Here is a 57,671-nt window from a genome sequence, read left to right on the forward strand (position 1 = left end):
GTGCTTTTTTTGCAACACGAGGTTTTCCTTCAAAACCTACAATGAGTTGATTATTATCTCCTTGATATTGCTTTTTTTTGAGCTTAATAAAATGTGCATCGCCTTCACTACGGATTTTTAAAGAGATTCCATCTTGAGTAGCTAATGTGATTTCCATAGGAGATTGTAAATCAATCTGTAATTCTTCCATACCTTCTTCAAGAACGGTATAGGTGATGATGTTTGTTCCTAGAATTAATTTTGCATCAGGATCTACATCTACAGATAAATCGTAGTGAGTGAGATCCCACCAAGCACGTTCTGGCGTAATAGCTCCCCTTAAGGTATCTTGTCGAGTATATTTCTGACTAAAGACACTTAAAGAAGTGAATAATAGGATAAACGGAAGGTATTTCATTATATATGGTTCGTTAGTATGTTTTCATCACAAATGTATAAAATACTACATCTATATTTTGAAATTTACTATTTTGAAATTTAAAGAGTTAATTTCTCATAATACTATTAGGAAAGACCACTGGACTTTCATGTCCATCTTTTCCTATAGCAGCAATTCCAAAAAAGAAATTATCAACGACAATTCCTTCTAACACGTGCTCTGTTACATTTCCTACAAATCTTGCATTGTCCCAAGTAGGTGAGGTAGTATCCCTCCAATATATTTTATATCCTACAGCACCTTCTACAGGGCTCCATTTGAACTTTGCATTTGCTTGTACAATTCCTCCAATAGAAACACTTTCTGGTGATGGTGGTGCCCAAGCGATACTAGCGAGTGTAATTGCGTTTACAGCAGTAAGTTTTGCTGCATAATCAAAGTTTACATGCTCAAAGGTATCGCCATAGTTAATTCCGTTTTCAGTACGAATATCTTGATGTTGTTGTGTGTAGTTTTCGTGTGCTTCCATAATACGAATTCCTGCAAATCCAGCATCATTAAATGGACGGTGATGTCCGCCACGACCAAAACGATCTAGACGATAAATCATCATAGGATTCATCTCTGGCATATAGGTTTTTACTGCTTTATGAATATAGCGTGCTAATTGTCGTGAGATGCCATCTACTTCACCACCATAAAAACGACGAGCACGGCGTTGTCGTTCTGTTTCGGTTGGAGGAACTGGTTCAGAAAAGATACGGAAGGTTCTATTATCTATCACACCATCTACTCCTGTGATGTTTCCTATCATATCATTGTTTAATATCCCGATGATGTCCCAATTATTTGCTTTCGCGAAAGCGGCCAATCCTTGACCTCCAAATAATCCTTGTTCTTCTCCAGAAAGTCCGACATATATAATACTGTTTTCAAATTTGTATTTTGAAAGAACACGTGCTGCTTCTATGGTACCAGCCATGCCACTTGCATTATCATTTGCTCCCGGAGAATCTGAGGTGTAATTTGTTGGATCAGATACACGACTGTCTATATCTCCGCTCATAAGAATGTATCGGTTTGGATATTTTGTTCCTCGTTGTATGGCTACAACATTCACAACTTCTACATCTTTTGTGATGCGTCCATTACGTCCTTTTTCTATAAGGTCTTTTTGATAAAAAACCTCTAGACAGCCATTACACGATGATGAGGTTGCATCAAACTGTCTTTTAATCCATCTTCGAGCAGCACCGATACCGCGTGTTTGAGAGACGGTATCACTTAGGGTATGACGTGTCCCAAAATCTGCTAATGTTTTTACATCATTTTTAATACGATCTGAAGAAACAGCATCGATAATATCATAGATTCTGGTATCAGTTTGTGCATATGTTGTAATGGATGCAAAAAGGAAGAATAGAAAAGAACTGTAAAAGATGATTTTTTGTGATCGTACTAGTTTGAGTTGCATGGTGATGAGTTTAAATTATAATACCTCCCTAATGTAAGTTATAAGGAGGTATTTATGAGTTTTGTAACAAAATTTTAAGAATATTCTACCGTTTTTCTATGAGTTGTATAGTTCCAAAAATACCTGCATCTATCCATCCTCTATTTTTGTCTTCTCCTTCTACTGGTACAGAGCCTATAAAGTTTTCGCGTTCTGGACTTGTATCATTGTCACAATAGGCAAGTGCAAAACCTAACTTTTGATTAGGTGCTAGTATTTTGGTTTCATTTGCAGTGTGATCTATATAAGTATCTTCATAAATAAAGATTTCACATTCCCATATAGTCGTAGTGCCATTTGTCTTACGTGAAGAATTGACATGGCTATTATAAAGGGTTGGGATTTCTCCTGGCGCTAGATCGACTACGTTACCATTCATTGCAACATGGTATGCAAAAGCATTATGATTAAATTGGTGTCCTCCGCCTGAGTTATCTGCATCTATAAAGATTTCAAGACAGTCATCATCCCACCATAATGTAAGTGGGTCTTCGTTTTTATCATATAATACGTCGTCTTTTATTTCTGCTATAAGATATAGTGCTTCTGGAGTCCAAGTGAGTTTATAACGACCTGAAAAATCTTCGTTACTATATGAATCTCCCAGCCAGTTCTGATCTAATGGTTGCCAGGTTGCCTTTTCCCATGCTGGATCATCTATATTACCATCTATAGATGGTGTGATGATTGCTTTTGGTACTTGTCGTAATTGATGATCTGTTTTTGGTAGGAAGACTTCAGCGATATCTTCGTTCTTATTAGGCTTACAACTTATAACAACGATGGCTATAAGTAGGGGTAAGAGTATATTTTTCATGTAAGGTGTTATCTTATGAATGTGACTTTAACAATTTTACTATTTTGTATCTGAAACTAAAGCAAGAAGGCTAGAAGTACTATTTGTAGTAATCCTAGTGATGTTAAATATCTTAGAATCTTTAAAAATTGTAAACACACGCCAAGTACTGTCAGTTTTTGGGTTGAATGCATAAATGACATTTCCTTTAGGCATTAAGATGGTACCATTAAGGAGCCAACACATATCTTCGGCCTCAGGAATGGTTTGTATAATAGTTTGTGTAGCGCCTGTCACCGGGTGTATTGATTTTATTTCCCAAATATCCTTTTCTTTACTAATATAACTTAGCAAATCTGAGTTTGGGATTTTATGTAAAGAACGTCCTATCTTCTTTTGTTGTGTATGATTTGTTCCTTTTTTAAGATCGGAAACGACAAGATCAAGTCCTCCATCTGCAAGCACAGAGGAGATAAGAATATCTTTGGTGTACCAAGTGTGATACCCTATTACGAGGTCTTTGATGACTTCCTTAGAAGTTCCAGAGGTATAGTCATAGGCATATAATCGTTGTAAACCCGTAGTGTCTAATCGTATCGCAGAAACTGCTTTCTGATTTGGAATCTTAGTAGGGGAGTACTCACTACCAAAACCAGTATCATTTATCCAAGCAATTTTTCCATCTCTTATATTATAGGAGGCAATATCCGTTTGTCCTTGTCTCGTACTTGCAAAAAGGACTTGATTGTCATTGTAGAAGGAGGGTTGATTATCGTATCCTTTGTTATTGGAGATATTACGTTGATTTGCTAATTCTAGTTTTTCTCCTTTTACGAGCACATCAAAGAGATATACTTCGGTATCAGATTGAGCAATAAGGCTCATAGAAGATAGAATAGCAAAAAACAGTATAAAGCAGAATTTCTGGCGCATCTTTATAATTTTGATCTAAAGATAACGTATCAAACGCTTTCGCGAAAGCAGACTATGAATATTTATACCTTACTACATATTTGTATAAATGTTACTTCACGATAAACTTTTGAGTCTCTAAAACCTGTCCTTGTTGCTGTATTTGATAAAAATAGATCCCATTTGATGGAAAGTCAGAACGGTTTATAACAGTTGTATTACTCGTAAGTTCTTCCTGACTTATAAGTTGCCCGAGAAGATTATAGAAAGCGATGGTTGTATTGTTTTGAGGATTATTGATAGTTACTATAGATTGATCAGTGATGGGGTTTGGAGTTAATGTGGCAGTTGTTTTTTGAATTTCAGAAATACTTAATAATGAGTCACAGTCTTCTTCATTTTCCGCAAAAATAAATAGTTCATTACCATTATTAAAACAATTTAAAAATGAAGGAGTATCACAAAATACTACTATTGGAGAGATCAAATCTCCCGTATCACCTAGTCCTTCTATCCATTGCACATAAGAGTTTGAAAAATTTGTATTATTAAAAACATCAAAGGTTATTACTTTCCTATTTTGTCCTGCTATAAATTGAGTGGAAACATCAATGACATCAGCCATTTGATTGTTATTTTCATCATCAAAACAATCTCCTCCAAAACCTATTTCTATACTATCTCCAACTTCTAAGGTAAAGTTATATAATATCTGTTCTCCTTGTGTCTCTGTATAACTATATACAATACCATTCTCTTCACGTAAAAACAAGTAGGTATTCCAATTTGGATTATTATCGTTGAATGTTGCTTCTAAAACAGCATATGTGATATCATTAATGATAACTTCTCCGTTTATTCTATAACCATTTAGATTTGTCTCAGAACATCCCATTGTGTCAGGATTATCTGGATCACAAAATCCATCATAATACCGAACACCCCACCGATTTCCTTGATCTGTTAAAGAAAAGTCTTGAGCGTAGGATATTGCACATTGTAGTATTAAGAAAATAAGTAGTCCTTTTTTCATAACTGTAGTTTATTATTCTAAAAATACATAAAAAAGAAGAGGATAGTGGTTTTTTAACAAAGTGCTCAACCTTAATTGATTACCATTTCTTAGTATGCTTTCGTGCTTTGGTGTTGCTTTTTTCCTTGAAAGCGTAGGAAGCATATGTATAATATGTGATCAAAATACTTTAATATACGTAGTTCCCTAAATTCTCTAAAATGAGAAAAATCCTGTCTGCCAAATCCTGTTCTTTTAATATTAAACTGTTATTCTGTTGCTGTTTTGTATTGGCATATTTTAAGACGTTTGATGGGTTTATTGTTGTGTGTTTGTATACATCAACACCATAAATCATCTGAAATAGGGTACTGTTTGTTTTTTTAATAAAGTACATACACTACCTTTTTTAAATATTAATCTTAAAACATTTTATATTATGTTAAAAAACATTTCAAATTTAGGCACTACATTAAGTAAAGATGAACAGAAACTTGTTAGTGGAGGGTTTCGTAGAAAAACATGTGGAAATAACACTCACTGTTATAATCAATATTTAGGTCCTGGTGACACATATTGTGGAAGTAATGGATATTGCCAATTCTGGTAGCATTCAATATACTATGTAAATAGAAAAATAGGCGGGTTGTAAAAACCCGCCTGTTTTTTTAACTGTAGCCTACATATCTCTAAATCGTCTTGTAGAGTCATAGGGCTGATCTGTATCTTGATGTTGCGTACGAGTAGTTGTAGGAGTATACGCATATAAACTTATAGCATCCCAATAGGGGACACCTAAGAAATCAGCAATCGTTTTTGCATTTTTCTTAACAGCTTCATAATTACCGTGGTCTATCACATTTTTTCTAGAACCATTTTCTAGAACAAGGTTGATTTCATAGCTTTTATAACTACTATTTTTTGTTTTCACACGCTCTTTTATAATCTGTATTCCTTCTACAGATGATAAAAGTGTCCATCCATGAGAACTTTGAATATCTCTTTTACTAGTTGGGTTTTTATAGCTTTTGTAATGATATCCTAATTTTTTATCAAACTTATGAGGTCTATGTAAAAAATATGTAGTGACTGCACCTCCTATTGTCATTGCTATGGGAACTAGAAGAAAAAGTACTTCAGAATTATTATCATCGTTTTTAAATACAAAATGTCTAATTACCAAAAAGAGAATAGGTCCAACTAAAAACAAGTATGTAAAAACCTTACTTACTGTATTTGGTTTGTACTCTAAGGTATTATTATCAACCTTAATTAAATTCACATTTTTATGACTACTACCGCCATGCTTTAAAGGCTCCCAAGAAGTTTTTTCTGCAAGTGGATGATTAAAAATTGCAGGATTAAGAGGTGGCTCTTCTTTAATTCCAAAAAACTTTTTTATACTTGATAACATAATGGTTACACTTTTTCTTTAAGATATGTCCCTGTAAATGATGTTTTGTTACGAGCTACTTCTTCTGGAGTTCCTTGTACGATGATGTTTCCACCATCTTTACCTCCGGTTAACCCAAGATCTATGACATGATCTGCACACTTAACTAGATCCATATTATGCTCTACAACAATAATACTATGTCCTTTCTGGATAAGTGCTTCAAAAGAAGCAAGTAGTTTCTTTATATCATGAAAATGCAATCCAGTAGTTGGTTCATCAAAAATAAACAATGCCTTGTCTTTGGTATTCCCTTTAACCAAGAAGGAAGCTAGTTTAATACGTTGCGCTTCACCTCCAGATAGGGTAGAGGAGCTCTGTCCTAGCGTAACATATCCTAACCCTACATCTTGTAGGGGTTTTAATTTTCTAGTAATCTTACTTTCATTGTGTTCTTCAAAAAATGCTACAGCATCATCTATGGTCATTGTAAGGATATGATCAATATTTTTGCCATTAAAAGTGACTTCTAGTACTTCTTTCTTAAAACGTTTTCCTTTGCAGTTCTCACATTCTAGATGGACATCTGCCATAAATTGCATTTCGATAGTAACTTCGCCCTCCCCTTTACAGGTCTCACATCTTCCTCCGTCTACATTAAAAGAAAAATGCTTGGTTTTATACCCACGTATTTTACTCAGCTTCTGACTTTCATATAATTTTCGGATATCGTCATATGCTTTTATATAGGTTACTGGATTTGATCTTGATGATCTTCCTATCGGGTTTTGATCTACAAATTCAACTGTTTTTATACTATCAAACTTCCCTTTGATTTCTGTAAACTGCCCCGCTTTTTGTCCATAGCCACCTATTTCTTTTAATAAGGCTGGATATAAGAGTTTGCGTACAAGTGTACTTTTACCACTACCAGAAACGCCTGTAACTGCTGTAAAAACACCTAGCGGAAAACGAGCATCAATGTTTTTTAGGTTATTTTCTCTCGCACCTATGATATCTATATAATAATCTGTCTTTCTACGTGTAGAAGGAAGTGTAATTTCCATACTACCGTTTAAGTATTTTGCAGTAAGGGAGTCACTAGCAAGAATTGCTTCATAATTACCTGTAGCAACTACGTGGCCTCCAAAAGTTCCAGCTTCAGGGCCGATATCTATAATTTCATCGGCAGCCTTCATAATGTCTTCATCATGCTCTACCACAATCACAGTATTTCCTAGATCACGTAATGACTTAAGTACATCAATTAGTTTTTCTGTGTCTTTAGGGTGTAAGCCTATGCTCGGTTCATCAAGAATATACATAGACCCAACAAGACTACTACCTAAAGAAGTTGCAAGATTAATACGTTGTGATTCTCCTCCAGATAAAGTATTTGACTTACGATTAAGGGTTAAGTAGTCGAGCCCTACTTTTGATAAAAACTCAAGCCTACTGCTTATTTCTTTAAGAAGACGCTTTGCGATTTGAGCATCATATTCATTTAATTCTAATTCTTTAAAATAGATAGCGACTTCATCAAGAGGAAGTGATACAAGGTCCAAAATATTTTTATCACCCACATATACATAGGTAGCTTCTGGTCTAAGGCGTTTTCCTTTACAGGTGTTACATTTTGTTTTTCCTCTATAACGAGAAAGCATTACGCGATTCTGAATTTTATAGGCTTTGGATTCTAAAAATTCAAAAAATTGATTAATCCCTTGAAAATGCTCGTTGCCTTCCCATAATATTTGTTTTTGCTCTTCTGTAAGTTCAAAGTACGGTTTGTGTATAGGGAAGTCAAATTTATAAGCGCTATTTACGAGTTGATCTCTATAGTAACTCATACTTTCTCCTCTCCAAGGGAATACACAATTATCATATACAGATAATCCAGTATTAGGGACTACAAGGTCATCATCTATACCTATTACATCTCCATATCCTTCACAAGTAGGGCAAGCTCCATAAGGGTTGTTAAAGCTAAATAAATGAACGTTTGGTTCTAGAAATGAGATGCCATCTAGTTCAAATTTGTTTGAAAACTGTTTAGAGCTTCCATCTTTTATCGCTTCAATAAACAATGTTCCTTTACCTTCAAAAAATGCAGTTTGAACAGCATCTGCAAGACGGTTTTTAAAATCTTCATCTTCAGGATTTGTCACAATCCTATCTACAACAAGAAGAATATCTTTTGCTTTTAGTTTCTTAATTGTATTTCCTAATTCGTCAATACGTTTTATTTCATCTTTTATTTTTACTCTGGCATATCCTTGATGTAAAAGTGCTTTAACTTTGTCTTCTAACTTGCGTCCTTCTTCAAGGTGGATAGGAGCGAGGAGGAGGAGTTTTTCCGCTTTCGCGAAAGCGTTTACATAAGAAACCACATCGGTCACAGTATCTTTCTTTACTTGATGACCAGAAATAGGAGAAATGGTTTTTCCAATACGTGCATATACTAATTTTAGATAGTCATAGATCTCTGTTGAGGTTCCGACGGTTGATCTAGGATTTGTCGAGTTTACCTTTTGTTCTATCGCAATAGCAGGAGCAATCCCTTTTATATAATCTACTTTTGGCTTATCCAGACGTCCTAAAAACTGACGAGCATAAGAAGAAAGACTTTCTACATAACGACGTTGTCCCTCTGCATATAAAGTATCAAAGGCAAGACTTGATTTTCCAGAACCGGAAAGCCCAGTAATAACCACTAGTTTGTTACGCGGGATAATGGCATTTATATTTTTGAGATTATGGAGTTTTGCTCCTTTGATAATGATATTATCTTTGGGGTTTACTAGAGAAATGTCTACAGGCATAGCTATTTTTTGCATCAAAAAAACAAAGATACTACTTCTGTTTCATACCGAAAACACTGATGTTTTGGTATTTTTTTTAAATAAATCGTAATATTTTTTTGCAATTGTTGTCAGAATACCATTATATTTACCATCATTAACACAATAATTTAAATTTCTGCCTATAGCATATTATTACTTTTTTTAACATGATGATTGAAGGAACAGTCCTTCATAGTTAACCTACAAAAGTGTGATATGAAAACAGTGTTAATAGACGATGCTCTACTTGTCAGCAATTATATTAATGGAGACGAAAATGCATTAACAGCCCTAGTTAAAAGGCACAAGCAACGTATTTATAGCTTTATTTATTCTAAAGTATACGATAGAGATGTATCTGAAGATATTTTTCAGGATACTTTTATCAAGGTCATTAATACCCTTAAAAGAGGGCGATATAATGAAGAAGGTAAATTCCTTCCTTGGGTAATGCGTATTGCACATAACTTGGTTATTGATCATTTTAGACGTAATAATCGGATGCCTAAATTTGATAATGACGGTGAATTCAGCATATTTTCTGTGTTGAGTGATAATTGTCTTAATGCTGAAAAACAATTAATAAAAGATCAAGTAGAATGTGATGTACGTCGCTTGATTCAAGAACTTCCAGATGATCAAAAGGAAGTACTATATATGAGAGTATATCAAGAAATGAGTTTTAAAGATATCTCAGAGAAAACAGGAGTTAGTATCAATACTGCTTTGGGTAGAATGAGATATGCGCTTATTAATTTGCGTAAGGTTATAGAGAAACATAACATTATTTTAACAAACTAATATAATAAGCTTGACAATTTTGCGTTATTGAGATAATTACTAACTCAAACAAACGCTAAATGGCAAAAATTTACTCAGAACCATCGCCGGGTAAACAGGCGGAAAATATGGAACCAAAGTCGGAAACGATTGCGTTCTTACTTAATTATTCTAAGGCTTTAAGTGTTATACATTATAAATCGATGAGGTTTGAAGCACTCATCAACTAAACTTTGTGAAAAGCCCGATTTTTAGCAATCGGGCTTTTTTTTTATTTCTTTTTTGCTCGATTTGCCATCATTTTTTCATAATCGGCGATCACCGTTTTTCTTCCTATTGTTTTGGTAATGATATCTTTTTCTAAATCCCATCCACGTGCAGGAGAAAATTGACGTCCATACCATATAATTTGTAAATGCAAATCATTCCATACGTGTTCTGGAAATAATCGCTTTGCATCTTTTTCTGTTTGCACAACATTTTTTCCATTAGTAAATCCCCAACGATACATCAATCTATGTATATGAGTATCTACAGGAAATGCAGGAGTGCCAAATGCTTGAGAGACAACAACACTTGCTGTTTTATGTCCTACCGCAGGAAACTCTTCTAACAATGCAATATCATTAGGAACTTTGCCATTATACTTATCTATAATCATATGCGAGAGTCCATGGATTCCTTTGGCCTTCATAGGAGAGAGACCCACTGGTTTTATTATTTCTCGTATTTCTTCTACCGTAAGTTTTATCATATCATACGGATTATCAGCTACTTCAAAGAGTAAAGGTGTAATCATATTTACACGTACGTCTGTACTTTGAGCACTCATTAATACAGCAATAAGTAAAGTGTATGGATCTTTATGATCTAATGGAATAGGGATTTGAGGATATAATTTTTTTAATGTATCTATAACGAAATCAACTTTTTCTTGCTTAGTCATTTTGTATATTTAGCAGGATTATTATGAAATAAAACACTTTATGTATTTTTTATGATGATGCCTTTAATACTTCTCTTTTAAAGAAGTATTTTTAAAAATATAAAAGTTAAAACCATATTTAAAACGAAGATAATGAATACACTTAAAGTAGGCGATAAAGTACCCGATTTTACAACAACAGATCAAGATGGAAATACAGTTGCTCTTTCTGATTTTGTAGGAAGAAAGCTAATTGTTTTCTTTTACCCAAAAGCTTCTACACCAGGTTGCACGGCAGAAGCTTGTAACTTAAGAGATAATTATAAAGCATTGCAAGACCAAGGATATACCTTACTAGGCGTGAGTGCAGATTCTGAAAAGCGTCAGAAAAACTTTGCAACAAAATATGAATTCCCTTTTCAGTTATTAGCAGATGAGGATCATAGTGTGATCAATGCTTTTGGTGTATGGGGATTAAAGAAATTTATGGGGAAAGAATATGATGGGATTCACCGTAAAACCTTTAAGGTAGATGAGCAAGGTGTTGTTGTAGAGGTGATTGATAAGGTAAAGACCAAAGATCATGCTGCACAATTACTGTAATGCAATCTCCTCTTCTTTCGTAAGAAGTGTAGGTGTTATGTGTAACTGATTTTGAAAATAATTAGAAATAAGCTTTATCTCTTTCTCATCAAGTGAAAGATGTATAAGGTTTATTTTTTTTTGCTCTGTTCCAAGAGTGATTGATTCGAGTGATATAGTGACATCTTGAATATCTGTAGTTGAGATTTCATCGTTATGGTCACCATCATCATCATATTCTAGGATGTTATCTTCTTTATCTATAGAAAAACGTGCGCTAGGTATTTTTCCATAAAAACTACTCCAAATACTTATGATTGTATATCCTATTAGATAATAAATCCCATAAGGCCCTAAAAAATCATTATCCATAAATAATAATAAGGCAGAGAGCCCAACATAAAATAGAGAACCTAAGATACTGGGGAGATCATTTAAACGATCATTTGCTGTAGAAAAATAAATGAGATGCGGTCTCGCTCCTTCTACATATTGAATTTTGTTATACGTACTATAAAGTAATCCTATTAAGTATAGTGTAAGTAGTCCTGTAATGTAATATTCATTATCTCCCCAAATCATATGTACTACAAATAGAAGCGCTATAATTAAATAGCCTACATACTTTGAAATATTATTTAGGAAAGGAATTTTCATTTATTCCCCATACACACTTTCATAGCCAAATTGCTCACGAGATTTGATCATTTCGGCAATACCTTCTGGTAGTAAGTCTTCCCAACCTTCTTCACCATCGTGAATCATACGAAGTACTTCTCTTGAGAAAATACCAGAAATGGTAGGATCATAGTTTTCTATATCTACTACTTTGCCATTGTATTTAAAGAACTTGTAGAGTTCTTTCATACGTGGGTGTACTTTGAGATTTTCGCTGGTTGTTAATTGACCCGTTTTTGGATCTTTCATTGGGTATAAGTATACCTTAAGGTCTTTAAAGAAAAGTTTCCCAAAGGCTTCTAGAATACCTCCGCTTAAATGGCGATAGTATCGAGCGTCAAATACATCAATAAGATTATTTACTCCCATCACGAGCCCCATACGTTCTTTTGTATAATTGGAGAAGTAATCTACTACTTTATAGTATTCTTTAAAGTTTGAAATCATTACGGTTTGTCCTAGAGAGCATAACAATCGCGCTCTAGCCATAAAATCTTCTTCATCTATTTCTCCTTCTGCACGCAGATTTGATAATGTGATTTCAAAAATGACTTCTGTTTTCTTCTCATTTACGCGATTTGCGTCTTTAAACATGGCGAGAGATTTCTCGTACATATCCATATTGACCTTTGTTACAGGTCTAAAACTACCACGTATTGCTAGTACATTCTTTTTATAAAGTATCGCAGCAGGTAATATATTATTACCGCTAGGGTCAAACATAACCGCTTCAGTCATGCCATTTCTAACAAGCTGTAAACTCATCAAACGATTATCTACATCTTCAAATTGAGGTCCAGAAAAATTAATAGTATCAATTTCTATTTGATCTTGATCAATATGATCATATAGGTACTTTAATAAATGCTTAGGATTATCATGCTTATAAAAAGCACCATATATAAGGTTAACTCCTAGAGTTCCTAATGTAAGTTGTTGTAGGCGGGCATCGTTTTCGTGAAAACGTACGTGTAATATAATCTCATTAAATTCTCCTTCTGGAGTAATTTGAAATTTAATGCCTACCCAACCGTGTCCTTTAAATTTCTTTGCAAAGTCAATGGTAGCCACTGTATTTGCATATGTAAAGAAAATCTTATTAGGTTCTTTGTAACGAGAAATACGATCTTCAATTAATTGCATTTCGTGCGTAAGCATCTTTTTAAGACGTTTTTCTGTCACATAACGACCATCGTCTTCTATCCCATAAATGGCATCACTAAAATCTTTGTCATAGGCACTCATTGCCTTAGCGATTGTACCACTGGCCCCACCAGCTCTAAAGAAATGGCGTACAGTTTCTTGTCCAGCACCAATTTCTGCAAAGGTGCCATAAATATTTTCATTTAGATTTACTCTGAGAACTTTGTTCTTTATTGAAGGTACTTTTTCAAACTCCTTATCTCCAAGAATTGCAACGGCCATAATTTATTTTTTGCCTTTTAGTAGGTTACTCCAAATATACTAAATAGCTAGAGCAAGCAAAAAAAATAACTGTATTTTTGTATCATAATTTTGTACATAAACTACTTGTATTAATTCAACAATTTGACAATTACATTTTTAGGTACCGGCACATCACAAGGAATTCCAGTAATAGGGAGTGATCATCCAGTATGTTTTAGTGATGATCCTAGGGATACTCGTTTACGAGTGTCTGTTCTTATAACTTGGGAGGAATATCATTATGTGATAGATTGTGGTCCTGATTTTAGGGCACAGATGCTTAGTACGCTTTCGCGAAAGCGTACTCCATCAGGAGATCTCGTACCGCTCAATGGCATTTTATTTACCCATGAACATGCCGATCACGTTGCAGGACTAGATGATATACGTCCTTTTGTCTTTAAACAAGGGGACCTCCCAATATATGCGCATAAACGCGTGTTACAAACACTGGCAGATCGATTTGATTACATTTTTACAACCGAAAATAGATATCCTGGAGCGCCTAGTGTGCATAGTCAAGAAGTTATTAACGGACAATCTATCCGCCTTGGAAACCTAGATGTGATCCCTATAGAAGGGTATCACGGGACCTTACAAGTTTTTGGATATCGATTTGGTACTATTGCGTATCTCACAGATATTAAAACGATCGCTCCAGAAGAAATTGAAAAATTAAAAGGACTAGATATACTTGTCATTAATGCATTGCGTTATGAAGAACATACGACACATTTAAATGTAGAAGAAGCACTATCCTTAATAGAAAAAATCAAACCTAAACAAACCTATTTTACACATATAAGTCATCATATGGGATTTCATGCCGAAGTAGAAGCACAGCTTCCAACCAATGTATATCTTGCGTATGATGGATTAACCTTAACCACAGCCGATGAAACGTAATATCTTTATGTACCTCTTTTTATTTGTATCACTTTGGGTTGTTTTCCAATATGTGAATAACACAAAAGTGTATGAGAGTCAGCAAAAACAAATTATAAGCTTAGAAGAAAAACATCAAAATGCGACGGATAGCGTTACTGCTTTACAACAACGTCTCGCCGAAACAGAATATTTTGGGTTACGTACCAATGTAAATGCATATGAGTATTATGAAAGTAGTACCATCGAAATAGATGATATTATCCAACTAGTTTCTGATGGGATTTATAGTAAGAATACCTTAGAAGGAAATTCATTTATACCCTATGAAGGGGATGAGAGACAGTTTCAGGTAAATCAAATTCATGTATTAAATCACCGTTGGCTTATCGCCGATTTCTCCGATGGCAACAATTGGGGAGAATTACTTATAGAGTATTTTGTAAATGAGGATAATAGTATAGATTACCGTGTGATAGATAGCCTGTTGTATTCTTGATACTTGCCCAATTACGGGGTGGTCATTCCATATATTTTGTTTCTTTTTTCAAAACAAAATATATGGAATTTTCCGTTTTGATCTATTGTATAGAGTGTTTTGTAAATGTGAACGTCCGTCATTTCGACGCTAGGAGAAATCCCACATATTTTTTAATGTGTGATGAATTCCTCCTCGTACTTCGTTCGGAATGATGGTTGATCTTTGTAAAGTATACTATATACTTCAGGATCTGTACAGAATACACTCTTGATAACTTATTGATTGGTTGGTTGTTATTCCTAATTTAATTTGGTTTCTTTATGACTGTATAGACAGCTTTCTTATAGATGTTTATGTAAACTAAGGGGGAATTATATGAAGATTAATTGGATTTTTATATCACTGCTATCTGGAATAATAGGAGGTGGGATTACGTATTTTTTAACAGGTGATGAGTTAATATCTCTCATAAGTGCCATTATTATATTGGTTATTGTATTGCTGCATAATCCTGCAACACGATACATGAGAGCATTTTACACTGTTATGTTTCCTTTGTTGAGTAATTTCTATTTTACACTAAGTACCAAAACAGATAACTTTGATTTTAAAGCTGGTCTCAAAGAAATGAATATTACCACAACGATTATTTTAGGTGTCATTGCAGTGCTCTGTTTAGTACTAGATTATCTTGAACGCAATGGGAAATTGAAAGGGCCATTCTTTACTATTAAAAAGAATGTTGCTAAGAAAGTTTCAGGAACAAACATTAGTATTAATCAAAAAATAGACACTACCGATACTGATGATTAATTCTAGGATAAATAAAGTAACAGCTGAGGGTGATAATATATTTATTTTCCAGTATATAGATAGTAAGGGGAAACAAACGGAAGAAAGAAAATCTTTTGAAGAGTTCTTACAACCTTTTGTGGAACCGTATACAGATCAAATTGAAATTCTAAAAAAAAGTATAGATGATAAGGTTAAAATAGAAGGTTATTTAGATAAAGAAGTTTTAGAATTATCAGGTAGAGTGAATGCATTAGAAGCTGAAAAAAATACCTTAAAGGATCAGGTATCTCATTTATTGAAAGAAATAGAAGGAAAAGATTTAAGTCAAACAACGTCCTCATACCAAGATGCTTTTGAATATTTTATGAAGGGCGAATTGGAGGAAGCTTTAGATTTACTAAACGAAGCTAAATTAGAAGAAGAAGAAAAACGTGCTATTGAAAGTATTAAACAAAAAGCAGAGACTAGAATTTTAAAAGCTCAAATCTTACGAATTAAAAATAAGTTTGATGAAGCCGGAATAAATTATGAGAAGGCGGTAACATTATATAGTAGTTGGAGCAATTGTATAAAAGCGGCTAATTATTTCTATTTTATTAATAATTCTAAAAAAGCTCAAAGTTATTTACATATAAGTTTAGAAAAGGCAGTCTCTGATGATGAGAGAGCGTGGACGTTAAATAATTTGGCACTTTTACAAAAATCTATAAACGAATTTAAAAAAGCCGAAAATTCTTATGAAGAAACTTTAGCTATACAAAGACGACTCGCTCAATTAGATTCTCAAAAATATTTACCTGAGATGGGATTGACATTAAATAACTTGGGTAATTTGCAAAGAGCTAAACATGAATTTGAAAAAGCTGAGGCTTCCTTTGAAGAAGCTTTAGATATTTATATGTCATTAGCTGAGTTTAATTTTCAGATGTACCAACCTAAACTAGGATTGACGTTTAATAATTTAGGTAATTTGCATAATACTAATAGACATTATCATAGTGCAGAATACTTTTATACAGAGGCATTACAAATTTTCACCTCATTAGCTCAATTGGATCCTTCAGAATATAAGCCTAAAGTTGCTATAATCTTCAATAATTTTGGTAATTCAAAATTATATATGGGTGAACTTGAAGAAGCAGAAAGGTTCTATAAAAAATCTTTGCAAACGTATAGGGAATTAACTCATTTGAATCCAAAAACATACATTCACTATGTTGCGGGTGTACTAAACAATCTAGCGCTTTTACAGAAAAAGAAAAAAGAGTTTGAAAAAGCTGAGAGTTCATTTAAAGAATCTTTACAGATTTATAAAATACTAGCTCAATCTAACCCTCCAAAATATATATCTATTGTTGCTGGTTCTTTACATAACCTAGGTACTTTAAATGAATCTAAAAAAGAATTTGAACAAGCTGAGCGCTATTATAAACAATCTTTATCTATCCGAAAAGAACTAGTCCAATCTAACCCTAAAGCATATATTCCAGAACTAGGAATGACATTAGCTAGTTTAGGATCTTTTTATCACAAGTCAAAAAATGATAGGGAACTTTCTATTAAATATGCTAGGGAAGCAATTACACTTTTAGAACCATTGTCGCATATCACTTATATTCAAAGCTATCTAAGAGTTGCATATAGCGTTTTTAATTAGTATGAAGAAATCAATAGAGAATGTAACTGGAAATAATAATAAAATTTGTCAATGATTCATAGTTCTAAAAATACAATTGGGAATGTTTCTGGGAATTATAATCGGGTCATTCAGGTTATTTTATCTGGAGGAGAAGAGATTGCTGAAAAATTAGGTGTTCTCATAGAACAATTAGTTACTCAGGAAAAGAAAGAAATTGAAGCATTACGAGAACTTATAGCTTCTAAAACAGAAATAATAGGCGATAAAGCAGAGATAATAGGGCTGAAAAATAATGAGATTGTACAACTGAAAACTGCGTTAGTAGAAAAGCAACAACAACTTGATGAAAACGAACAACGATTTGCCACATTACTTCTAGAAAATGATGGAAAAGATTTTACGGGCTCTCAAGAATTATATCCTAAGGCTGTAGAAGCATTAATGAAAGGAAATAAAGAAGAAGCTTTAAAAATTTTAAATAGACATTCTTTATTAGAAGAAAAGAGAAAACTTGATTCAGAAAAACAACAACAAGCTGATGGGTGGTTTCTTAGAGCTGACTTACTTAAAAGTGAAAACACATGGGGAGAAGAATTAAATGAGTGTTATACTATGGCTGTTGATACGCTTTCTAATTGGAGTACTAATTTAAAATCAGGGAATCATTTTCAGTTCATCAATGATTTCTCAAATGCACAAACGTACTATCAGATATCTTTACAAAAAGCAGTATCTGACGAAGAAAAAGCGGCTACCTTAAATAATTTGGCGGTTTTACAGAGGGCTAAAAATGAATTTGATAAAGCTGAGGCTTCCTATGAAGAAGCTTTATCCATGCGAAGAGAATTAACTAGTTTGAATCCTCAAACGTATCTACCAGATGTAGGAACGACCTTAAATAATTTGGGTAATTTACAGAGGGCTAAAAATGAATTTGAGAAAGCTGAGGCTTCCTATGAAGAAGCTTTAGAGATTTATAGAGAATTAGCTAGGTTGAATCCTCAAACGTATCTACCAGATGTAGGAATGACCTTAATTAATATGGGCATCTATTATAAAGAATCAAAGGTTGATAAAGAACTATCTATCCAATTAACAGATGAAGCAATTACGCTTTTATTACCATTTTCTGATATAGGTTATATTCAAAACTATTTAAAAGTAGCATTTAATGTCCTTAGAGGTTGGAATATTGATGTTGAGGCATATTTGGAAGAAAAGATGAAGAGTTTAAATATAAACGAAGAAGAATAACATAAAAATACCCAAGCGAATCACTTGGGCATTTTTATATTTTTAAAGAAGTTTAGAAGTTTAACTATCTCCCAATAACTCTGCTATTTTGTTTTCCAAAGCTTGCCCTCTTAAATCTTTTGCAATGATGGTTCCTGATGCATCTAGTAAGAAGGTTGCAGGAATGGCACGTACTCCATATGATCTTGGTATTGGATCTTGCCAATACTGGAGATTTGATACGTGATACCAATCCATTTGATCTTTTGCAATTGCTTTTATCCAGCGTTCTTTTTGGCCAGGTCTATCTAGAGAAACACTTATGATATTTAATCCTTTATCGTGATACTTGTCATATACACGTACCACATTTGGATTTTCCATACGACATGGACGACACCAAGAAGCCCAAAAATCGACAATAGTATATTTTCCTAATGTTTGAGATAGCGCAAGTTCTTCCCCTTCTGGAGTTTTTGCACTAAACTCAGGTGCTTTATTCCCTACACTGGCAAGATTTGAAGCAGCACGTTGTGATTTAAGTTGTGCTATATATCGCTTAATGCTTGATCCAATAGTTGATTTCTGTATATCAGATCCAAGACCATTGTAATAAGTCTCCGTGTCTTCTACTTTAAGGACTTTGGCATTTATTAAGTCTGATAATGCCATAATAGCAACCATACTATTTGGATTGTTATCTAATACTTCTTTTTTACTCGTGATAAAATACTCGTCAAGTGCTTTAATTTGATTTGCATACTCAGTTACCATAATGCCATCGGTTTCAGCTTGTGCTTGGTTTCTTTTTTGAATAAGCGTCGCTTTTTTCTGATTAAGTTGGCGACTCGTATTTGTATAGGTATTAAAAATCTCATTTTCTTTACTTCCAGCTACAATAGACGATCCAATACTATCTTTATATAAAGTAATGGTAAGCGGGGCTTTGTCTTTTACAATCAATAGTTGTTGTCTCACATCCTTTATAGAAATCACTTGTATCCCTGTTCCTTCGGTGCGAGGCTTTAAAAAAGTAAAATTCTCAGCGCTTACAACAGCAGTATCTATAGATACACGTTTATTGCCTTCTCCTAGCTCTTGGAGTATAATTTCTGTACCGTCTTCTACACCTACAGCAGTCCCTTTTATACTATGTGTTTCCTTCGTTGCACAAGCAAAAACTAAAAGTCCTAGTAGTGCGATTAAAATTCTTTTCATAAAATGCGTAAATTTGAGTAACAAAAGTAAATAAACTCCGTCTAATATACTATCCTTAGTATTTGTTTCGTACAGATATTGAGATAGTCGATAGAAATCAATATACCCAACACTCATGGCATTTTTAGAAGAAGATTTTCCGATGCAGATTCACGTTAGCTTTGAGAAGTTAGTAGAATCTTATAAATTATATCTCGCAGAAGATAGCGATACTCATCTTGAAGAACGTGCAAAACAGGTTCTTGCCATTGCTAAAGAATACCCTGAACTTATAGATGGGTTGACTGATATTGCACAAGTAAAAGCATTACAACCGCAAATAGATTTGATTCTTGCTGATTTGTTTTCGGATATATTACAACAAAATGAAATCAAGGTAGCCTGTCTTCCTTTTAATGAGTTTATTATCAAATCTTCTAGGCGATATAAAAAAATCATAGAAGACGCTGGCGAAAATTATGAACCAGTCATCAGTAATTTTGATAAAAATCACATGTATATCATGGGATGTAGTATCATCTTAAAGATGAATGGTTTTAATATTGACTTTAGAAGACCTTTCTTTTATGATATTCCAGATGCAAGCGGTATCATGAGATATTATAGAATGTTATATAATGCCGATTATATTGACATTACAAGAGGTCCAGATGCACCAGAGATTACAGATGCAGATGTAGAAGTACTTTTAGATAATTTTGATAATATTGATATTTGGAAAGAAAAATTCCCACCACGTAGTTGGCATTTTAAAGGATTCATACTTGGGAATTTATATGATGCTACATCAGATGTTTCTTTATCAGATTTTAAAACTAGTCTTTTAAAATATGATAAAAGCGATGTAGACTTTATAGAAGGATTTCATAATATCTTTCAATCTATTTTTAATCTTCCTGAAATTAAAGTTGGTTTTTCAAACTATAACCTTGAGGAAGAAACATTAGAACGTGTCCCATATAATAATGTAGAGAGTTTTGTGTTAAATGCAGAACAGAAAAGAGCCTGCAGTAGTGCGCTATGTAGTGGGTCATTCTATACTATTTTCACTAAAAAGCAATTCTTTGCTGTTTCTGATGTAGGTAAATATCTTGTATCTAATCCTGAAGAACACTTTTATAAAAATTTATTTGATCAAAATATAGAGAGTGCCATTTTTGCACCTATATCTGATGGTGATAATTTTCTTGGTCTTTTAGAAATTGTATCTCCTAATAAGCAAGATCTCAATAGTATTAATGCAAATAAGTTACTTGATGTCATGCCATACCTCTTGGATTCTGTAAAACGTTCTAGAGAGCAAATGGAGAATGAACAAGAAGTTATTATACAAAAAGAATGTACTTCTATTCACCCTAGTGTATATTGGAAGTTTAGAAGAGAAGCAAAAAGAGTCATGACGGCTCAAATAGATAAAGAAACTGCTGTTTCTTATAGAGATATTGTTTTTAAAGATGTGTATCCACTCTTTGGACAAATAGATATAAAAGGTTCGTCTAATGCAAGAAATACCGCTGTACAAAAGGATTTATTACTTCAATTAAAAGAAGTTAAAAAGATCCTTATCTATGCCAATAACACTCATGAACTTCCTGTTTATGAAGAGTTCTTGTATAGGATTACCACATTTGTAGCAGGGATATCTGATGGATTACAAGTAGATAGTGAGCGCGGGATTTTAGATTTCTTAAATTATGATATCCACCCATTATTTAAACATTTAAAGAAGAAAGAAGGAATATTAGAATCACTTATTACAGAATATAATGACACGCTAGAAGATGGCATGGGACTTATATATAAGCATAGAAAGGCATATGATGAATCTGTGATGCTTATTAATAAGAAAATGGCCTCAGTTCTAGATAAAAAGCAAGAGGAAGCACAACATATGTATCCTCACTTTTTTGAACGTTTCAAAACTGATGGAGTAGAGCATAATATGTATATCGGTGAATCTATTACGAGAGAGAATAGTTTCAATAAGATTTACCTATATAATCTTAGACTATGGCAATTACAAGCTATGTGTGAGATGGAGAATGCACATTATAAGCTTTCAAAAGAATTACCACATCCACTTGATGTAGCCTCTATGATCTTAGTGTTTAACACCTCTCTTTCTGTACGTTTTAGAATGGATGAAAAACGTTTTGATGTCGACGGTACATATAATGCAAGATATGAAGTTGTTAAAAAACGAGTAGATAAAGCATACATCAAAGGAACGCAAGAGCGTGTAACACAACCTGGTAAAATTGCCATTGTATATAGTCAAAAAGATGATGAACGTGAGTATATGCGTTATATCAAATTCTTACAGGCAAAACAATATTTAGGTAAAACTGTAGAAATTGTAGAACTTCAAGACCTACAAGCTGTCACAGGTTTAAAAGCGATACGTGTAGAAGTATTATACAAGATGTCTAAAGACAAAAATCAAGACAAGCAGTATTATACGTATGATGATTTGATGGAAGAAATTAAGTCTTAATAAAAAAAGCCTAGCAAATATGCTAGGCTTTTTTTTATTTCTAAGAGGACATCTTAGGCGTTATGTTGTTTAATTATGTAATTATTGTTGAACTATCTTGCATCTTAAAGTAGAATGCAAAGGCAAGTACTGATGCTATAATTCCAATCATAAATACGGTATAGGTTATTCTAAGAATTCGATATTTTCTATCTAAAACAATTCCTAAGAAATAAAGATCTTTTGTAAGTGCAGAATAGATATAATCTTTGTCTAGCATCATTTCATTAATAGCCCATTCAAAATCTGTAAGGCTCATTTTATGAAAATTACCAAAGAATAAAAGATTCACTTTCTTTTGTTCTACATCTTCTCTAGTAAATTTACCCATAGTTACATTAGGACGTGTTGCAAGCACTGATAGAATCATAGAGACTATACTGAAAATAATAAAAATAGCAGTAGGTATAATCAAATATGCATTAGACGGATTATCTAGTTTTGGAATCAAATTTGATAAAGCCATAGATAAGATAATGGCATTTACTGAGAGTAAAATGTTTGCCTTCGTATCTGCAATATCACTTAACTTTATATGATTACGTAAGGTAATTCTAAACATAGATTGCACTCCTTTTTCAGGGCTTTCATCTTTGAGTTTTGCTTTGAGCTTTTCCTTTTTCTTAGCTTTCTTAATCTCTTTCTGTTCATTAAGCATTTTTACCAAATTGGCATCCTTCTTAGGTTTCCAGTGTTCTATAGCATAAGCTGTATAATAATGATGTTGTGTTGTAAACATCTCTATATTGCATTTACGCCAATCTTCGATAGAGTATTCTGCAATTTCCTGAATACGGAGTTCTTGTCGTAAATATTCACTTGCTTGCTCAAAATAACTTTTAGCAAAATGGGAAGCATCTGCATCTCGTAATATTTTATCAAGTTCGGTTACAGGAGTATTATCCATTTTTGTGGCCATAATAGCCTGAGAAATACGCTCTATACGCTCTTCTGGATACGCTTCTTTGGAAAGAAAATCCTTAGCTATAGCTACAGATTGTTCTTCATGATTATCCCTGCCATGTATATATCCTGTATCGTGTAATAATGCAGCAAGAAGAATGTCCTGTCTTTCTTCTGGGGAAAGAGTACTCTTTTCTATAATTTCTTTAGTACTTTTATATACACGTTTTGCGTGGACATAATTATGATAAATGCAGGTTTTTGGAAGCTCTTTCTCTAAGAGGTTAGCTACAAAAGCGTCCGTTTTTTCCACAAAAGATGTCATACGTAGAATTTTATTTTTCTTAGACCTAAAATTACATTAAAAATTACACTAAAAATTAGATATGAATAAAAATTATCTTCTTCTTTACAGCTTTTTTGCGATATTTATCTGTGGATGTGCGACTTACGGACCACAATCTACTTCTGATATCCCTTTAGATAGTTCGCTTTCGCGAAAGCAGAAAAATCAGAAAACGTTTTATTTAATAGGTGATGCAGGGAATGCAAGTTCTGGTAAAAGTACTGATGCACTTATTGCTCTTAAAAAAGTAATCCAAGAAAATGGGACTAAAAATGATTATACCGTCTTTTTAGGAGATAATGTATATGATAACGGCCTTCCGGGTAAAGAAAGTGCAGATCGTACTGATGCAGAGTTTAAATTACAAGCTCAATTTGATGCTGTTAACGATTTTAAAGGAAGTGTAGTTTTTGTCCCTGGCAATCATGATTGGCGAGATGGAGTTGAAGGGTTAAAACGCCAACAAAAGTTTATTGAAGAAAAATTGGGTAAAGGTGTTTTCCAACCAAAGAATGGATGTCCAATTAAAAAGATAGATGTGGATGATGATATTGTTCTTATTGCTATAGATACACAGTGGTATTTAGAGAATTGGGACAAACAGCCTACTATTAATGATAATTGTGAAATTAAAACTAGAAAAGATTTTTTCTTAGAGATAGAAGGTCTCTTTAAAAAGAATAATGAAAAGACAATAATTGTAGCAATGCATCACCCTATGTATACTAATGGAGTACACGGTGGAGGTTTTGCAGCAAATAAGCATCTTTTTCCATTTCAATCTAAACTTCCTCTTCCTATAATAGGATCACTTATTACACAGATTCGATCACAAGGAGGTGTATCACCTCAAGATCGTTATCATGCAAAGTATAGTAAGTTTATGAACCGTCTCTCTACGCTAGCCAGAGATACCAATAAAGCGATTTTTGTTTCTGGTCATGAGCATAGTTTACAATATATAGATCATGAAGGTGTTAAGCAAATTGTAAGTGGAGCAGGGTCTAAAGCATCTGCAGCAAGTTTAGGTACTGATGGGCTATTTTCATACGGAGGTCAAGGTTTTACTGCTTTAACAGTCACTGAAGGAGGTTCTTCTTTTGTACAGTATTATAGCGCTAAAGATGGAGAACCTACACTAGTTTTCCAGACAGAGGTTCATGCAGAAGATATACCGTACGATGCCTCTAATTTATCTAACAAATTTGATACTACAAAGAATGCTACTGTATATAATAAGGTAGATACAGAAAAGAATAAGTCCTATAAAAAATTATGGGGAGATCATTATAGATATGTCTATGGAACAGATATAAAAGTACCTGTTGCTACCTTAGATACACTTATGGGAGGGTTTACTATAGAAAGAAAAGGTGGTGGACACCAGACACGATCTTTACGTCTTGTAGATAAAGATGGAAGAAACTTTGCTTTGAGAGCAGTTAAAAAAAGTGCTATACAGTTTCTACAAAGTGTGGCGTTTAAGGAAAACTTTATACGTGATGAATTTAAGGATTCATTTACGGAGAAAACATTATTAGATTTTTATACATCGAGCCATCCTTTTGCAAGTCTTGCTATAGGACCTCTTTCTGATGCGGTCGATATTTATCATACAAACCCCCAATTGTTCTATATGCCTAAGCATCCTGCTTTAGGGAAATATAATACAGAGTTTGGAGATGAACTTTATATTATTGAAGAGCGTCCTGATGATGGGTTTTTAAATGTAGCCTCTTTTGGAAAACCAGACGATATTGAAAGTACATCAGATCTTCTTAGAAAAATGCGTAAAGATGAGAAATACCAAGTAGATGAGGAAGCTTACGTTCGTGCACGATTATTTGATATGCTTCTAGGAGATTGGGATCGTCATACTGACCAGTGGAGATGGGCACGTTTTGATGAATCTGATGATAAAAAAGTTTACAGGCCTATTCCTAGGGATAGAGATCAAGCATTTTCTAATTATGATGGGAAATTATTAGATTTCTTTAAGTTTATAAGCCCACCAGCAAGACAGTTCCAAGAGTATGATGGTGAATTAAAAGATGTTAAATGGATTAATAGTGCCGGACTTAAATTAGATAGAGATCTTACAGGTAAAATAGGCCGAGATGTATGGACTGAACAGGCACAGTATATTCAAGATAACCTTACGGATGCAGTCATAGATGAAGCTTTTAAATCTTTTCCTCGTGAAGTACAAGATGAAGTGCTTGAAAGTATCAAAACAAAATTAAAAGAACGTAAAGGAAATCTTGGAGATATAGCAAATCGTTATTATGATTATTTGTCTGACCTCGTTGTTATTAAAGGAACCGATAAGGATGATCATTTTGAAATCACAAGAGGAGATGGGTTTACTCAGGTAGATATCTCTCGTATTAAGAATGGAAAACCATTATCTCCATATGAAAGTTATACAGTAAACAGTGCAGATACTGATGAAGTATGGATTTATGGACTAGATGATGATGATACATTTCACGTAAGTGGAAAAGGTAAAAATCCTCTAAGCATGCGTGTTATAGGAGGTCAGAATAATGATTCTTATACTATAGATGATGGACGTCGTCTTAAGATTTATGAGCATAAAGGAAAACCAAATACGATTCTTAAGAAAAAAGGGATTATGCGTTTTTCTAACGATTATTCTTATAACACTCATAAATTTGATAAAACAATTCAACGTATAAATAATGTTATTCCATCTATAGGGTTTAATCCTGATGACGGTTTACGTATAGGAGTACAAGAGAGGTACACTGTAAAAGGATTTAAAGATGTGCCATTTGCCAGTAGACATATACTTAAAGTAGGATACTTTACATCTACTAGTGGTGTAGATATTGAATATGAGGGAATTTTTACAAAAGCCATTGGAAAATGGGATCTAGATATTGATGCTAGGTATACATCAGAAAGTTTTTCACGTAATTTTTTCGGGATAGGAAACTTGACAGAAAATATTGAAGCAAATTTTGGAGATGATGATTTTGATACAAATATTACTAATATTTTGACAAATAGCGATTTCGATTTAATAGATGATCTTGATCTTGATTTTAACAGAGTTCGTAATAGAAATATAGCCCTATCTGTTGGTTTTATTAAAGATAATCGCTTTGGAAGTGTACTTAGTATTAAAGGAATTATAGAAGATGTTAAGGTAGAAGATTCTAATGGTCGTTTTATTGATGCTGACGTTGGTTTAAGTCCATTTAGTATTGATGGTCAAGAACCAAGTCAAGAGGTGATAGATAAAATATTTGAAGGTCAGACATTTTTAGGGTCGGAAGTAGGATATAGTTATGCCAATACTGATAACTCTGCAAACCCTACACGTGGGATGATTTTTGATTTAATAGTAGGAGGTAAGCTTAATCTAGACGACAGTGATCGTGCCTTTGGTTATTTAAAACCTAAATTGGCTTTTTATAATGCATTAACTAAGAATAGAAAATTAGTTCTTAAAACACAAGTTCAAGGACAGTATAATACCGGAAATATTCTTGAGGATTACGAATTCTATCAAGGAGCTACCTTAGGGGCTAATACAGGTTTAAGAGGTTTTAGAAACGAACGTTTCACAGGGGAATCTTCTCTTGTTGGTAGTGCAGATCTTCGTTATAGTTTTAAAAGAGTTAGAACTGGATTATTGCCTTTACAATTTGGTGTTTTTGGAGGTTCTGATGCTGGTCGCGTATGGGTGAGTGGTGAAGATACAAATAAGTGGCATCTAGATGGAGGTATTGGTTTTTGGGCAAATGCTGTAGATTTGATCTCTGGTCAGTTAGGTGTATTTACTGGTAGTGACGGATTGCGATTTAGTTTTACTTTTGGATTACGTTTATAATATAATTGCTTTTATATTTTTAAGAGATAAATAAATCAGGTATTTATACCTGATTTATTGTAAAGGAGAGTGTTTAGATTGGATTTTATAACCTCTAACCATACCTTATCATGAAAATTGCATTCTCTTTATTATTTTTATTTATTCTAAACCTTCCTGTATATAGTCAAGTAAATCAAACCATCTCTCAATCTGAAGAAAAGGTCGTATTGCCTAACGATCTACATGAATTAGAAGCAGAACGTTTAGAACTTATCTCAAACATGTACGGAATGATGTATGAGATTAATAGTCTTTTTACAGAATTAGAACGATCGGTAAGCTTAGAACGATTATTAGAAAGCTACGAAGAAATAAATGCAGTAGATGGAGACACAAGTGTACTTTCTGAAGACCATCAGAAACACCTTAAACGCCTTGAAGAGATAAAAGCTCAAATTATTTTACCTGAACTTCATACAGCTGCTGGTGTTAGTCTTTCAGATGTAAAGTCGATGAGCGTTTCGGAAGGATTTAGACGTATTATAGAAAACAAAGTACAAGAAGTTCTTAAAAAAACAGATCAATTATCTGGAGTTGGTGCAAAAGTAACGGAGCTTAATAATACATCGTATGTTGGTCAAAACTTTAAAAAACAGATCAGTTGGTCATTTGCCTTTTTGGTAGGTATTGTGATTGTAGGTTTCTTTATCATAGCAAATAGGGATGATCAAATCCGTAAATCTATTTTTACTGGAGATGCTGGATTGCAGTTTATCACAATATTCTCTATCATTATTGCTATTATTTTATTTGGAATAACAGAAATCCTAGGAGGTAAAGAAATCTCTGCACTTCTTGGAGGAATTTCAGGATATATTCTAGGACGTAGTAGTTTGTCAAAACCTTTTAAAACAAAGGAAGTACCAAAAGCATAATTCTTTATTTATATACTACTAGTGTAGTGTATAACTTCTATTCTCTAATGCATCTATTATTTCTTTATTAAAAGTGATTAATGGTTCAAGTACCTGCGTCCAATTATTAAATTGTAAATGATATTCTATTTTGAATTGATAATCTGTTTCAGAGTTTTTACCATATATATAGGGCTCAAAAATAGTATCCTTTGCGATTGTATTTAGTGCATTTAACGATGAGCTTTTTTTAAGAAATTCATTTAATTTTTCTTGTTCAGTTGTGATTTTAAAACGATTCTTTTTATTTCTAGAAAAAAGAGTAGATAGGTGATTTCTTGTCTGTATTGTAAAATCAGGAGCTTTTAATGCAAGTGGGAGTGTACAAGAATAGGTTCCTACAAAGGAAGTCCCTGTTTTATTATTAATAAAGATTTCATAATCTTTATATGGAATTCTTAATTGAAGGATGACGTGCGGACTTCTTACACCGCCTCCTATGCCTATATCACTATCTGAGAAGTAAAATGTTCCATTTTCTTTGGCAGCAATTTCTTTAAATTTATTTATGTAAAACTTCATATACATAATCTGTATACTAAAATGAAAAATTGTTACATGTTTTGTGTTGAGTTAACTCCATAAAAAAACCGTTTCAATATTGGAAACGGGTCTCTCATTCATAACAATTATGAAAATTTATAATTGCTTTACTTCAATTATTTTTTTTATATAGCGTACAAGCTCTCCTTTATCAATTCCTTTTGGCCCCTTCACTAAGAGAGTTTCTGCAATGTCATCTATACTAGCTTTTTTCTCAGTGTATGATAAAACGATATGGTCTACAAAACTATCTATAAGTTCTTTGTATTCTGCTGCTTTGGCTATAGCTTGCTTATCTTTATTTATTATTTTTTTACGTTCTCTATCTGTACGTTCTATAGTAAGATACATTTCGTCTACTGCTATTTTTGATACTAAAGATGCATCTACTTCCCCAGTTTTTTTACAATATGCACAATCACCAGGAGCCCAATATAGTTCCTTATCTAATCGTATAATATCTGCTTCGTTTACATGACCTTTGCCTAAACATCGTGGACATTCAATTTTTGGAGTTATTTCCTTTTTCTTGAATAAGTTATTAAAAATTCCCATGGAGTAATAATTTATATATAGACTTATGCATACACCCTTAACTGATGCATTAAATATAATACGAATTTTAGAATTATTTCTGAGCAAGAAGTATGGTATGCATTTCGCTCGTTTTCTCAGAACGTTTGTAGGGTACTTCCATATGTTCTATTAATTGGAATCCTTGCGTTGTTAGCATGTTTTTTACATCAAGTATATTGTGATAATAAAAATAGGTACGATCGCCTGTACTGCCTGTTATAAAGCCAGAATCTTTATAATTACCCCCAACAAAACTTAAATAGAGTATTCCATCTTGACGAAGTAGGGCATAGGAATTTTGAATGAATTTTGCAGTATCTGAATCAGAAAGATAGGGGAGTGTAAACCCACACATAATCCCATCATAAGTATCTTTTAGTGTATCCAATGCTCGACAATCTAATATTTGCACAGTAGCGCTAGGATTGTTTTCCTTGGTAAGCGCTATCATATTTTCAGCAACATCGGTAGCTGTGATACGATACGTTGGGTGACGATCTAGAAGGTACTTTGTAATGTTCCCAGGACCACAGCCTATTTCTAAAATAGAAGCATTCTGCCTTTTAATAGAAGCGCAAAAAAGATCATAAGATGCATTATAAATGTCAAGTTCCATAAACATTTCTTGGTAACATTGTGCTAGTGTATTCCAAGTGTTGAATGTCTCTTGATATTTATCCATAGACTAATGTGTTATTACAGTTTGTTAATATACGCTTTCGCGAAAGCGAACTTAACAACCTTCCCATTTACTCAACCACCAATTGCATAGACTTCGCGCCCTGTGATGTAATAACCTGTACTAGATACAGACCAGATGAAAGGTCAAACGGAATTTGTGTAGTCCCATTAAACGTTGAGGTTACTACTTCCTGACCTAACATGGTATACATACGAATCGTCCCAGACAGATTAGGTGCTTGAAGCATAATCTGATTTTTAGCTGGATTAGGATAGATTGCAATATTTTGTAGCTGTGTTTCATCGACGTTTAATGGGTTTGTCCAGGTTTCTCCTGCTTGATCTCCCCAGATAAATTCGGCTAGATCCGGAAGGTCTATAAACGGATTACGATTAAACTGCCACGTATATATTACATTGTTTCTATTAAGTTCATAATCATCTGCCGGGTCATTGCGATACCATTCTAATAAAAGATCAAGATCTCCTAGTTCACCTACAGTACTATTAGGTGGATCTCCAGCAACAACATCAATTCCATTATAACGTATTACTAAAAAGAAAATCCCTCTAGCAACATCACCTTGCCAACTTCCTTGGTGTCCGTCTGGTCCTGAATATTCTCCATAATCTTGATTCCCACGCGAACTATTTTCTGGTCCATCAGTAGCACGTATTCCATGAGCATCACTATTGGCGTGACGTAAAGAATCTGCTTTTGTAGTAAAGAAGACATCAACCCCATCTGCAACATCATCTGCATCTATATCATTAAAACCACCACGAGATCGAGGATACGTGTGCTCCCTGTTCCAAAGACCTACGTTACTACCTCCTGAGGTTTGAAAATCTAATTTAGGACGTTGTTGTTCTGTATATAATAACCACACTTGATTACTATTAAGCGGACTCTGATCTGCTTCTTTCAAAATATCAACAACATCTGCATAGGTTTGCGCACGTACCACATCTGGATCTGCAATGAGATCTTGTATAGCTTGTACGAGTTCATCTCCTGCTAGACCGTCCAAAGAATCATAATAACCATCTGGTTGGGTACTTTCTACTTGATCAAATGTAGGATTAAGTGGTGTTCCCCAGGCAGCGACTGTAAAGTCATTGTCTAAAATTCTAACTTCGGTATTATCATTTAACCTATTAAAACCTTCTGGTAATGTTCCAAAAGTGATTTGCATAACTTCATCACCTTCATCATCACTATCATCTATAAGTTGGATAGTAGCTGTTGCTGTGTTTGATCCATTAGGAATCGTGACCATCGTCGATCCCGAAAAATCATTGGTGTCAAAAGTTCCGTTAGTAAGTGTGAAGTCAAATGTAAGATCTTCGGTTACACTTTCTTGAGATGTAAATACGATGTCTAGAGATTCTCCTTCTGTATATTCACTATTTACTGTAAATCCGACTCCATTAAAAGGGATTCCTGATCCGTCATTTAAGACACCAGGTGTAGGAGGCCCTACAAAATAGGTTCCATCATTGTTACGTTGTATAGATTCTGTAGATTGGTTTCCGTTTTGACCTTCATTGATTTGCTCGGTTAGTCCTAATAAACCTAATAAAACAGTATCATCTGCATCATTAGTATCATAGGCAATTGCATCTACAAGATTTCCTGTTGTAGCTATTGTTCCATCAGGAAATTCAGAACCATTTGCTTGGTAAATTCCAATAGCATCGGCTCCATTCTGGATGGTATTATCAAATAAGATAAAATCACCTACAGGAGATACTTCATTATTAGAAATTAATAAGATTCCGTTGACGTCTGTTGTAAATCCGTCCAGATCTAATGCAAAATAACTAGAATCATTACCTCCTGTTGAACCATTAAAGAGGACAAGAACATATCCATTTAAAGAAAATTGAGGAGTATCTGATTTTAATTCTATAAACTCCATAGTATCTGTACTTGGAGTATCTGAATCTACTTCGTTTATAACGATTTGAGCTTGAAGGTTACTAAAAAGACATAGTAAACAAGCACTTAAGGTAAGTTGAATGGTGCGCATATACAAATGTAACGCGATTCTGTGGCTTGTATTTAATGTTCGTGTTATTTTTTTTAACAGAAGTAATTTTTTAACGCTGTAGTATGTGTTCAAAACATGTTTGAGCACTTTGTACGGCTCCTTCCATATAGCCCCCATATATTTGCGCAGTTTCAGAACCTGCTATATAGTAGCGATCATTATAATAAGTATTCTTATAGATCGCTTGTCCATTATTTTGATGAGGTAGCACATAATTTTCATACGGAGTAGAGGTATATTTTTGATCTTTCCAGATTGTTTCTTCATAAGAAAGATAGGATAGCGCTTCTTCTCCAAAAGAACGTTTGAGCTGTTCAAAAACAGCAATTTTTCTAGCTTCTTTTGTCTGACTAGAAAGTGAACTATCTAAAAAACCTTTTAAAGCAAATTTGTTTTGCTCGCTATTTGAATGATCATACATTTCTGTAATGGGACCGACATTGCTAAAAAGTGTTCCAGACCAGTCCTGATCCTTCCAAAATGCACGATTATATGAAATTCCAAATTTTATAGATTCTCCCATCCAAGTATGTGTCTTTTTTGAAATAGCAGAAAGGTTCTCAGGTAGTTTAGGTTCAAATTGTATGGTATTAACCAATAGGTTAGGAGGTAAGGTTGTTACCACTTTTGATGCTGTAAAGACATTGTTTTGTGTCGTTACTTTAAACTGTGTTTCTTGCGCTTCTATTTTGGTAACTACGGTATTGAGTTGTAATTCTTCTGAGGTAAATGGCTCTGCAAGTTTTTTAATCAATGAAATGCTTCCTCCTTGTATTCTGTAACTAGGACTTTCATTAGGAGGTAAAGCTACTTCATAAGCAGGAGATAACGAAGTAGGTTCATACCAAGCTTTACCATCCATATATTGAGGGTATATAGGAATATGTAGTTCTTTTAAGAGCTGTACAAGTGCTTTATGTTGTAAACCTAACCAAGTGGCACCCATCTCTATAGGTGTTTCTTGATTAGAAAGATAGGTATGTATACGACCACCTATACGATCTCTAGCTTCTAGTATAATGACAGGAATTCCTTGTTGTTTGAGTTTGTAAGCAAGTAATAGCCCTGTTAATCCAGCGCCTATAATAAGGACATTCTTTTTCATAAGCCAAAGCTATAAAAGCTTTTCAAAACAGACACTATTTTCTACCCCTATATATTGTCCATAATTTGGGATACGATAATATCCATTCTTCTCGTATAATGCAATGGCTTCTGGCTGTCGTATTCCAGTTTCTAGAACACACCTTTTATTCCCTAATTCTTTTGCCCAAATTTCTAGTGCTTGTAGTAGTTGAGAAGCAATCCCTTTCCCTCTTTGTGAGGTCAAGACGTACATTCTTTTTACCTCTACAGTTGTTGGGTCAAAGGTCTTTATTGCGCCACATCCCACAGCTTTGGTTGCTATATATGTAACGATACAATGCGTAAGAACATCTATATTATTAAACTGATGATAAAAAGCATGTTCATCCCCATCACGTTGTGCAAGTTCTCCATCTAGGTATTGCACTAAAGCAACAAAATCAGGATGTTCAGAGGTTGTTCTAGTAGGGATCATATATTATTTTACATGCACAGCCGTTCCTATTACCGTGATCATTGTAACGCCGGTAGTGCTCATTAATTCAACATCTACAGAAATTCCAATAATAGCATTAGCTTGTTTTGCTTCAGCTTGTTGTTTAAGTTTTTCAAAAGCACTTTCCTTGGCATCTTCGAGTCCATTCTCATAGTTTTCATAGTACTTTTTACTATTAAATATGTCTTTAAAGGTCATCCCTTTTGTTCCATGGTTAGACGTATAGGTCGTTCCCATAATGACACCTAAGTAATTAGATACTTCTTTTCCTTCTATGCTATTTGTTGTTGTTATGATCATGAATGTTGTTTTCAATATTAGTATCGTTTTTACAAAGATGTTACAGATGTTTTATACGCTTTCGCGAAAGCGTATACAGCTACATCATCTATTATAAGGATATTCTTGTATCCAGTGATAACCGCGATTCATAAGAGGAAAATCTTTTTTGGTCAAAATTTTGGTTTCACAATCGATAGTATCATTTTTATGAATTCCTTGAAAACGCATCGTAGAGTCGGTTGTACGTGTATACTTCATGGTATATACTTTTGTAGAATCACTAAAATTAGTCCACGTAAGTTTTTGTGTTGTAGTATCTATAACAGAGCTATACCCAAAACGAGTCATATCTGGACGATAAAACTGTACAGAACCTTCCCATTCCATAGATATATAACGCCATGCGACCGTATCTTTAAGGGTAGGAACAATCTCTTCACCATTGGCTTTAAAGTTTGTAACTTCATACAACCCATATAGTGGAGGTTTAGGCGCCGAACGGCCATATAAACTCATAGATTTAATGGTTTCTGATAATGGATAGAAAATTACAAATAACAAAAACACCCATTTTCCTATCGTAGCAAGCTTTTTACGTTTTGAATTTTGAAATGGTTTGAATGTTATTTTAGGTACTGTTGCTTTTAAATCTAAAAGAACGTTTAGTAATTGTTTGATTTTTGGCGAGGCAATAATAATAGCCATCAACCATAATTCTGTCGAAAATAACTTTACAGGGACATCATAAAAATAATTAAATGCCATCACATTGCCCATTACAGCAATGAGAATAAGTCCTCCTAGATATTGTGTGCGGCGATATAATACGAGGATACCGCCTATAACTTCGGCAATTCCAGAAAATATAGTGTATCCAGCAGAAAACCCAATAAAAGTCCATACGAGCCCCATAGGGGACATATCACCTACGGGTTCTAACAATCTATAAAATGAAGGTTCTGAAAACTGCATAGGAATGACTTTACTCCATCCGTATGACATCATATTATACCCTAAGAAATAACGTAATAAAACAACAAACCAGTAACTGAGCTTTGTAAGATCTGGTTTCTTTTTGTCCAATAGTGTCCAAACTGTTGCAATGATAAGTGATAGAATTACAAAAAAGAGAATAAGAACATAATCATAAGTCGTATCACCACTTCCATTAGTAAACACGGTAATTTCTTTTTCTAAATGCAAGACGTTTTTTGCAAACCAAGGAATAATAGTCTGATAGAAATTTGAAAACCATGTATTTATAAAGCCTAAGAATGGAATGTAGCTTAAAGGGAATGGAAGAATAAGTAAAGTAAAAAAGCTACCAATAAAACGAAAAAGGAAACGATTTTTAATAAACATAGATGATTGATTGATGAATAGTTGAAAACTAAAATAAATGTTTTTAGGCATTTATTTTAAAAATTAACGTTTTACTAACCTGTGTGAGAAAGAAGTACCCTATTTATGATCTTTGTTGTAGGACATCTATCTTGTATATATACAGGCGAGATACTATTTTATTTAAGAAAAACATTTTTTATTGTAACAAATTCTAAACATACTCGTCTCCCTAGTAACTAACCGATAATTAATGGATCAGAAATCATTCATAACACTTGTAAATCCTTTTAAAGATAAAATATATCGTGTGGCCAAGCGATTACTTGTCTCTGAAGATGAAGCACAAGATGCAACTCAGGAAATCCTGATGCGATTATGGGTCAAACGATCCCAAATGAAGCAGTATCGAAGTGTCGAGGCATTTGCGATGACAATGACAAAAAACTATTGTTACGACTTATTAAAGGCAAAACGAAATAATAACCTTAGAATAGTACATAGCAATTATGAAGATCATTCTCGTAATACTGGTAGACAAATAGATGCAGCAAACGAAGTTGAATGGGTATATATATTAATGAAAGAATTACCCGAGCAACAACAGTTAATATTACAGTTAAGAGACATTGAACAATTTGATAATTCAGAAATTGCAGCGATGTTAGAAATGAATGAAACAGCAGTCCGTGTCGCATTGTCACGAGCTAGAAAGACCATAAGAGAAGGATTAATTAAAAAACAAAACTATGGAATCCAATAAAGTTGAGCAGTTACTGGAAGCCTATTTTGAGGGAGCTACAACGCTTTTGCAAGAAGAGCAATTACGGACTTATTTTAAAGGAAGTAACGTAGCACCACATTTAGAAAGCTATATAGGAATGTTTTCTGCATTTGCACTAGCAAAAGAAGAAACCCTTGATGTACCTATCCAACTACCAAAACAAAAGAAGAAAATCAATTATCGATGGCTTTCTGGAGTAGCAGCTGTAGCTGTTTTAGCTATAGGACTTGCTGTTCAGTTTATAAATAAAGATAATGATAATGAAATATTTACAACCTATGCAAGCGAAGAAGTAGCTGTACAAAAGACAAAACAGGCTTTAGGATTTATGGGTAAAATGTTTAGTGAGAGCACTGCACAGCTGGGTACAGTGAAGGAATTTAATACAACAACCAGCAGCTTTTTTAAACAATAAAAAATATAAAAATGAAAACAATAGTATTTGTAGCAATAATGTTAGTATCATCAGTATCGATGATCGCACAGAGTCAGTTTGATAAATTTGAATCTATGAAGGGAGTCTCTTCTATGGTGATGAATCAAAAGATGTTTAAACTACTGAGTAAAGTAGACCTTAACTCGTCAGATCCAGAAATGAAAGCATATATCGAATTGGTAAATAATTTAGAAAATGTAAAAATGTTTACCACAACAAAATCTGATATAGCATCTCAAATGAATACGACTATGAAGGGATATATATCTTCTTCTAGTCTTGAAGAACTTATGAGAGCTACCGATGATGGTAAAAATGTAAAGTTTTATTACAAACCAGGAAGTAATGAAGATTATGTAAAAGAATTTGTAATGTTCCTCAATGGAGATATAGACGGAGAAGAACGAACTGTATTCTTCCAAGTAACTGGGAATATTGATTTAAAACAAATTTCAAAACTAGCACAAGAATTAGACTTTAAAGGTAGTGATGCTCTTAAAGATGTAGACAAAGTAAAAAAAGGATAAACCATGAAAGCAATATTTAAAATAGTAGCAATTGCACTCGTTGCTTGCACCAGCCTTATAAGCTGTAATAATGGAGAAACCCTACAAGAGTATTATGTAGCAAATCAAGAAAACGGAGATTTTATCTTAGTTGATGTGCCTACAAGCTTAATAAGCCAAGATTCTAAAGCTCTTGATGAAGAACAAAAGAAAGTACTTAAAACAGTACGTAAGATCAATATTATGGCATTTCCTTTAAAGGATGATAGTACTACAGATCTTCAAACAGAAAAATCAAAAATAACAACAATTCTTGCTAGTGATGATTATGAAGAATTAATGAAAGTAAACTCTGATGAAGGTAATATGAAGCTTTATATGAGAGGAGAGGAAGATGCGATAGACGAAGTCATCGTTTTTGCTTCACAAGATGCTAGAGGATTTGTACTTGCTCGTTTACTTGGAAATGATATGAACATAAGCGATATGATGAATCTTGCGAGTTCAATAGAATCTGGAGATATAGATGTATCTCAGTTTGAAGGAGTGATGGATGTCTTTAATGATAAACAATAATTCCTCAAGATTGCTCTATAAAATGATGAGTAATCGCAGGTAACAACTACGTTATCGATTAGAATGTTAAACAACGAAAAACCTTGCTTGGCGGCAAGGTTTTTTTATTGGTGTTTTTTAAGTAATTGTACTACCTCTATCGTTTGTGAGCCTGGAACATAGTTTGAAGTGCAGATTAATTCCATCTTTTCTTCATCTATATATGATACTTTAAAAGCTCCTCTTAGTAACGCATGTGTGTTCCCGAAATTACAGTCCTTAGGAATATTATTACTACACCCAGCATAGATAATAGAATCTTTTACTTGCCAGTCTCTATATAAACTTCTACCTCTAGGAGTTTTAAACTCTATATCCCCAGATAATGGAAAATGGATATAGGATGACGCTATAGGCGTACTAACCTCTATTTTTGGGGAATCAAGTAACATGGTATCGTTATCTATAACACGGAATAAATAATAAGACATAAGATACCAAGTCCCTTCGACAGCTTCATCAAGCGTACGTTCTTTGTCTATGTTAATTTCTTCTAATATGTAATCTTGCTTTACGTCTCGTTTACACGAAATAAAAAGCGTAGAGGATATTAAAAGAAACACGATTACTTTTAGAAATGATGGTACCGTTATCATGTTCTGTAAAGGAATTTTAATATATAAGAAATAGCAACTATTACTTTCTATCTAATGATAGTTTACCAGCTCCCATAAGTCCTATTGCTATAAAAGCTACTAAGTAAAGAAGCGCTTTTTCTTTTGTCGCTATAGGATCTGCAGCATGTACTACAAAAGCTGCTACTCCCATAGCAATAATAGGAGGAATTGTTGCTAAACGTGTTTTTATTCCTACAATAATAAGTACTGGACAAATAGCTTCTGCAATGACTGTCAAAATAAGCGTTATCATACCACCTAATCCAATAGGATCTGCAAAATCAAAGTCTCCTTGGAGTAATTTCAATAATTTAGGAAAACCATGGGTAAGCATTAAACCTGAAACACCTACACGTAATACTAATAAACCTAGATCTGAGTTCTTTGACATTATTTTGAATTTTGGTTAAAGACATAAAGTTAATAAAAACTATGTATCGACCAATAGTAGTAAAACATTTAATATGTAATCTGTAGTTTATTACAGTACACAAATATTAAAAAAGCTTTAAAATAAAAGTCCCTGCCAATGGCAGGGACTTAGACGTATTATAATCATAAAATACTTAAAATTCGATCAAGTCTACTTACTTCTTGATGAACTTTATAACATTACTGTTGTTTCCGTTTTCTAATCGTAAGAAATAGATTCCAGTACTAAGTGCAGATACATCAACAGTTCTTGATGCAGCATCTTGTAAATCTATCGTTTGGATAATTCTACCTGTAAGATCAATAATTAAAGTTCTTTCGATAGAAATTCCAGATGTATTTGTTATTGTTAATTGATTATCAGTTGGATTAGGGTATACAGAGATTCCTAAATCAGTTTGTGTATTATCATCAGTAGCTAGTACAACTCCGTCTATTGCCCATAATAATGCGTTTCTCATAATTTGAGCACCGTCAGATGTTGTATCCCAAAAATCATCACGAGCATCGATAGATGGTGGATAGAAGTTAAGGAAAACACGTCTTGTGTTTGCAGGTCCTACATTATCATCTCTAATAATAAGTGGACTTCCATCAGGATACTCTACAATTACAGTTGCTCCAGAAGCAATAGTTCCTCCAGTATTGTGGAAAGAAGCAGTTCCTCCATCAAAGTTTGTTACATCTGTAAGAATAGGATCACTTGGCTCTAAGATAGTTCCAAACCCTAAGTTTGCACCATTAGATTGCCCAGAAGCAGAGTATAGCTCATATTGAGTAAATCCTCCAGTAATAGGAACATTAGGCGTAAATGTAGCATCTACAACAGGGCTTCCAGCATCTATATACTGCTCTAGTACATTTCCAAGAGCAACAGGATCTGCGGCACCAGCATCTGTAAATAAATACACAGCATCATAGTTTTGTAATTCTGCTAGTGTAGGAGTACCAGTACTACTTAAAAAAGTATCAGCTCCAATCGTACCAGTTTCTTCTAATTTTTCTTCTACATCAAGAATCCAATCTGGGTTTCCTGGAGAACCAACGATAAGTACAGTGTAATCAGTAAGATTTGCTGTCCATACTAAGGCATTTGCCATAATAGTAGCGCCATCTGATGTTGTATCCCAAAAATCATCACGAGCATCGATAGAAGGTGGGTAGAAATTAAGAAATGCACGTCTTGCGTTTGCAGGACCTACGCCTTCTTGAACAATGATTAATGGCGCTGCAGTTGTGTATTCTGCAATGATAGTAGCTCCAGCAGCAACCGTTCCTCCAGTATTGTGGAAAGAAGCAGTTCCTCCATCAAAACTAGTCACATTGTCTAGGATAGGATGACCAGGATCGTTGATAGTACCAATACCTAAATTTGCACCGTTAGATTGTCCAGAAGCAGAGTATAACTCATAGGCTGTAAATCCTCCAGTAATAGGTACATTAGGTGTAAATGTAGCATCTACTACAGCTCCACCAGCATCTATATACTGTCCTAAAATGTCTCCAAATGCCATTGGATCTGCAGCACCTGCATCTGTAAATACCATGACAGCATCATACGCTTGAACTTCTGCTAATGTTGGCGTACCAGTACTAGTAAGAAATGTATCTGCTGCAACAAGACCTGTTCCGTCTAGTTGAGCTTCAACATCAAGAATCCAATCTGGATTTCCAGGTGAACCTAATACAAGGACAGATGGTATTTCTGCACCACGTGTATCCTCAACACCAAAGTTGTTTTGAATACCAATTGGAAGGTCATTTGAGTTTGTAGTTTCCCCGGTTCCTTGAGCAAAAAGTGCACCACTAATTAATAGGGCACAAAGCATCACTGCTTTTAAAGTAATTTGTTTCATAATTTTATTTTTAGTGAGATAATATGTAGCCAAAACTACACAAATATTAAGATACAAAATAATTTTTACATGAAAATGGGGCATTTGCCCCATTTTATAATTAACCCCGAAACAAGGGGTTATACCCCTTGCATATCACAAAAAGAGTTTTTTGTAAGATATTTCTATTGTCAATTATCCTATAATTAGATAAAAAGACATTTTAAAATGTTAAAGTAATAGTAGACTATTATCTACTTATAAGGATAACTGGTTAGAGTTTTTTGAAAAAGTAAGAAAATTCTTTTAACTAATTATGGTAAAAACACATATTTAGAAATGAACCGATACATTTATGAGCGATATCGTATTGTATAGTAGCCATAAAAAAGCTCCAAATACGATGTCATATTTGGAGCTTTTTATATAGTATTTTTAGTAGAATTATACTTCGGTATCGAGTAAATCTGTAACGACATGATAACGAGGATCATCTACAGCAGTTTCTATAACAGTTTCAAACTTAGGATTTGCTTTTAATAAGAGTGCTTTACACTCAGGACTAAGGTGTGTTAACTTTACCTCTTTGCCTAGATCAAGATACTTATTTGCAATTCCTCGTAGGGCTTCTATCCCAGAATGATCATTAACACGAGATTCTATAAAATCGATTTCAATTTTATCAGGATCATTCTTAGGATCAAATTTTGAATTGAAATTTTGAATAGAACCAAAGAAAAGCGGTCCCCAAATCTCATATACTTTTGTGCCGTCATTTTTAATATGTTTACGAGCACGTATCATTGTTGCATTTTTCCAAGCAAATACAAGTGCACTCATAATGACCCCAGCAATTACTGCAATAGCAAGATCTTGCCATACCGTAATGGCAGATACAGCAATTAATACAATAGCATCTGGAAGTGGAATCTTATTAAGAATTCTAAAACTAGACCAAGCAAAAGTTCCGATAACCACCATAAACATCACACCCACAAGCGCAGCAATAGGTATTTGCTCGATAAGAGGCGCGCCAAATAATATAAAACATAATAATGCTAAAGCAGCTACAGCACCAGAAAGACGTCCACGACCACCAGAATTTACATTAATAATAGACTGACCGATCATTGCACAACCTCCCATACCTCCAAAAAGACCATTTAGGATATTAGCACTCCCTTGAGCGACACACTCACGGTTTCCGCTACCACGTGTCTCTGTCATATCATCTATAAGGTTTAACGTCATTAAAGACTCTATAAGACCTACAGCAGCAAGTAAGAACGCAGTCGTAATAATCAACCATTTATTGGCTATAATCGTATCCAGTACTACAGAATCAAATATTTGAAACTGGAATGTAGGTAATCCACCTTTTAGTCCAGAACCTCCACCATCACGTATAAAAGAACCAACCGTACTCATATCTAAATTTCCAAAAATAACAATCGCAGCAACGACCACAATAGCTACAAGTGCTGCGGGTACTTTCTTTGTCACCTTAGGTAAGAAATACATAATGGCCATAGTAAGTCCTACAAACGCCATCATCATCCAGAATGCACCATTAGAAAAAAGTCCCGAAAACCAACCTCCTGTATTCTTAAAAAATGAGATTCCTTCTGTACCCGTTTCTGGAAATAACCCTAACTGAGATAAGAAGATCACAATCGCAAGACCATTTACAAACCCCATCATGACGGGATGCGGAATCAAACGTACAAATTTTCCTAGTTTAAAAATCCCTGCAGTAATCTGTATCGCTCCTACAAAAAGCAGGGTAATAAATAACCATTGTAACCCTAGATTTTCAATAGGAGTAGCAAGCGCATCACCTACCTCATTTCCCTTTTGGATCATATGTACCATCACTACAGCCATAGCACCAGTAGCACCAGAAATCATCCCCGGACGACCTCCAAAAAGTGCCGTCACAATTCCCATCATAAATGCTCCATATAACCCTACTAACGGATCAATACCAGCTACAAAAGCAAAAGCAACAGCTTCTGGAACCAAAGCCAATGCCACGGTAAGTCCAGAAAGAATATCATCCTTAGGATTGAATGTGAAATTTTTAAATATGCGTTGCATCATGTATTAATTTTAAGCGTGCAAAGATATACTATTCTATCATGAAGCCCTAGTGGAACAGTTTGTTTTTAAGACAACGTTGTAGAGGCTTGGATATATGAAGTCATACGCTTTCGCGAAAGCGTATCATGGATTTGTAGAATATAGAATAAAGAGTATAGCACATATAGATGCTTATCAACAGGCTATGAAATGTTTAAAAAAATAGAGTATCACTCTAATTTAGAGTAGTACTCTATTTTTATACGATGTGTTATAAAGAGATTTCGATATTATTTTGCTTTGCGCGAAATCACCTAATATCTTATTTCATCATAATATTATAGTTTGGAGGCTGAGTGATTTTCGTAGAAAATTGTACCGAAGCCCCGAAATCACATAATCAAATCCCGCTCGTTGTCTTCTTCATCTTCTTCTTTGGGATCTACTTGTTCTTGTAAGTTTTGCGGAAGTTCGTCCTTATAGGCAAACTTCATGGGTATGGGTAGTGCCGCCGCCATGGCGATGACTATAATAAGCATCGTAAGACGCATAAATCGTTTAAATTTCATAGTAATGATACAGTTGGACCAATTCTAAATCAGAAATGGTATTAGACCCTCTCATAGAGAATGTCTGATTAAAAAAATAAATAATGGATTAACGAGCAGCCCTTAGGATAGGGTTACTGGGAAAAAAGAAATATCTGTATCATCAGATAGGGTAGCGCGTTGTTGTAGATGATCTATAACAACCGTATGTTGCGTGGTATGTGTATTGATTTCTTGTACGGTGAGTGTACGCGTCGTATTGGTATGCTGTAATTGTAATAAACTCTCAAATGAAAAAGCGATAAAGAGGGGTGTATAACCAGCCTTCTTTGCTTGTTGTACCAACTGTACATAGGAAACACCAGATGTTTTGGTATGTATATGTGTATCTACAACCTCTACTTGGTTTTGAGAAGAATGCTGCGCCCGTGTTTCATACCCAAACGTAAGTGATAGCCCTATCAATACCCATAGGCTAACCATCATGTGTTTTATGTTATGAAGTGTATACATTAATGTAAAGATAGTTTTCTTTTTGGAAGAAATGAAATGTGAAATATTTGATAAGCTTAGATAGGCACTGTTTTGACTCTGAGGTATCTGAATCCCTTTTCACGAACCTGCCAGACGCAGGCTGAAGTGTTATTAAAAAGATCTCTTTTGGTGTTAGATTATAGAAAATAAATTTTTATTCTTCCAACATCCAACATCCAACATCCAACATAAAACCAAAAAAAGAAGACAACCACTACACGAGCGATTGCCTTCTTAATAGAAGCTGGGTATGCTATATCAATTAATGTCTATGTTCTAACAGCGAAGCGATCTATTTTCTTGCGTCTTCTAAAAATTATCCTTCGGTTTGTAATTTCTTTTCCCAAGCCAATGCAAAGGATTGATCAAACAATATTTCTTTCTTCACTTTATTTGCTTGTATTTCTTGTAACCACGTACGTTGCCTAGGACTTAAGTAGATACTTGCATTTTTACGCTTGCCTAACGCGCTGTTTATTTTTGTTTTCTGGAGATTACTTAGCGGTAAATATTTATAAACCGTATGACGTAAGTAATAATCCTCATCACTGCTTGCAGGACGATATGAATTGTCTTGTGCTATAGGAGTGAAGTTGTTCCGTTTTGCATAAGAATCTAGTTCTTTAATATCTACTTTGCGGTCATCATAAGTAACCTTTACCACTTCGCGACCTTTCATAAAACCAGCTTCCGTGTTTAAAACCCCTTCTGAAGCACCTAATTGCTTTTCTCCTGTCCAGAAACAGTACATAGAATAGTACTTTTCTTTGGTGCTATGAACCGCAGTTAACTCTTTTCCTAATAGATTCATATATTCAGGAATCTCTGTATAGGTCTTGTTTAATGCATCTCGCATCGCGTTGTATAGTCCTTTTGCTGAGTAGTTTCCTGCGACTCTTGGGGTAAGGTTGGCGCCATTAGCATCTACAATACGAACCACAGGATTGTTCCAGCTAGGTTCTTTAAACTGATTTAATATCTGACGGTCTTTTCCGCCTTTATTATTGTGAATGACTAAGGGAATAAATAAATCTTCTATGGCTTCGACGAGTAAAGGATTGCTCAATACATTGTTTCCATAATTGCGACAAGTCGCACAGCCAGGGACTTCTTGAAAAAGAATAAGAACGGGTTTGTTCTCTTTTTTTGAAAGAGCCGTGGCAGCATCATAATCGCGATACCAACTCACTTTTCCTAATTCGACATCTTGTTGTAACGCATTTGTACGTTCTTGTGCTGTGCTATTTAAAAAGGTAAAACACAATACGAAAACGCCGATAAGGGTGTATGGATTCTTTTTCATATTCATAGCGATTCTTTATTTACTAGATTAAGTCCTGTCATGACGCTATATCTTACAGTGTTACTCCTTTTTTAAGGGTTTTTAACATGTCAAATTTCCTAAAGGTTTTATATGCTCCTACCTGCCGGTAGGGAGGTTCGCGAAAGTAAATCTATAGACTAAAATCTATATTCTAAGAGCGAAGCGGTCATTAAATAACAATTCAGTCACGTAAAATGACAGTTGGGTTTTTTTTGCTTTCGCGAAAGCGTATAGTTCCCCATTTTTACAGCATCAAAAAACAATAGTATGAAACACCTTATCATTATGGCCCTTATCTTACTTTCATCAGTAGGTAATGCTCAAACACCTTACGAAAAAGGAATGCGTAAAGCATTTGATCTTATGGAACAAGGCAAAATGGATGATGCGTCTAATCTTTTTGAACGTATCGCTTCTGCCGAAAAAGACAACTGGCTTCCAGAGTATTACATTGCTCAAGCTCATGTGTATAAATGTTGGATCACGTGGGAGACTAAGGATGAAAGCACACTTAAAACAAATCTAGATAAAGCGCAAGAGCATATTAATAATATGCTTACGATAGATAAAGAAAACCCGTATGCCAAGCAGATGCAAGCACAGTTATATACGGTTTGGGTTGCTTTTGATGGAATGAAGTACGGAATGAAGTATTCTGGAAAAGTGTCCGAGTTATATGCAAAAGCACTTGCTGCCGAACCAGAAAATCCAATGTTTATATTTAATAAAGCAGAATGGGATATAGGAGCTGCACGTTATTTTGGGAGTTCTACAGAACCTTATTGTAAAGAAATAAAACGTGCCATAGATCTTTTTCCTACCTTTAAACCAGCCACAGAGTTTCATCCAAATGATGGGTTAGAACGCGCAGAAGAGGCGTATAAGGAATGTACTAAATAAGCCTGAACGCATAGCATAAGAACCGTACGCATGAAATATAATATACTTAAAGAGTTTTTAAAAGGATTTGTCATTGGGGTTATTATCTTTTTGACGAGAACTTTTGTGCAATACTTAGTAGGAAATCCATTACCAGGGAATAGTTTTCTTGATGAATTCTTTTTTAATCAATTATTTGCTGTGTCTATTTATATGGCCACTGTATATATATTTAAAAGGTTTATTGATTATTACGGAACTGATTTCTGGAATACACGACCTGTTATTTTAGGACTTATTTCTGAGGTAGTAGCCACGGTTATTATTGTATTTGTCATTCGTATATTTATTATCACGGTTTATTATAAACAGCCTCTTAGTCAGTTTCTAGAACAAGAGAAAATAGAAGAGTATTATTTTGCGGTTATAGTTTCCTTTGTTTGTATGTGCCTTTATTATGCCTTTTATTACTGGAAAAGTAAACAAGAAGGAAAAGTAAAGCAATCTAAGATTATTGCGAGGACGGCTTCTGCTAAGTTTGATGCTCTTAAAAATCAATTGGACCCTCATTTCTTATTTAATAGTCTTAATGTATTGGCTAGTCTTATAGAAGAGAATCCAAAACAAGCTCAAAAATTTACAACGTCACTATCCAAAGTATATCGATATGTACTTGAACAAAAGAATAAAGATCTTGTTCCTGTAGATGAAGAACTTGCATTTGCTCGTACATATATGAACTTGATTAAAATGCGTTTTGAAGATAGTATTACGGTTGAGATTCCTGATAGTATTTCTAATACAGAGCTTAAAGTAGTGCCTTTGTCTTTACAGTTATTGTTAGAGAATGCTGTAAAACATAATATGGTAACCCCAACAAAGAAACTGCATATTAAGATTTATGAAGATAGGAATAGGCTCGTTGTTCAAAATAATATTCAGGCTAAGCAAGTAATTAAGAAGAGTAGTGGGGTAGGGTTATATAATATAAAACAACGTTATCAACTCCTTACAGATACTGGAGTATCTATAAAAGATGATGGAGTCACTTTTGAAGTAGCTATTCCTATGCTTATAGAACAGAAAGCATTTGTCCCTAGACAGAAACAGTATATAGAAGATAAACGTTACAAGAGAGCCAAAGAAAAGGTGGAAAAGATAAAAGGGTTTTATATACATGCTACTATTTATGTTATTATGGTGCCCGTATTTATCTTTTTAAATTCCCGATCCACTTCATTTCCTTGGGCATTATTCCCTATACTAGGATGGGGTTGGGGTGTGATAAGCCATGCGGCAGAGACCTTTGGATGGAACCCTTTATTTAACAAGGAATGGGAAGCAAAGAAGATAGATGAATTAATGAATGATGATGAGTTCTAATACAAAATATGTTAGTAAAGTATAATCTATAATTTATATGACAGAAGAAGAACGACGTGATAAATATGAACGTGCAAAACAACGTGTTGCTGACCTAAAGAAGTTTTACACCGAAGTGATAAGTTATGTTGCTTTTATAGTGATGCTCGGAGGTCTAAATTATTATCTGAATGAATGGAGGTATATGTGGTTTTTATGGGCAGCATTTGGTTGGGGAATAGGTCTTGTATTTAGAGCATATAAAATATATGTGAAGTCTTCTTTTTTTGGAAGAGATTGGGAAGAACGTAAGATTAGAGAATATTTAGATAAGGATGATAAAAATGAATGATATAGAAACCAAAAATGACCTTAAATATTTACGAGCAAAGGATGCTATAAAACGTATACGTGGCTTTTATGGACATTTATTTGTATTTCTTATGGTTATTCTGGCTGTTGCCATATTACCAATTTTTGATGTATCATTTTGCTTTATGTGTTTTTCTGACAATCACTGGATGAATATGCTAGGACTTATTCCTTGGGGAATTGGGCTTTTAATACACGGTCTTGTTACTTTTAGAGTATTTGCACCGCTTCATAAATGGGAAGAGCGTAAGATTAAGGAGTTTATGGAACTGGATGAGGAATAGGGGTATTTTCTAAGGTAAATCTACAAGAAACTGATATCAATATATGTACCTTTGCGCCAGCAGGTCGCCTTATCGATCGCAGTAATGTGGTAGGAAAGTCCGGACACCATAGGGTAGCATAGCGGCTAACGGCCGTCGCACTAAACTCGTTTTAGTGTAGGACAAGTGCAACAGAAAGAATGTACAGGTAATGCTGTAGTGCAACCAGGTAAACTCTATGCGGTGCAATGTCAAGTATACCCACAGTTAAGTGTTACTCGCACGTTGTGGGAGGGTAGGCAGATAGAGAGGGCTAGTAATGGTCATCCCAGATAAATGATAAGGGTTACACATTGTGTAATACAGAATCCGGCTTATAGACCTGCTTTTTTCTTTTTATTTACTTAGTTATATAACCAGAAATAGATTTGAAGATTATTACATATGTAATACAAATTCACTTCCATTATTCTCAGGTTTCCATCCTTTTAATAGCGCTGTTCTAATATAATTTTCTATATCTTTTGGAGTAATAATTCCTTGAGAAACTGTACCAATTTTTTGAAAAGCTCCATCTGGTCTTAAAAAATCAGTAATCACATAAAGAATGGTTTTTCCATGTTCTTCTTTTTCAATAGCCACCATTAGCAGATCATCTGCCGATTTATACTTTCTTCTAATCATCCAACGGTAGACTACATTATCTACACTAATTTTTCTAGATCCTTTTTTTGGTATGGCCATTTTTAAGTATTAGAAGCATGTTTGAGTACACCAATGTATTAATTTAAGTTGAAGACCTTTATAAAAAGGGGCTTTTACCTCTTTCTTATAGACGGGGTGTGTCATAGTTTTGCATCAGAAATCACAATAGATTTCAATTTATCTCACTAAAAATAAGAATTATGCCACATTACGCACAAGGAACGACTGGATGGACGAAATTAAATAGCTACCAAGCATTATGGGATCCAAAGATTGATTTAGGAAAATTTTATTTCACAACATTTAAAGGAGTACGTGAAGAAACACCGTATATGACAGCAGAAAACTTTGCTAGAGTTATCGATATTTTAAGAAATGAAACTCCGGTATATGGAAATGCGAGTACAGGATCTGTGACTACACAAACAGAAGCTGTAGGAGAAGAGGAGAGCTAGAATAGAATAATACACAGTTGGGTTAAAGGATGGTATCTATGAGATGTCATCCTTTTTTAAATAGATACCATAAGGAGTTCTTAGTTAGAATCTACATTTATTTTTATGTAGCATTGTTAAATATTTTCGCTTAAAGCGAAAAAAACAAAATGTATGGTACTGTGAATTATTCTTCTTCGTCACTTTCGGGCAAGACAAAAAAGCTAAAAGCATTGCCTCCATAGTGCCGTGTTTCGACAAAATTTTGAACATGATCCATCTTTGTATGCTTACTATGCTCTATGATTAGAGTACCGTCGGGATCTAATAATTCATTTTTAAAAATAAGCGATGCAATTTTCTCAAATTCTTCGATAGGGATATTATATGGAGGATCTGCAAAAATGATATCATAGGTCCCAGATGTTCGTTCTAGGTATTTAAAAACATCACTTTTAATAGTTTGTATAGCATCAAAGTTAAATTCTTCTGCGGTCTTATTTATAAACTGGATACATCCATAATTAGCATCTACAGAGACAATTTGATGTGATCCTCTAGAGGCAAATTCATAACTTATATTCCCTGTTCCAGCAAAGAGATCTAATACTCTAAGTGAACTTATATGAAACTGACTGCGTATGATATTGAATAAGGCTTCCTTTGCCATATCTGTTGTAGGACGTACAGGAAGTTTTTTAGGAGCCTTTATACGACGTCCTTTGTATTTGCCAGAAATGATTCGTGTCATGCAAGAGTGCTTAAAATATAATCTGTAATGGGTATTGAAGAGGTTTGGTCTTCTTTAATTTTTATTGAACGTATATATGTATATGCGATGGTATATAATGGATCTTCCTTTTTAATATGTCCTGTAAATTCTACAACTACTGTATCTGGGTTTAATTCTAATTGCTCTAATGTAAATAGTGTATAGTATATAAAATCCTCTTTTGTACGAAATTCAAATGAGTTTGCGAGTAGTAACTTCTTTTTATGAGTTACAACAAAGTCAAAGCTATTTTTATGTACGTGGATATATACCTTAGGAATATCATGTGATGCTTCATGATTAAGTACTTCTTCTATAAATAATGACATTCCATGATAATAATCAAAGGCTCCAAAAGTATCAAAAAAGAAATTATTCACATTTGTATATGGGACATAAATAGTGACGATGTCTTGTGTATCTATTGTATCATATGCAATGAAATCGGTAGCTAAAATTTTTGTATTAAATTTTAAGTAATCCGTAAGTTTTTCTGCATCAAAAATAGCTTTAGGTACTATTGTAAATAATGAATTACTATACACAACTTCAACCTTCTTAAATGATTCTTGTAACTCTGTATGGTTATTAAAAATAGTAATAACCTGTGTGAGTAGTGATGCAGGATCTACTTTTTGAGTAAATGGGATTGTTTTATAATCTATGACCTCTTGTGATGAGATATCTTGAGTAAAAAAAGAAAGTCCATCTAAGCATACTTGGATGGACAATTTCTTTGTTATTGTATGTGTTTGACTATTATTCGTCATTTGCACCGTAACTCTTCGGCCAGTTTCCGTTTGTGTTGATTTTGAAAAGAGATCCTACGATAAGTGCATCTCCATTTACTCCGTCTACAGAAATAACTTGCTTTTCTTTATTGATGAAATCTTTATCCTGATCAAATAATAAAGTTTCTTTAAGTACTTTAATTTCAAAGACAGGGAAGTCAATATTACTTTTGTTTATAGTACCTGTTTTAATTTCAAACTTAGCGTTTGATCCTTCAATAGGGACATTAATCATTGTTTTATAGCGATCTGACTTTTTAAATAAAGAATCTTTTACAGATCTATACCCTAAAGTATCTATCAATGTAATTTCTTTATATGTATCAACGCCATAATCTTTTGTTGCTTGTTCATCTAGTACAGTAGAATCTCTACGTTGTGTTAATGTAAATTGTGCAGTATCTATAAAACGAACTAATTTATCAAAGTCGGCTTCATATTTTCCGGTAACTGTTCTATGAGCTAATTCAGAAACACGAAGATCTCGTAAATTCTCAATGGCCATTTTGTACCTTTTTTCCTTTATCTCATTAAATTTTACTTCTCCATAGATGGCGTTAAAGAGTAAATAAGATAATACACCTATTACCACCCAAAGTACAATTTGTAATACAATTTTCATTCGTAGAAGATTTTTTATATTAATTAACCTATACTCGCAAATCTACAATTTTTTTTTATTGGTAAAAACATATTAAGATATTTTCCTTCGTTATCTTTAAACCCGATTAATATCTTCTTATGTCTATAGACCCCTCATCCTTTTATAAACAGTTACAAACGGACTTTCCGTATACTCCTACTATCAAGCAAGATATACTATTGCAGAAGCTGTCAAACTTCTTATTAGACAACAATTATGATGCCGTTTTTTTATTAAAAGGATATGCAGGAACTGGTAAAACAACAATTATAGGGACACTTGTTAAAAATTTATGGAAAGCACAACTATCCTCTGTCCTTATGGCACCTACTGGTCGAGCAGCAAAGGTAATTAGTAATTATAGCAAGCGTCAAGCCTTTACAATACATCGTAAAATTTATTTTCCAAAAAAAGATAAAGGAGGTGGAGTATCTTTTACATTGCAACCTAATAAACATCGTAATTGTGTATTTATCGTAGACGAAGCTTCTATGATTTCTGATAGAGCTAGTGAATCCAAATTATTTGAAAATGGATCTCTTCTAGATGATATGATGCAATATGTGTATAGTGGTCATAAATGTAAACTTATTTTAATAGGAGATGATGCACAATTACCACCCGTAAAACTAGACATATCACCAGCTCTAGATAGAGATGTATTATCCTTACAGTATAATAAAGAAGTAGATACGTTACAACTAGATGAAGTGATGCGTCAAGCTGAATCTAGTGGTATTTTATCTAATGCAACATCTATAAGAGAATACCTAGAAGATGGGTTTTATCAAGATTTTAAATTTGACCTTAATGGATTTAACGATGTTATACGCCTAGTAGATGGTCATGATATTATGGAAGCTATACAAGATTCTTATGATCAAGTAGGAAATGAAGAAACAGCTTTTATTGTACGATCAAATAAAAGAGCAAATCTTTACAATCAACAAATACGAACACGAATTCTTTTTCAAGAAGAAGAAGTTTCTGCAGGAGATCATCTTATGGTGGTAAAAAATAATTACTTCTGGGTAGATGCAAAAAGTGATGCTGGTTTTATAGCAAATGGAGATATTGTTAAAGTATTAGAAATATATGCTATTAAAGAACTGTATGGATTTAGATTTGCAGAGGTTAAAGTACAAATGATAGATTATCCAAACATGGCTCCTTTTGACACTGTAATTATGTTGGATGTACTTGCTATGGAAACTCCATCGTTACCTTATGAAGATGCAAACCGTTTATATCAAGAAGTACAGAAAGATTATGCAGATGAGAAAGCAAATTACAAACGTTTTCTCAAGATCAAGAATAATAAGTTTTTTAATGCACTTCAAGTTAAATTCTCTTATGCAATCACCTGTCATAAATCACAAGGAGGACAGTGGGAACGCATATTTATAGAACAACCTTATCTGCCAGATGGAATGAGTAAAGATTATTTACGATGGTTATACACAGCCGTAACAAGAGCTACTTCTAAGGTATACCTTGTTAGCTTTAAGAATGATATGTTTATAGAAGACTAATGTAAAAATAGTATATTAGGCACTATTATTTAAAGTCGATCATGAATTTTGAACTTATTATAAGTATTGTATTAGGCTTTTCTCTTGCAGCAGCTGCAGGTTTTAGAATTTTTATACCGCTGTTAATGGTAAGCCTTTCTGCGCATTTTGGTTGGTTTCCGGTAAATGAAAGTTGGCAATGGGTAGGTAGTACAACAGCCTTGTGGTTATTGGGAATTGCTGCTGTTATTGAAGTATTTGCCTATTTTATTCCTTGGCTAGATAATATATTAGACACTGCCTCTGTTCCTCTTGCAGGAATTGCAGGTACATTACTTATGGTCTCTACAATGGGAGATGTTAATCCTGTTTTTTCTTGGGCATTAGCAATTATTGCAGGGGGAGGTGCAGCGGCAGCTATATCAGGAACGACAGGTGCTACGCGACTTACTTCTACAGCAACTACTGGAGGGATTGCAAATCCTGTAATAGCTACAGTAGAAACAGGAGCAGCAACTACTATTTCTGTGGCAAGTATTTTGTCTCCTTTTATAGCATTAGTGATTCTTTTTATAATTGTAGGAGGTGTTTGGAAATGGATTAAAAAGTTAAGACGTTCTTGAATGGAAATAGGATTACTTATTTTTGTAACTACAATTAATTTTAAATAGTACGCTTTCGCGAAAGCGTATACAACCCCATGAGCAACCCTTTGAAAATTATTGCAATGATACCCGCTCGTTATGCGGCTTCTCGTTTTCCAGGTAAAATGATGAAAGATTTAGCAGGTAAACCTGTTATAGTACGTACGTATGAAAGTACAGTAGCTACTGGTTTATTTGATGAAGTATATGTCGTTACCGATAGTACTGTTATTTATGATGCAGTCTTAGCAGAAGGAGGAAAGGTGATGATGAGTAGAGAGGATCATGAATGTGGTAGTGATCGTATTGCAGAAGCAGTTGCAAAGATAGATTGTGATATCGTTGTTAATGTACAAGGAGATGAACCTTTTACTTCAAAGGAAGATCTTGCTCCAGTACTCAATGTATTTTATGCAGATGATGCAGCACAAATTGATCTTGCGAGTGTAATGACTCCATTATATACCGACGAAGAAATTCAAAACCCTAATAATGTAAAGGTTATTGTAGACGCGATGGATTATGCTTTGTATTTTTCAAGATCACCTTTACCGTATGTACGAGATGCAGATGTAACATTAACAGTTTATAAACATAAAGGAATCTATGCTTTTAGAAAACAAGCCGTTATTGATTTTTCAAACCTTGCGATGCGTTCTCTTGAAGCAGCAGAGAAGATTGAATGTATTCGTTTTTTAGAATATGGTAAGAAAATAAAAATGGTTCGTTCTCATAACGTGGCTATTGGTATAGATACTCCAGAAGACTTAGATAAAGCGCGTACACTCTTTTTAAACAAATAAGTATGAGATTATTTAAATGGATTTATACAAAAGTACTTGGTTGGGAAGCTATTGGAGATTTTTCTAAAGAAAGCATTAAAAAATGTATAGTGATTGCTGTACCACATACAAGTTGGCACGACTTTTATATGGGGATTTTTTTACGTTCTGCTTTAGGAGTTAAGATTGGTTTTATAGGTAAGAAAGAATTATTTAAATGGCCTTTTGGGTATCTCTTTAAAGCTATGGGTGGTGCACCCATTGATCGAACACCAGGACAAGATAAAGTAAAAGCAATAGCAAAAGTATTTGAAGAACATGATGAGTTTAGGCTTGCACTAGCACCCGAAGGAACTCGTAAAAAAGTAGAATTACTTAAAACAGGATTCTATTATATAGCCATAGAAGCAAAAGTACCTATCATTATGGTAGCTTTTGATTTTGGAAAAAAACAACACCGTATTTCAAAACCTTTATATCCATCTGGAAATATAGATGAAGATTTTGCATTAATTTATGAATTCTTCAAAGGTACTATAGGTAAAGTCCCAGAATATAGTTTTACTCCTAATAAGTAATATACTATTAACTATCAGGTTTTTTTAAAGATAAGAGAATCTTTTTTTGCAGGTACATTTTCTTGAGATTGTGCGTTACCACCTCCAAAAAGTAACGGTGTGCTAGAAAAGCTTGTTCCAAAAGTAGCTGCTGCCAGAAATACTTGTTGTACAGCGCTACGAACTTCTGCCTCAGATAAAGGACTCAATGGATGTACATATACAGACCACAATACGTTATCTGATATAGCATATTTTACATCTAGTGCAGAGTGAAAATTTGCTGTAAGACAATCTAATAATAATTCTTCATCTAGTCTTGAAGCTTCTACAATAGGTGCTATAATACGCATACGATCATTTATAGAATCCGTAAGAACAATCATAGGGAGTTCTTTTAATTTCATTTGCCATCTTCCGCTATAACCATCTATACTATCTACTTCTTGTGTAAGTATGGATTTTAAACGTTGATTTGTCATTTGTGCCTGTACAAAAAAGGAAGAGAATATAAAGGCTACTAGTAAAAGAAGTGTTTTCATAAAAGTAAAGTATAACACATTCAGTCGATTATTTTTATGAATACTAACAATGTGCTAAGGATTAATTATCGATACGTAACGAGTATAAATTACCATTTTTTTTGGAAGTTCCTTCTTCTGATATAAGAAGGGTGTTGCTATCTTTAAATGTGATACTCTCTTTTTGAGAGTAATGTTTAAGTTTTATTTTATGAATATACCCTGTAAAGAAGTTGTCATCTTCATAATTATCAAAAATCCAAACTTTATTATAGCTTAAAACTGCTACTTTGCCTGTTGTATGATCTATAGTAGCACTTGTAATTTGGCAATCATCACGGTCAGAACAGCTTATAAAACTATCTATAAGAACAGCAGTATGGTGCCCTTCTTTTTGAGGGACTCTATAGAGCTTTGTTGTTCCATCAAAGTTTTTACCGTGATTTCGGTTACGAGTAAAGAGATAGAAATGAGAATTATGTACAATAAAAGCTTCTATGTCAAAATTATGATTTCCTTTTTTAGGCGGATATTTCTTTTGATCTTCAAGTGTAAATGTTGTTGATTTTGCATAGGTTGTATATGTAGGGTCTGTAATATGAGCAATATCTTCTACCCAATATATCGTTTGATCTGTTCTATTATTCTCATTATTTCCAAAATCCCCGATGAATAGGTCATCTCCACTACTAGCGAGATCTTCCCAATCTATATTTGTAGCATTTGTAACTGTGATATCTTGTATGATTTTTCCAGAGTGAACATCGACTGTAAATACTTGGTTACTTCCTCCAGAATCATTTATAACATATATCTGGCTATCATTAGTTCCTAAAGAGATTCCTGAATTTTCCTGTAAGATACTTGGTAATGTGGTTTCATACGTTAATTTCCCATAATCTTGAGGTTGACACTGTGCAGCAGTAAGAATGAGTAAGAGATATAATTTTAGAAAAAACTTCATATAATAAGATTGGAGTTAAAGGTACTATTTTGTTAATCATTTTTAGAGTTAGTTTATTATAAAACCTTACTATGAAAGACAAATAATTTAATTTAAAATAGTAAAAACTGGGAATGATTTATAATGCCATGTGCATCTTAAGAAATCTTATATTTGCATTGCTTGAATATTGCACATATGACCCACGAAATTACTGATGAATTGCAAGGAATTAAAGTATTAGTTACTGGAGGAGCTGGTTTTATAGGTTCTAATCTTTGTGAGTTTTTACTAAATAATAATGCTATAGTACATTGTTTAGACAATTTTGCTACTGGACATAGAGAAAATATTAGTTCTTTTCTCAATCACCCTAACTTTACATTATTTACTGGAGATATACGTAATCTAACAGATTGTAAGAATGCAGTATCTTCTATGGATTATGTATTACACCAAGCTGCATTAGGTTCTGTACCTAGATCTATAAATGATCCAATAACAACAAATGAAGTAAATGTGAGCGGGTTTTTAAATATGCTTACCGCAACTAGAGATGAAGGAGTAAAACGTTTTGTATATGCAGCCAGTTCTTCTACATATGGAGATTCTACTACATTACCTAAAGAAGAAGATATTATAGGAAAACCCCTTTCTCCATACGCCATAACAAAATATGTGAATGAATTATATGCAAATATATTTCATAAAGTATATGGGGTAGATACAATAGGATTGCGTTACTTCAATGTGTTTGGACGTAAACAAGATCCTAATGGAGCATATGCAGCCGTTATTCCAAAATTTGTAAAACAATTAATAGATCATCAATCTCCTGTTATTAATGGTGATGGATCGTTTTCAAGAGATTTTACATACATAGATAATGTAATAGAGATGAATGTAAAAGCAATGCTTTCAATACATCCAGATGCTGCAAACAATGTATATAATGTTGCTTACGGTGAGAGAACTACGCTTATAGAGCTTTTAGGAATATTAAAAGAAGAATTAGCACAATACGACACTGCAATAAAAGATATAGAAATACAATTTGGTCCTGAGCGAGTAGGGGATGTCCCTCACTCATTAGCATCTATAGATAAAGCAAAATCATTGCTAGGGTATGCACCAGTTTTTGATATTAAAAAAGGGTTGCAAGCTTCTGTAGATTGGTATTGGGAACATTTAAAATAAAAATATTTATGACAGATATTAAAATAGGAATTATAGGTTTAGGGTATGTGGGATTACCACTCGCTCGCCTATTTGCAACCTCTTATAATGTTGTTGGATTTGATATAAAGGAAGAGCGTATTAAAGACTTGAATCAAGGTATAGATAGTACTCTTGAAGTTTCTAAAGAAGAGTTGTTAGACGTTTTACATGATAGTAGTGATATAGGTAATGGTCTATATTGTTCAAATAAGACAGAAGACTTAGTAGATTGTAATTACTACATTATTACAGTACCAACCCCAATTGATAAAAATAATAGACCAGTATTAACACCTTTATATAAAAGTAGCGAAACTATAGGGGGTGTCCTTAAGAAAGGAGATATTGTTATTTATGAAAGCACCGTATATCCAGGTGTAACAGAAGAAGAATGTGTG

58 protein-coding genes and 1 other RNA gene (2 of these 59 cut by a window edge) are annotated in these 57,671 nt (G+C 33.9%); 26 read left to right on the forward strand and 33 right to left on the reverse strand.

Translation table 11 applies throughout. The annotated features are described in order from the left end of the window. The 8 genes from ABJD27_RS00375 to uvrA all read right to left on the reverse strand — a co-directional run. Nucleotides 1-397: the start of a M1 family metallopeptidase gene (locus tag ABJD27_RS00375; RefSeq protein WP_348169924.1), read on the reverse strand. It extends 1,229 nt beyond the left edge of the window; the window shows 397 of its 1,626 coding nt (coding positions 1-397); it begins with the start codon at nucleotides 395-397; the stop codon falls past the left edge of the window. Nucleotides 398-485: 88 nt separating this feature from the next. Next, the gene (locus tag ABJD27_RS00380; RefSeq protein WP_348169921.1) at nucleotides 486-1,853 is read right to left on the reverse strand and encodes a M28 family metallopeptidase; all 1,368 of its coding nucleotides are present in this window, start codon (nucleotides 1,851-1,853) and stop codon (nucleotides 486-488) included. Between the two features lie 85 nt (nucleotides 1,854-1,938). Next, complete coding sequence (locus ABJD27_RS00385) at nucleotides 1,939-2,709, reverse strand: sugar-binding protein (RefSeq protein ID WP_348169918.1); 771 nt, start codon at nucleotides 2,707-2,709, stop codon at nucleotides 1,939-1,941. 39 nt (nucleotides 2,710-2,748) lie between these two features. After that, a complete protein-coding gene (locus tag ABJD27_RS00390) occupies nucleotides 2,749-3,621 on the reverse strand; it encodes a hypothetical protein (RefSeq protein WP_348169915.1) in 873 nt (290 codons plus the stop codon). 91 nt (nucleotides 3,622-3,712) lie between these two features. Next, the gene (locus tag ABJD27_RS00395; RefSeq protein ID WP_348169912.1) at nucleotides 3,713-4,633 is read right to left on the reverse strand and encodes a T9SS type A sorting domain-containing protein; all 921 of its coding nucleotides are present in this window, start codon (nucleotides 4,631-4,633) and stop codon (nucleotides 3,713-3,715) included. Nucleotides 4,634-4,802: 169 nt separating this feature from the next. Beyond that, nucleotides 4,803-5,009: a hypothetical protein gene (locus ABJD27_RS00400; RefSeq protein WP_348169909.1), complete on the reverse strand. Its 207-nt coding sequence runs from the start codon at nucleotides 5,007-5,009 to the stop codon at nucleotides 4,803-4,805. Nucleotides 5,010-5,291: 282 nt separating this feature from the next. Then, nucleotides 5,292-6,026, reverse strand: a complete 735-nt coding sequence (locus ABJD27_RS00405; RefSeq protein WP_348169906.1) for a hypothetical protein — start codon at nucleotides 6,024-6,026, stop codon at nucleotides 5,292-5,294. Between the two features lie 5 nt (nucleotides 6,027-6,031). Further along, nucleotides 6,032-8,827, reverse strand: coding sequence for an excinuclease ABC subunit UvrA (gene uvrA / locus ABJD27_RS00410; RefSeq protein ID WP_348169903.1), 2,796 nt, complete (start codon nucleotides 8,825-8,827; stop codon nucleotides 6,032-6,034). A gap of 237 nt (nucleotides 8,828-9,064) precedes the next feature. Between uvrA and ABJD27_RS00415 the strand changes: the two genes are divergently transcribed. After that, nucleotides 9,065-9,649 carry a sigma-70 family RNA polymerase sigma factor gene (locus tag ABJD27_RS00415; protein ID WP_348169900.1) on the forward strand — a complete coding sequence of 195 codons (585 nt, stop codon included), beginning with the start codon at nucleotides 9,065-9,067 and terminating at the stop codon, nucleotides 9,647-9,649. A 250-nt stretch (nucleotides 9,650-9,899) separates the two neighbouring features. On the opposite strand, the gene nth is transcribed toward ABJD27_RS00415, so the two are convergent. Next, entirely contained in the window at nucleotides 9,900-10,574 is a 675-nt protein-coding gene (nth, locus tag ABJD27_RS00420) for an endonuclease III (protein ID WP_348169897.1), read from the reverse strand. Nucleotides 10,575-10,706: 132 nt separating this feature from the next. Here nth and bcp point away from each other — a divergent pair, with 132 nt between their 5' ends. After that, nucleotides 10,707-11,156, forward strand: coding sequence for a thioredoxin-dependent thiol peroxidase (gene bcp, locus ABJD27_RS00425; protein ID WP_348169894.1), 450 nt, complete (start codon nucleotides 10,707-10,709; stop codon nucleotides 11,154-11,156). Here the strand turns inward: bcp and ABJD27_RS00430 are convergent. Then, nucleotides 11,148-11,792, reverse strand: coding sequence for a hypothetical protein (locus tag ABJD27_RS00430; protein ID WP_348169891.1), 645 nt, complete (start codon nucleotides 11,790-11,792; stop codon nucleotides 11,148-11,150). The two genes, bcp and ABJD27_RS00430, sit on opposite strands and share 9 nt — an antisense overlap. Then, nucleotides 11,793-13,238 (reverse strand): TonB-dependent receptor, encoded by a 1,446-nt coding sequence (locus ABJD27_RS00435; protein WP_348169888.1) that lies wholly within the window; start codon nucleotides 13,236-13,238, stop codon nucleotides 11,793-11,795. A gap of 123 nt (nucleotides 13,239-13,361) precedes the next feature. Here ABJD27_RS00435 and ABJD27_RS00440 point away from each other — a divergent pair, with 123 nt between their 5' ends. The 5 genes from ABJD27_RS00440 to ABJD27_RS00460 all read left to right on the forward strand — a co-directional run bounded on the left by ABJD27_RS00440 (nucleotide 13,362) and on the right by ABJD27_RS00460 (nucleotide 18,313). Beyond that, the gene (locus ABJD27_RS00440; protein ID WP_348169885.1) at nucleotides 13,362-14,165 is read left to right on the forward strand and encodes an MBL fold metallo-hydrolase; all 804 of its coding nucleotides are present in this window, start codon (nucleotides 13,362-13,364) and stop codon (nucleotides 14,163-14,165) included. Then, complete coding sequence (locus tag ABJD27_RS00445; RefSeq protein WP_348169882.1) at nucleotides 14,155-14,643, forward strand: hypothetical protein; 489 nt, start codon at nucleotides 14,155-14,157, stop codon at nucleotides 14,641-14,643. Before ABJD27_RS00440 ends, ABJD27_RS00445 begins: the two co-directional genes overlap by 11 nt. A 357-nt stretch (nucleotides 14,644-15,000) precedes the next feature. After that, nucleotides 15,001-15,438, forward strand: coding sequence for a hypothetical protein (locus ABJD27_RS00450; RefSeq protein WP_348169879.1), 438 nt, complete (start codon nucleotides 15,001-15,003; stop codon nucleotides 15,436-15,438). Next, nucleotides 15,431-17,077 (forward strand): tetratricopeptide repeat protein, encoded by a 1,647-nt coding sequence (locus ABJD27_RS00455; RefSeq protein WP_348169876.1) that lies wholly within the window; start codon nucleotides 15,431-15,433, stop codon nucleotides 17,075-17,077. The genes ABJD27_RS00450 and ABJD27_RS00455 overlap by 8 nt, the downstream gene beginning before the upstream one ends. Before the next feature lie 51 nt (nucleotides 17,078-17,128). Further along, nucleotides 17,129-18,313: a tetratricopeptide repeat protein gene (locus ABJD27_RS00460; protein WP_348201987.1), complete on the forward strand. Its 1,185-nt coding sequence runs from the start codon at nucleotides 17,129-17,131 to the stop codon at nucleotides 18,311-18,313. Between the two features lie 60 nt (nucleotides 18,314-18,373). On the opposite strand, the gene ABJD27_RS00465 is transcribed toward ABJD27_RS00460, so the two are convergent. After that, entirely contained in the window at nucleotides 18,374-19,510 is a 1,137-nt protein-coding gene (locus ABJD27_RS00465; RefSeq protein WP_348169870.1) for a TlpA disulfide reductase family protein, read from the reverse strand. Between the two features lie 115 nt (nucleotides 19,511-19,625). On the opposite strand from ABJD27_RS00465, the gene ABJD27_RS00470 reads away from it, so the two are divergent. Then, a complete protein-coding gene (locus tag ABJD27_RS00470) occupies nucleotides 19,626-22,004 on the forward strand; it encodes a GAF domain-containing protein (protein ID WP_348169868.1) in 2,379 nt (792 codons plus the stop codon). 73 nt (nucleotides 22,005-22,077) lie between these two features. On the opposite strand, the gene ABJD27_RS00475 is transcribed toward ABJD27_RS00470, so the two are convergent. Further along, complete coding sequence (locus tag ABJD27_RS00475; protein WP_348169865.1) at nucleotides 22,078-23,271, reverse strand: Pycsar system effector family protein; 1,194 nt, start codon at nucleotides 23,269-23,271, stop codon at nucleotides 22,078-22,080. A gap of 61 nt (nucleotides 23,272-23,332) precedes the next feature. Here ABJD27_RS00475 and ABJD27_RS00480 point away from each other — a divergent pair, with 61 nt between their 5' ends. Together ABJD27_RS00480 and ABJD27_RS00485 are read left to right on the forward strand one after the other, a co-directional pair. Beyond that, a complete protein-coding gene (locus ABJD27_RS00480) occupies nucleotides 23,333-27,151 on the forward strand; it encodes a metallophosphoesterase (protein WP_348169862.1) in 3,819 nt (1,272 codons plus the stop codon). 110 nt (nucleotides 27,152-27,261) lie between these two features. Beyond that, entirely contained in the window at nucleotides 27,262-28,068 is an 807-nt protein-coding gene (locus ABJD27_RS00485) for a hypothetical protein (protein ID WP_348169859.1), read from the forward strand. A gap of 18 nt (nucleotides 28,069-28,086) precedes the next feature. Here the strand turns inward: ABJD27_RS00485 and ABJD27_RS00490 are convergent, their stop codons facing one another. The 8 genes from ABJD27_RS00490 to ABJD27_RS00525 form a co-directional block, all read right to left on the reverse strand. Then, entirely contained in the window at nucleotides 28,087-28,629 is a 543-nt protein-coding gene (locus ABJD27_RS00490) for a hypothetical protein (protein WP_348169856.1), read from the reverse strand. Between the two features lie 117 nt (nucleotides 28,630-28,746). After that, nucleotides 28,747-29,205 carry a hypothetical protein gene (locus tag ABJD27_RS00495; protein ID WP_348169853.1) on the reverse strand — a complete coding sequence of 153 codons (459 nt, stop codon included), beginning with the start codon at nucleotides 29,203-29,205 and terminating at the stop codon, nucleotides 28,747-28,749. Between the two features lie 73 nt (nucleotides 29,206-29,278). Continuing rightward, entirely contained in the window at nucleotides 29,279-29,908 is a 630-nt protein-coding gene (locus ABJD27_RS00500; protein ID WP_348169850.1) for a class I SAM-dependent methyltransferase, read from the reverse strand. A gap of 67 nt (nucleotides 29,909-29,975) precedes the next feature. After that, entirely contained in the window at nucleotides 29,976-31,940 is a 1,965-nt protein-coding gene (locus ABJD27_RS00505) for an endonuclease (RefSeq protein WP_348169847.1), read from the reverse strand. A 70-nt stretch (nucleotides 31,941-32,010) separates the two neighbouring features. Further along, a complete protein-coding gene (locus ABJD27_RS00510) occupies nucleotides 32,011-33,066 on the reverse strand; it encodes an NAD(P)/FAD-dependent oxidoreductase (protein WP_348169844.1) in 1,056 nt (351 codons plus the stop codon). Nucleotides 33,067-33,075: 9 nt separating this feature from the next. Continuing rightward, the gene (locus ABJD27_RS00515) at nucleotides 33,076-33,522 is read right to left on the reverse strand and encodes a GNAT family N-acetyltransferase (RefSeq protein WP_348169841.1); all 447 of its coding nucleotides are present in this window, start codon (nucleotides 33,520-33,522) and stop codon (nucleotides 33,076-33,078) included. 3 nt (nucleotides 33,523-33,525) lie between these two features. Beyond that, nucleotides 33,526-33,843: a heavy metal-binding domain-containing protein gene (locus ABJD27_RS00520; protein ID WP_348169838.1), complete on the reverse strand. Its 318-nt coding sequence runs from the start codon at nucleotides 33,841-33,843 to the stop codon at nucleotides 33,526-33,528. An 84-nt stretch (nucleotides 33,844-33,927) separates the two neighbouring features. Beyond that, entirely contained in the window at nucleotides 33,928-35,238 is a 1,311-nt protein-coding gene (locus ABJD27_RS00525) for a hypothetical protein (RefSeq protein WP_348169835.1), read from the reverse strand. Between the two features lie 181 nt (nucleotides 35,239-35,419). Between ABJD27_RS00525 and ABJD27_RS00530 the strand changes: the two genes are divergently transcribed. Genes ABJD27_RS00530 through ABJD27_RS00545 form a run of 4 tightly spaced genes read left to right on the forward strand, consistent with a single transcriptional unit; the run spans nucleotide 35,420 to nucleotide 37,468 of the window. Beyond that, nucleotides 35,420-35,929: an RNA polymerase sigma factor gene (locus ABJD27_RS00530; protein ID WP_348169832.1), complete on the forward strand. Its 510-nt coding sequence runs from the start codon at nucleotides 35,420-35,422 to the stop codon at nucleotides 35,927-35,929. Further along, nucleotides 35,916-36,365 carry a hypothetical protein gene (locus ABJD27_RS00535; RefSeq protein ID WP_348169829.1) on the forward strand — a complete coding sequence of 150 codons (450 nt, stop codon included), beginning with the start codon at nucleotides 35,916-35,918 and terminating at the stop codon, nucleotides 36,363-36,365. The genes ABJD27_RS00530 and ABJD27_RS00535 overlap by 14 nt, the downstream gene beginning before the upstream one ends. A gap of 11 nt (nucleotides 36,366-36,376) precedes the next feature. Continuing rightward, nucleotides 36,377-36,913, forward strand: coding sequence for a DUF4252 domain-containing protein (locus tag ABJD27_RS00540; protein ID WP_348169826.1), 537 nt, complete (start codon nucleotides 36,377-36,379; stop codon nucleotides 36,911-36,913). Between the two features lie 3 nt (nucleotides 36,914-36,916). Next, nucleotides 36,917-37,468 (forward strand): DUF4252 domain-containing protein, encoded by a 552-nt coding sequence (locus ABJD27_RS00545; protein WP_348169823.1) that lies wholly within the window; start codon nucleotides 36,917-36,919, stop codon nucleotides 37,466-37,468. Between the two features lie 104 nt (nucleotides 37,469-37,572). Here ABJD27_RS00545 and ABJD27_RS00550 read toward each other — a convergent pair whose 3' ends face one another. The 6 genes from ABJD27_RS00550 to ABJD27_RS00575 all read right to left on the reverse strand — a co-directional run bounded on the left by ABJD27_RS00550 (nucleotide 37,573) and on the right by ABJD27_RS00575 (nucleotide 44,855). After that, on the reverse strand, nucleotides 37,573-38,103 hold the full coding sequence (locus tag ABJD27_RS00550; RefSeq protein WP_348169820.1) for a hypothetical protein: 531 nt from the start codon (nucleotides 38,101-38,103) through the stop codon (nucleotides 37,573-37,575). Between the two features lie 40 nt (nucleotides 38,104-38,143). Further along, nucleotides 38,144-38,515, reverse strand: a complete 372-nt coding sequence (locus ABJD27_RS00555) for a DoxX family protein (protein ID WP_348169817.1) — start codon at nucleotides 38,513-38,515, stop codon at nucleotides 38,144-38,146. A 196-nt stretch (nucleotides 38,516-38,711) separates the two neighbouring features. Continuing rightward, on the reverse strand, nucleotides 38,712-40,412 hold the full coding sequence (locus ABJD27_RS00560; RefSeq protein WP_348169814.1) for a T9SS type A sorting domain-containing protein: 1,701 nt from the start codon (nucleotides 40,410-40,412) through the stop codon (nucleotides 38,712-38,714). A gap of 423 nt (nucleotides 40,413-40,835) precedes the next feature. Then, nucleotides 40,836-42,488 carry a SulP family inorganic anion transporter gene (locus ABJD27_RS00565; RefSeq protein ID WP_348169985.1) on the reverse strand — a complete coding sequence of 551 codons (1,653 nt, stop codon included), beginning with the start codon at nucleotides 42,486-42,488 and terminating at the stop codon, nucleotides 40,836-40,838. Nucleotides 42,489-43,141: 653 nt separating this feature from the next. Continuing rightward, a complete protein-coding gene (locus ABJD27_RS00570; RefSeq protein WP_348173494.1) occupies nucleotides 43,142-43,504 on the reverse strand; it encodes a hypothetical protein in 363 nt (120 codons plus the stop codon). Between the two features lie 364 nt (nucleotides 43,505-43,868). After that, a complete protein-coding gene (locus ABJD27_RS00575; RefSeq protein WP_348173492.1) occupies nucleotides 43,869-44,855 on the reverse strand; it encodes a VPGUxxT family thioredoxin-like (seleno)protein, type 2 in 987 nt (328 codons plus the stop codon). 288 nt (nucleotides 44,856-45,143) lie between these two features. Between ABJD27_RS00575 and ABJD27_RS00580 the strand changes: the two genes are divergently transcribed. The 5 genes from ABJD27_RS00580 to rnpB all read left to right on the forward strand — a co-directional run bounded on the left by ABJD27_RS00580 (nucleotide 45,144) and on the right by rnpB (nucleotide 48,145). Continuing rightward, entirely contained in the window at nucleotides 45,144-45,776 is a 633-nt protein-coding gene (locus ABJD27_RS00580; protein WP_348173490.1) for a hypothetical protein, read from the forward strand. Nucleotides 45,777-45,806: 30 nt separating this feature from the next. Beyond that, nucleotides 45,807-47,138 carry a 2TM domain-containing protein gene (locus tag ABJD27_RS00585; protein ID WP_348173488.1) on the forward strand — a complete coding sequence of 444 codons (1,332 nt, stop codon included), beginning with the start codon at nucleotides 45,807-45,809 and terminating at the stop codon, nucleotides 47,136-47,138. 37 nt (nucleotides 47,139-47,175) lie between these two features. Continuing rightward, a complete protein-coding gene (locus ABJD27_RS00590; protein ID WP_348173486.1) occupies nucleotides 47,176-47,469 on the forward strand; it encodes a 2TM domain-containing protein in 294 nt (97 codons plus the stop codon). Continuing rightward, on the forward strand, nucleotides 47,462-47,773 hold the full coding sequence (locus tag ABJD27_RS00595; RefSeq protein WP_348173484.1) for a 2TM domain-containing protein: 312 nt from the start codon (nucleotides 47,462-47,464) through the stop codon (nucleotides 47,771-47,773). The genes ABJD27_RS00590 and ABJD27_RS00595 overlap by 8 nt, the downstream gene beginning before the upstream one ends. 56 nt (nucleotides 47,774-47,829) lie before the next feature. Next, nucleotides 47,830-48,145: RNase P RNA component class A (rnpB, locus tag ABJD27_RS00600), an RNA gene on the forward strand. A gap of 45 nt (nucleotides 48,146-48,190) precedes the next feature. Here rnpB and ABJD27_RS00605 read toward each other — a convergent pair. Beyond that, a complete protein-coding gene (locus ABJD27_RS00605; protein ID WP_348173482.1) occupies nucleotides 48,191-48,496 on the reverse strand; it encodes a hypothetical protein in 306 nt (101 codons plus the stop codon). Nucleotides 48,497-48,657: 161 nt separating this feature from the next. Between ABJD27_RS00605 and ABJD27_RS00610 the strand changes: the two genes are divergently transcribed. Next, nucleotides 48,658-48,912, forward strand: a complete 255-nt coding sequence (locus tag ABJD27_RS00610; RefSeq protein WP_348173480.1) for a hypothetical protein — start codon at nucleotides 48,658-48,660, stop codon at nucleotides 48,910-48,912. Nucleotides 48,913-49,078: 166 nt separating this feature from the next. Here ABJD27_RS00610 and rsmD read toward each other — a convergent pair whose 3' ends face one another. The 3 genes from rsmD to ABJD27_RS00625 are packed head-to-tail and all read right to left on the reverse strand — an operon-like array spanning nucleotide 49,079 to nucleotide 51,076. After that, a complete protein-coding gene (gene rsmD, locus ABJD27_RS00615; protein ID WP_348173478.1) occupies nucleotides 49,079-49,642 on the reverse strand; it encodes a 16S rRNA (guanine(966)-N(2))-methyltransferase RsmD in 564 nt (187 codons plus the stop codon). Then, entirely contained in the window at nucleotides 49,639-50,394 is a 756-nt protein-coding gene (locus ABJD27_RS00620) for a DUF3822 family protein (RefSeq protein ID WP_348173476.1), read from the reverse strand. The genes rsmD and ABJD27_RS00620 overlap by 4 nt, the downstream gene beginning before the upstream one ends. A 28-nt stretch (nucleotides 50,395-50,422) precedes the next feature. Continuing rightward, nucleotides 50,423-51,076 carry a hypothetical protein gene (locus ABJD27_RS00625; RefSeq protein WP_348173474.1) on the reverse strand — a complete coding sequence of 218 codons (654 nt, stop codon included), beginning with the start codon at nucleotides 51,074-51,076 and terminating at the stop codon, nucleotides 50,423-50,425. A gap of 119 nt (nucleotides 51,077-51,195) precedes the next feature. Between ABJD27_RS00625 and ABJD27_RS00630 the strand changes: the two genes are divergently transcribed. The 4 genes from ABJD27_RS00630 to ABJD27_RS00645 all read left to right on the forward strand — a co-directional run bounded on the left by ABJD27_RS00630 (nucleotide 51,196) and on the right by ABJD27_RS00645 (nucleotide 54,612). After that, on the forward strand, nucleotides 51,196-52,629 hold the full coding sequence (locus tag ABJD27_RS00630) for an AAA family ATPase (RefSeq protein WP_348173472.1): 1,434 nt from the start codon (nucleotides 51,196-51,198) through the stop codon (nucleotides 52,627-52,629). Nucleotides 52,630-52,670: 41 nt separating this feature from the next. Further along, the gene (locus tag ABJD27_RS00635; RefSeq protein WP_348173470.1) at nucleotides 52,671-53,231 is read left to right on the forward strand and encodes a DUF4126 domain-containing protein; all 561 of its coding nucleotides are present in this window, start codon (nucleotides 52,671-52,673) and stop codon (nucleotides 53,229-53,231) included. A gap of 77 nt (nucleotides 53,232-53,308) precedes the next feature. Then, nucleotides 53,309-54,055: a 3-deoxy-manno-octulosonate cytidylyltransferase gene (gene kdsB / locus ABJD27_RS00640; protein ID WP_348173468.1), complete on the forward strand. Its 747-nt coding sequence runs from the start codon at nucleotides 53,309-53,311 to the stop codon at nucleotides 54,053-54,055. 2 nt (nucleotides 54,056-54,057) lie between these two features. Next, on the forward strand, nucleotides 54,058-54,612 hold the full coding sequence (locus ABJD27_RS00645; protein WP_348173466.1) for a 1-acyl-sn-glycerol-3-phosphate acyltransferase: 555 nt from the start codon (nucleotides 54,058-54,060) through the stop codon (nucleotides 54,610-54,612). Between the two features lie 14 nt (nucleotides 54,613-54,626). Here ABJD27_RS00645 and ABJD27_RS00650 read toward each other — a convergent pair whose 3' ends face one another. Further along, on the reverse strand, nucleotides 54,627-55,133 hold the full coding sequence (locus tag ABJD27_RS00650; RefSeq protein ID WP_348173464.1) for a hypothetical protein: 507 nt from the start codon (nucleotides 55,131-55,133) through the stop codon (nucleotides 54,627-54,629). A gap of 61 nt (nucleotides 55,134-55,194) precedes the next feature. Continuing rightward, nucleotides 55,195-56,076 carry a hypothetical protein gene (locus ABJD27_RS00655; protein ID WP_348173462.1) on the reverse strand — a complete coding sequence of 294 codons (882 nt, stop codon included), beginning with the start codon at nucleotides 56,074-56,076 and terminating at the stop codon, nucleotides 55,195-55,197. Between the two features lie 177 nt (nucleotides 56,077-56,253). On the opposite strand from ABJD27_RS00655, the gene ABJD27_RS00660 reads away from it, so the two are divergent. Together ABJD27_RS00660 and ABJD27_RS00665 are read left to right on the forward strand one after the other, a co-directional pair. Beyond that, on the forward strand, nucleotides 56,254-57,252 hold the full coding sequence (locus tag ABJD27_RS00660; RefSeq protein ID WP_348173460.1) for an SDR family oxidoreductase: 999 nt from the start codon (nucleotides 56,254-56,256) through the stop codon (nucleotides 57,250-57,252). 8 nt (nucleotides 57,253-57,260) lie between these two features. Next, nucleotides 57,261-57,671 carry the 5' portion of a nucleotide sugar dehydrogenase gene (locus ABJD27_RS00665; protein WP_348173458.1) on the forward strand. 870 nt of this gene lie beyond the right edge of the window, so only the first 411 of its 1,281 coding nucleotides appear in the window; its start codon is at nucleotides 57,261-57,263; its stop codon lies beyond the right edge, outside the window.

This window comes from Dokdonia sp., from assembly GCF_039945015.1.
GTDB lineage: Bacteria > Bacteroidota > Bacteroidia > Flavobacteriales > Flavobacteriaceae > Dokdonia.

Coding starts and splice junctions, on each gene's coding strand:
- ABJD27_RS00380 (WP_348169921.1), bottom strand. CDS start 1,853: ATGCAACTCAAACTAGTACGATCACAAAAAATCATCTTTTACAGTTCT.
- ABJD27_RS00385 (WP_348169918.1), bottom strand. CDS start 2,709: ATGAAAAATATACTCTTACCCCTACTTATAGCCATCGTTGTTATAAGT.
- ABJD27_RS00390 (WP_348169915.1), bottom strand. CDS start 3,621: ATGCGCCAGAAATTCTGCTTTATACTGTTTTTTGCTATTCTATCTTCT.
- ABJD27_RS00395 (WP_348169912.1), bottom strand. CDS start 4,633: ATGAAAAAAGGACTACTTATTTTCTTAATACTACAATGTGCAATATCC.
- ABJD27_RS00400 (WP_348169909.1), bottom strand. CDS start 5,009: ATGTACTTTATTAAAAAAACAAACAGTACCCTATTTCAGATGATTTAT.
- ABJD27_RS00405 (WP_348169906.1), bottom strand. CDS start 6,026: ATGTTATCAAGTATAAAAAAGTTTTTTGGAATTAAAGAAGAGCCACCT.
- uvrA (WP_348169903.1), bottom strand. CDS start 8,827: ATGCCTGTAGACATTTCTCTAGTAAACCCCAAAGATAATATCATTATC.
- ABJD27_RS00415 (WP_348169900.1), top strand. CDS start 9,065: ATGAAAACAGTGTTAATAGACGATGCTCTACTTGTCAGCAATTATATT.
- nth (WP_348169897.1), bottom strand. CDS start 10,574: ATGACTAAGCAAGAAAAAGTTGATTTCGTTATAGATACATTAAAAAAA.
- bcp (WP_348169894.1), top strand. CDS start 10,707: ATGAATACACTTAAAGTAGGCGATAAAGTACCCGATTTTACAACAACA.
- ABJD27_RS00430 (WP_348169891.1), bottom strand. CDS start 11,792: ATGAAAATTCCTTTCCTAAATAATATTTCAAAGTATGTAGGCTATTTA.
- ABJD27_RS00435 (WP_348169888.1), bottom strand. CDS start 13,238: ATGGCCGTTGCAATTCTTGGAGATAAGGAGTTTGAAAAAGTACCTTCA.
- ABJD27_RS00445 (WP_348169882.1), top strand. CDS start 14,155: ATGAAACGTAATATCTTTATGTACCTCTTTTTATTTGTATCACTTTGG.
- ABJD27_RS00450 (WP_348169879.1), top strand. CDS start 15,001: ATGAAGATTAATTGGATTTTTATATCACTGCTATCTGGAATAATAGGA.
- ABJD27_RS00455 (WP_348169876.1), top strand. CDS start 15,431: ATGATTAATTCTAGGATAAATAAAGTAACAGCTGAGGGTGATAATATA.
- ABJD27_RS00460 (WP_348201987.1), top strand. CDS start 17,129: ATGATTCATAGTTCTAAAAATACAATTGGGAATGTTTCTGGGAATTAT.
- ABJD27_RS00465 (WP_348169870.1), bottom strand. CDS start 19,510: ATGAAAAGAATTTTAATCGCACTACTAGGACTTTTAGTTTTTGCTTGT.
- ABJD27_RS00470 (WP_348169868.1), top strand. CDS start 19,626: ATGGCATTTTTAGAAGAAGATTTTCCGATGCAGATTCACGTTAGCTTT.
- ABJD27_RS00475 (WP_348169865.1), bottom strand. CDS start 23,271: ATGACATCTTTTGTGGAAAAAACGGACGCTTTTGTAGCTAACCTCTTA.
- ABJD27_RS00480 (WP_348169862.1), top strand. CDS start 23,333: ATGAATAAAAATTATCTTCTTCTTTACAGCTTTTTTGCGATATTTATC.
- ABJD27_RS00485 (WP_348169859.1), top strand. CDS start 27,262: ATGAAAATTGCATTCTCTTTATTATTTTTATTTATTCTAAACCTTCCT.
- ABJD27_RS00490 (WP_348169856.1), bottom strand. CDS start 28,629: ATGAAGTTTTACATAAATAAATTTAAAGAAATTGCTGCCAAAGAAAAT.
- ABJD27_RS00495 (WP_348169853.1), bottom strand. CDS start 29,205: ATGGGAATTTTTAATAACTTATTCAAGAAAAAGGAAATAACTCCAAAA.
- ABJD27_RS00500 (WP_348169850.1), bottom strand. CDS start 29,908: ATGGATAAATATCAAGAGACATTCAACACTTGGAATACACTAGCACAA.
- ABJD27_RS00505 (WP_348169847.1), bottom strand. CDS start 31,940: ATGCGCACCATTCAACTTACCTTAAGTGCTTGTTTACTATGTCTTTTT.
- ABJD27_RS00510 (WP_348169844.1), bottom strand. CDS start 33,066: ATGAAAAAGAATGTCCTTATTATAGGCGCTGGATTAACAGGGCTATTA.
- ABJD27_RS00515 (WP_348169841.1), bottom strand. CDS start 33,522: ATGATCCCTACTAGAACAACCTCTGAACATCCTGATTTTGTTGCTTTA.
- ABJD27_RS00520 (WP_348169838.1), bottom strand. CDS start 33,843: ATGATCATAACAACAACAAATAGCATAGAAGGAAAAGAAGTATCTAAT.
- ABJD27_RS00525 (WP_348169835.1), bottom strand. CDS start 35,238: ATGCCTAAAAACATTTATTTTAGTTTTCAACTATTCATCAATCAATCA.
- ABJD27_RS00530 (WP_348169832.1), top strand. CDS start 35,420: ATGGATCAGAAATCATTCATAACACTTGTAAATCCTTTTAAAGATAAA.
- ABJD27_RS00535 (WP_348169829.1), top strand. CDS start 35,916: ATGGAATCCAATAAAGTTGAGCAGTTACTGGAAGCCTATTTTGAGGGA.
- ABJD27_RS00540 (WP_348169826.1), top strand. CDS start 36,377: ATGAAAACAATAGTATTTGTAGCAATAATGTTAGTATCATCAGTATCG.
- ABJD27_RS00545 (WP_348169823.1), top strand. CDS start 36,917: ATGAAAGCAATATTTAAAATAGTAGCAATTGCACTCGTTGCTTGCACC.
- ABJD27_RS00550 (WP_348169820.1), bottom strand. CDS start 38,103: ATGATAACGGTACCATCATTTCTAAAAGTAATCGTGTTTCTTTTAATA.
- ABJD27_RS00555 (WP_348169817.1), bottom strand. CDS start 38,515: ATGTCAAAGAACTCAGATCTAGGTTTATTAGTATTACGTGTAGGTGTT.
- ABJD27_RS00560 (WP_348169814.1), bottom strand. CDS start 40,412: ATGAAACAAATTACTTTAAAAGCAGTGATGCTTTGTGCCCTATTAATT.
- ABJD27_RS00565 (WP_348169985.1), bottom strand. CDS start 42,488: ATGCAACGCATATTTAAAAATTTCACATTCAATCCTAAGGATGATATT.
- ABJD27_RS00570 (WP_348173494.1), bottom strand. CDS start 43,504: ATGATGGTTAGCCTATGGGTATTGATAGGGCTATCACTTACGTTTGGG.
- ABJD27_RS00575 (WP_348173492.1), bottom strand. CDS start 44,855: ATGAAAAAGAATCCATACACCCTTATCGGCGTTTTCGTATTGTGTTTT.
- ABJD27_RS00580 (WP_348173490.1), top strand. CDS start 45,144: ATGAAACACCTTATCATTATGGCCCTTATCTTACTTTCATCAGTAGGT.
- ABJD27_RS00585 (WP_348173488.1), top strand. CDS start 45,807: ATGAAATATAATATACTTAAAGAGTTTTTAAAAGGATTTGTCATTGGG.
- ABJD27_RS00590 (WP_348173486.1), top strand. CDS start 47,176: ATGACAGAAGAAGAACGACGTGATAAATATGAACGTGCAAAACAACGT.
- ABJD27_RS00595 (WP_348173484.1), top strand. CDS start 47,462: ATGAATGATATAGAAACCAAAAATGACCTTAAATATTTACGAGCAAAG.
- ABJD27_RS00605 (WP_348173482.1), bottom strand. CDS start 48,496: ATGGCCATACCAAAAAAAGGATCTAGAAAAATTAGTGTAGATAATGTA.
- ABJD27_RS00610 (WP_348173480.1), top strand. CDS start 48,658: ATGCCACATTACGCACAAGGAACGACTGGATGGACGAAATTAAATAGC.
- rsmD (WP_348173478.1), bottom strand. CDS start 49,642: ATGACACGAATCATTTCTGGCAAATACAAAGGACGTCGTATAAAGGCT.
- ABJD27_RS00625 (WP_348173474.1), bottom strand. CDS start 51,076: ATGAAAATTGTATTACAAATTGTACTTTGGGTGGTAATAGGTGTATTA.
- ABJD27_RS00630 (WP_348173472.1), top strand. CDS start 51,196: ATGTCTATAGACCCCTCATCCTTTTATAAACAGTTACAAACGGACTTT.
- ABJD27_RS00635 (WP_348173470.1), top strand. CDS start 52,671: ATGAATTTTGAACTTATTATAAGTATTGTATTAGGCTTTTCTCTTGCA.
- kdsB (WP_348173468.1), top strand. CDS start 53,309: ATGAGCAACCCTTTGAAAATTATTGCAATGATACCCGCTCGTTATGCG.
- ABJD27_RS00645 (WP_348173466.1), top strand. CDS start 54,058: ATGAGATTATTTAAATGGATTTATACAAAAGTACTTGGTTGGGAAGCT.
- ABJD27_RS00650 (WP_348173464.1), bottom strand. CDS start 55,133: ATGAAAACACTTCTTTTACTAGTAGCCTTTATATTCTCTTCCTTTTTT.
- ABJD27_RS00655 (WP_348173462.1), bottom strand. CDS start 56,076: ATGAAGTTTTTTCTAAAATTATATCTCTTACTCATTCTTACTGCTGCA.
- ABJD27_RS00660 (WP_348173460.1), top strand. CDS start 56,254: ATGACCCACGAAATTACTGATGAATTGCAAGGAATTAAAGTATTAGTT.